This is a genomic window from Pseudomonas sp. F(2018) (assembly GCF_005508865.1).
GTDB lineage: Bacteria > Pseudomonadota > Gammaproteobacteria > Pseudomonadales > Pseudomonadaceae > Aquipseudomonas.
Window position 1 is genome coordinate 1 of sequence record NZ_SCOM01000003.1, and the last position, 57,671, is coordinate 57,671.

Consider the following 57,671-nt stretch of genomic DNA (forward strand, 5'->3'; position numbering starts at 1 on the left):
CGTCGAGGCGGGCAACGAGATCCACCTCTCCAGCGGTCTCAAGGTCATCCTCGAAGCCGGCGCCGAACTGACCTTCAAGGCCGCCGGCAGCTGGCTCAAACTGGACGCCAGCGGCGTCACCCTGGTCGGCCCGCAGATCAAGATCAACTCGGGCGGCGGGCCGGGCAACGGCACCGGCGCGGCACCCATCCTGCCGGGCAAGGTGGCAGCTGCCGACAGTGATAAAGCAGGAGAACTATTAATCCAGGCTCAGCGCCAGGCGCTGATGCAGAAGAAACCGCTATGCGCCATCTGCGAAGCGGCCAAGCGGGAGGCAGCGGATGCGGAACAATGATCGCCCGCATTTCGAGCTGCCGGCCGGACTGCCATGGGATTCCCAGGCGAGCCTGCTGCTCGATGGCATTAGTGTGGAAGAACTACCGCGCCGACTCTATGAGTGGAGCCCCGAGCCTGACTTCGAACCGCTGTATGCAGGTACCCGCTGGTCCGACCTGAGCGATGTATCTCCGTGCCTGGTTCGCCTGAACGGCCCTGGTGATCCGACTCTCGCTCAGCATCTGCGGCATGCGGATGAGGAATGGGGCTATCTGCTGTTCAGCAAGGCCGACCGGGAAGATCAGCTGATGCACTTGCGCTGGCTGAGCTGCATCAGACATCCACTGGGCGAAGAAATGCTCCTTCGCCTGGCAGACCCGGCGGTAGCCGGAGCATTGCTCGAACATGCCATGCAGATCGGCGACGCCACTCTGTTCGGACCATTCGAGCAAATTGCCCTGATCGACCGCACGAAACATGCCTGGTGCCAGTATTCCCGCCCAGCCACCGCCACCAGAATCTCGCGGGAGAAACCCTATCAACTCTCCGAGGATCAGCTTGAACTGCTGGGAGAGGTCAGCCTGCGCAGCTGCGTTATCCAGCTAGATGCCCATATGCAGGAGTTTTTCCCCAACTACCAGCCCCAGCTGCAGGGCCCGGAGCGCTGGCAACATTTACACGGGCTTGCCTCGAATGCCTATGCGCGCGGTTTCAACAGCGAGCGAGCCATCACCCTATACGCCAACATTTTTGGCTTTCTCGGCGAGCATGCCCTGGAGCGGCACGCTGACATAGCTGCCTTGCTGAATACGCCCTCCGCAGCATCGCCCGAACAGCGTATCGAGCAAGCTGCCGAGCTAGCCAGGGAGCGCGCCGAGTCCATGGAAAGGAATCCCATATGACTGCCCAGCAACCACCACGCAGCAGCAGCAAGAATCCCAACTTGGCGCCCAAGAGCAGCAGCGACGCCAAGGCCACAAGCGGCGCCTGCCCGCTGATGAAGAACAAGGTGCAACTGTTGCCACTGCGCTATGGACTGGTAGAGCGTCTGGATCCGTCGGCAGAAATAACCGTGCCTTATCGGCTGAAGTCTCGCCCACTGGGCATGCGTCTAATGCGTGACGGATGGCTATACGTTATCGATAACAGTACCGGCTATCTGCATGAGTATCGTGTCGAAAAGGGACAGGTCACGAAGTTTCTCTGGAAAGGCAAGGAAGCAGCTCAGGACAAGCGCCAGGGCAATGCTGCCGAACCTCGCCTGGTCTTTCCGCGCGGAACCACCCTGCATGTCAGCTATTCCGAGGTGCAGTGGACCGCTTTCAAATGCTCGCAGATGCTGAGAAGCCGCGAGGAGCGTGACTGCTTCATGCAGATCGTTGATCTCGCCAAAGCCGACTGCGAGAAAGGTGGTACGCACCTGCTGACGGCCAAGCAAGCGGAAAAGTGGCTTGTCGAAGTTTCGGAAAAACCTGCCAGCTCCGCTCCCCTGCCCGGCGCCGCAGCGGAAGAAGGCAAAGATTACAGCTGGGAACATCAGCCGCTGTTCCATAAGACCCAGATGGGGGAAGTGAAGAAGACACTTATCGGCGACTACGAACACAACCACCTGTATCTGGTCCTGAAGGACAGCATCGGGGTGATGCGCGATCTCGCCGAGGAACAGGACCAAGTGGTTGGCTGGATCGATAAGTGGGCGACAGAACAGCGCAAGGAACTGAAATACGTCATAGGGAGCTACATCGAAACCCTGATGGTGGTGAACGACAGCAGCGGGCGCCAGGCGGGCGCCGACAAGCTGTACGAAAAAACCACGCCAGCGCAGCGCGAAAAGATCTACGAATACATCAATGCGCGGAATAAGTGGCTGTGGGAGCGGCGCAGGCCCCCCGTAGCGCAGAAGGTTAACGGCTACTATACGCGCGCCGTAGGGCCTGATCCCCGCACGCTGGCCGCCAGACAGGCCATGGATGCCAAGAAGAAAGCCATGGTCGAAGCGCTTGGCGAGGATCTGTACGACGAACTCGAAGACGACATCGAGAAACTGGAGGATCAGAGCAGCGCCTCACTAGAGGGCAAGGGACTAGGAGCCCGAGGCATCCATGATCTTGTACGCCATGAGGAAATGGGCAAGTACCTGGAGAGCGAGCGCATTCAGCTGAAGCGCTGGGTCGATCGTCTGAATCGCATCACCGACGACCGTGTAAGCATCTTCACCAAAGGGGAGTTTCACCGCAGCGCGTGGTACTTCGACGCGCAACAGCCTGACCAGCTGATGGCCGCCCTGGTGACAGAGCAGAACTGCGTGCGTGACCTCTGCCGCACTGAAGAGAGCCTCAAATCGGTCAGTGAATACTTCCATAAGTATCCGTACTACGTAATGCCTGCATTCGCGAGCCGCCTGGACCAGGCGTTCTTGATGAAGAAGTCGGGTGACTTGACCAAGTGGCTCGACGATCTGCGCAACCTGAAAGGGGGGCTAGAGGATGCCAAGAGCCGCCTGAGCGAGGTAGAGGGGCTCCTGGGGAGGTATTGGGCCAATGGCCTGAATATGAGCCCAGCCGCCACAAACGCCAGCCATGCCGTCAATGCAGCCTACTCACCGGCCATCGCCTTACGCCTGGAAAAGTGGCTGGCAGACCTGCAGCAGCAGCTCGAAGGTCCGGCAATCCGTCAGCACTTGGACAAACTGGCAAGCCAGACCAATCGCGCACAGCGCTTAGGCAGCCTGATGGCTCTGCAGCAAGAGGGTGCCACGCTGGCAGTGGCGACCGAGCAGGACGTTCAGCAATTTCGCAGCAACATCGCCAGGTTCACAGACTTTATTCAGAACGAGGATCGCCTGGTCAAGGAGCGGGACAAGGCTAAATCGCAAAGTAAGCGACGCAGCTTGAGCGAGCCCCAACGACAGGCAGCAAAGGCCCTGAAGCAACAGCTCAATCAACAGCTGTCGACCCTGCGCAAACAGCGCGCGCTGCTCGGCAACCAGCTCCAGGAAAGCCTCACGCCTACCAGCACACTACCCGCGGGGTTCATCGGAGCACGCCTGAAGCTCGACGCCGCACAGCAAGGCATGCTGGAGGAGGAAATTCGCAAGCTACGCTCCGGCGTGCTCGGCGGCTACGGCACCGCCGGTTCCCGCCCCGCCGCCTTCAAGAGCAGCCTGCTTCCGCTATTGGCTGTTTACTTGCAGGCACGAAACCTGGGTGAGGCGCTGGAAAACTGGCGCAATATCTCCGGATCACCCTCCATCAAAGAGCAGATTATTTTCTACGGTGCATTTGCCGCGGTCAGCTCTGCAGCACTGTCGGTCTATCAAGCTGCGCATATAGCGCTAATCGACAAGGCGCTGATGGCCACAGTCGCCAGTACCAGCGGCAAAGGTGGCATGCTCTTCGCAGCCAAGTTGGGCAAGCTGGGTCTGGGGCTAGGCGTACTGATCTCACCAGCGGCACTGCTGGGCGCAGTCGGTACGACCCTCGACAACTGGGGCAAGTGGACCGACGCTTTCCGAGTAGGCACCGCAGGTGAGAAGGCCGGTGCATTGCTGGCCATTACCGGTGATATCGGCAGCACCACAGCAAACGCCGCAATCACCGCCAAAGCCTACAAGGAGCTTTGGGGAGTGTTCATGGACATGTCCAGAGCCGCTCCAGGCCAGAGGACCGTTGCCCTTAGCGCAGGCTGGGCCACCCGTGGTGCACGCTTCCTGAGCTTCTCCGCTCGACTCAACCCTTGGGCTCTGGCCTTCACCGCCTTGCAGCTCGGTGGCGAGGCGCTTTACAACTATTTCAACCTTGATGATCAGCAACGCTGGATGCTCGGCTGCTGCTGGGGCCGAGAAGACAAAGGTTGGGACTGGCCGACCCATGCCCAACAACTAGCCGAAGCGAACCTGAAGCCAGTCATTGCGGACAAAGGGATCGCACAGCGCGAGAAGGACGGCGAACATACGAGGACTCTCTTGCTGAGCCTCCCGGGCATCAGCCCGGACAGCCTGAACAGACAGCCGCTACGCATGACTGCAGAATGGCATGCGCAGATATCCCGCCCGCCAGAGGATGTTGGCCAGGTACTGCGTGACAATATTCAGATCGCCAGTAGCAATCCTCTAACGCTGCAACTGGAGATACCAGCCGACTGGTGCGGCTCGCAATCCTTGCTCATGTTGCGACTGGCCGTTCAACCGGAGTTGGCCACGCAGCCACTCAAGGCCAGCGACGGCTATCTGTATTATCGAGTCCCGCTGGAAGTCGTTGCTATGAACAAGCCCATCGAAGGCGCCTCTGCAATAAAACCCACACGCACGCCTTTGAGCTGGGTCGAAATAAAAACGGAGCATATGCATGCCTGACAACAAGTACGAACGCCTTCCTCAAGCCGGAGATTTCGAGCAGGAAGCCGGTACTGAGGTGTTCTATTTGTCGCCCAAACCGATACCCACGGGGATGCCGGCGATCAGTGCACAGCACTTGCACCGCGAAGCCAGTGAAGTCTTCTTGGACTTCGCCGCCGGCAAGGCAACAATCGAGTTCGGCACCAGAGCCTCGATCGGCTCGGTGGTGGCGATGACCATCTTCCTGCTGTGTGTATCTGGCTTTGGCGCATGGTTGCGCCGGCACCAGGAGCCCTTCCTGCCAAGTTGGCTGGACGGATTCACAAACCCGTTCATGTGGGGCTTCATCGGTTTGCTGGTGGTGGTGGCTGGTTACCACATGGTGCGGGCGATACATCAGGTCAGCGCACGCCCTCCAGTGCGTTTCAATCGCCAGCGCCGCGAAGTGGCATTCGTGCCGCGCAAAGGCGAGGCTCCCCGCTATGTGCCATGGGAAGAAGTAATCGCCTGCGTAACCGCAGGCCAGACCATCACCCAGTATGCCGTCACCCCCAGCTTCGCCTTGCTGATAGGGCTGCGTGACAGCGGCACAGGAGACGTATTCTGGGTCACCATTCCCAGCGCCAGCCTCGGCCTTGCCATCAGTGAGTGGGAGGCAATTCGCACCTACATGGAAGAAGGACCTTCGACCTTGCCTGCCCAGCCTGAAGAATATGAGGAAGGCACTGTCGCTTACTTTCATCTGTGCCGGCAGGTGTATCGCGATGAGCACTCCTTTATTCGCTACCTCTTTGGCTTTTTAGGCATTCAGTTCTTCAGCGGCTGGACGTTGCCCTGCCATCTGTCGACCTGGGTCAACCGCCGCCCCAAAGCCATGCTTCCCAAAGAAGTCCTAGACTGGTCGCAAAACTTGCCTACTGAACAGCACGCGCGCCCAAGCGATGCACTGCAGCAGCAAAGTGCCGAGGTGCGTAAAGCTCTGGCAAAAGGGCAAAGCTTGCAGGACTACTTCAAGGCCAAGTTGAAGGAACAACTCCCTCTTGAGGCTTAGCTGCTCGGAAAAAATGCCGGCCTCAGGCAAGTAAGCCCGGCAAAACCATAGTGCCCATATCTCGGTGTCTTATCAGACTTGAGCGACCTTCAAGCCTGCCCTGCGCTAGCAGCTTGTTGCGGCCCCGCGCCATGCCGAGAAAAGAACCAAGGCAGCAGCAGCAACACGAGCGTACCTAAAGCTGCAGCCATGATGAACAGCACCTGATATCCCAGCCATTTAGCCAGCACCCCACTGCACGCTCCTATCACCCCTGCAAGCAGCACCTGCGCGCTGGCCTGCAGCGTGAAGTCGGCGCCTTCGTGCTCGGGGCGGCACATGCGCATCATCACGGCGAACAGGGCGACGGTGGACATGCCGTCGGCGGCCTGTTCGAACAGCGACACCGCATAGACCAGTACGGCGTCACCGCCCCGGCCGACCAGCAGAGCCATGCCGGCGATGCCGAGCGCCTGCAGGGCGCCGAAGGTCAGCAGCGAGCGCAGGGCGCCGAGGCGGGCGTAGAGCAGGCCGCCTAGCAACGCGCCGCCGATGCCGGCCAGGCTGCTGATCAGGGTCAGTTGGCCCAGGTCGGTGGTGTCCCAGCCCTGATCCACCAGCATCGGCTTGATCATCGGCGAGCCAAGGGCGTCGCCGAGTTTGAAGGTCAGCACCACCGCCAGCCAGGCGAGCATGCCCGGCTGGGCCAGCAGCCCCTTGTAATGGCGCCAGAGCAGGCCGGGGCCGGCAGGCTCGGCCTGCTCGCTGTGTTGCGGCAGCAGGCGACGCTCGGGGAACAGCCAGATCGGCAGGGTCAGCAGCAGCAAGGCACCCGCCAGGAGGCCGATGGAGAGATTCCAGCCCAGCGGGTCGATCAACAGCAACAAACCGCTGCCGCTGGCCAACATGCCGACCTTGTAGCCGCCCACCTGCAGGCTGTTGCCCAGCCCGCGCCAGCGCTCCGGCAACAGGCGCACGGCCAGGCCGTCGGTGGCCACGTCTTGGGTGGCGGCGCTCAGGTTGATGATCAGCAGCAGGCCCAGCAGCAGCCAGAACGCGCTACCGAACAGCGCCTGCGGAGCGATCAGCGCGAGCCCCGCCAGACAGAGGATTACCGTGCCCTGCAGCGGCAGGATCCAGCCACGGTGATGACCGAGGCGGCGCGAGCCGATGCGGTCGATCCACGGCGCCCACAGCACCTTGAGCAGCCAGGGCAGCGCCAGCAGCTTGAGCAGGCCGATCAGCCCCAGGTCGACACCGTGCTGGCGCAGCAGCACCGGCAGCGAATGAGCCACCAGCCCGGACGGCAGGCCCTGGGCGCAATAGAGGGAAGCCAGTAGCACCAGGGTGGTATTGTCGGGGCGTTCGCTGGAGGTCGTCATGCAGCATCCCTGCGAGAAAGGTGGCCAAGCCTAGGCCAGGCCGTGGCGCCTGGGCAACAGCGCGGCTTCGGCAGAAACACAAAACAAAAAAGAATATAAACCTACAGAAACATTCTTAGACTCTCTAAGCAAAGCCCATTATCTTCGCGGCCTGCTTATTCCAGCCTGTTCTACCACCCACTGTCAGGCAGTCGTTGCAATGAAAATCCGCGATCTCGACCTCAGCCAGAGCCCGCTCAATGCCGAGCATGAAGCGCTCGGCCTGCCGCCCGTAGAAGATTACGTCGCCCACCCGGACAACCATCCGGTGCTGCGTGCCGCCATGTGGGCGGCGGTGCTGATCCTGGCGAGCCTGCTGCTCTTCCTGGCCTGGCGCCTGTTCTTCGGCGACAACGGCGGCCACAGCGGCCTGGAGATCATCGAAAACGCCCTGAGCAGCCCGACCTTCTGGAGTGCTGTCGCCGTCGGCTTCCTCGCCCAGGTGGTGGATGGGGCACTGGGCATGGCCTACGGCATCACCGCCACCACCTTCCTGCTCAGCGCCGGCGCCTCGCCGGCCGCAGCCAGCGCCAGCGTGCACATCGCCGAGGTGTTCACCACCGGCCTGTCGGGCATCTCCCATGTGAAGCTGGGCAACGTCAACAAGTCGCTGTTCCTGCGCCTGCTGCTGCCGGGCATCATCGGCGCGGTGCTCGGCGCGGTACTGATCACCCAGTTCGACGGCGCCGTGATGAAGCCCTTCATCTCCGCCTACCTGCTGCTGATGGGCCTATACATCCTGTACAAGGCCTACCGCCACGTGGCCCAGCGCAAGGCGCCCAAGCATGTGGCCAAGCTGGCCCTGTTCGGCGGCTTCGTCGACGCCGCCGGTGGTGGCGGCTGGGGCCCGGTGGTCACCAGCAGCCTGATCGGCTCGGGCAGCGACCCGCGCACCACCATCGGCTCGGTGAACTTCGCCGAGTTCTTCCTGACCCTGTCCAGCGCCGCCTCCTTTATCCTCCTGGCCGGCGAGCTGGATACCTGGCTGATGGTCGCCGGCCTGGTGTTCGGCGGCCTGTTCGCCGCGCCATTCGCCGCCTTCCTGTGCAAGAAGATTCCGGCGCGCACGCTGATGACCATCGTCGGCTGCCTGATCACCCTGATCAGTGCCTTCAACATCTACAAGTCGCTGGTGTAATCGCGATCTAAGCATCGATCAAAACGTTCTAGCCACGAGGCCCGGATCATTGACCTAGCGCATTGACCGGGCCTCGGCGTTTTCCCCATGCTGCGGGCCTTCCAAACAGCCGAAGGAACGCACTGCATGAAACTGGAAACCCTGGCCATCCACGCCGGCTACAGCCCCGATCCGACCACCAAGGCGGTGGCGGTGCCGATCTACCAGACCAGCTCCTACGCCTTCGACGACACCCAGCACGGCGCCGACCTGTTCGACCTGAAGGTCCCCGGCAACATCTACACGCGCATCATGAACCCGACCAACGCCGTGCTCGAAGAGCGCGTGGCAGCCCTGGAAGGCGGCGTCGGCGCGCTGGCCGTGGCCTCGGGCATGGCCGCCATCACCTACGCGATCCAGACCGTGGCCGAGGCCGGCGACAACATCGTCTCGGTGGCCAAGCTGTACGGCGGCACCTACAACCTGCTGGCCCATACCCTGCCACGCTTCGGCATCCAGACCCGCTTCGCCGCCCACGACGACATCGCCGCCCTGGAGGCGCTGATCGACGAAAGGACCAAGGCGGTGTTCTGCGAATCCATCGGCAACCCGGCCGGCAACATCGTCGACCTGCAGGCCCTGGCCGACGCCGCGCACCGTCACGGCGTGCCGCTGATCGTCGACAACACGGTGGCCACGCCAATCCTCTGCCGCCCGTTCGAGCATGGCGCCGACATCGTCGTGCACTCGCTGACCAAGTACATCGGGGGCCACGGCACCAGCATCGGCGGCATCGTGGTCGACTCGGGCAAGTTCCCCTGGGCGGACCACAAGGCGCGCTTCCCGCTGCTCAACACCCCGGACCCGTCCTACCACGGCGTGACCTACACCGAAGCCTTCGGCCCCGCCGCCTTTATCGGCCGCTGCCGTGTGGTGCCGCTGCGCAACACCGGTGCGGCGCTGTCGCCGTTCAATGCCTTCCTCATCCTGCAAGGCCTGGAGACCCTGGCCCTGCGCATGGAGCGCCACTGCGAGAATGCGCTGAAGGTCGCCCACTACCTGCAGAACCACCCGCAGGTGGCCTGGGTGAAATACGCCGGCCTGGCCGACCATCCCGAGCACGAGCTGGCCGTGCGCTACACCGGCGGCAAGCCGGCGGCGATCCTCTCGTTCGGCATCCAGGGTGGCCAGGCGGCCGGCGCGCGCTTTATCGACGCACTCAAGCTGGTGGTGCGCCTGGTCAATATCGGCGATGCCAAGTCGCTGGCCTGCCACCCGGCCTCCACCACCCACCGCCAGCTCAACGACGAGGAGCTGGAGAGGGCCGGCGTGCCACGCGACATGGTGCGCCTGTCGATCGGCATCGAGCACTTCGACGATATCCGCGCCGATCTGGCCCAGGCGCTGGATGCCGCCGCGCAGTAAAGCCCGCCCTTGTTTTACCGCCTGTATGCCACCACCTTGGTGGCATACAGGAGCCCCGCCATGACCCAACCCCTGCTGATCCCCTGCCCCAACTGCAACGGCCTTAACCGCATCCCCGGCGAACGCCTGGGCGATGCGCCGATCTGCGGGCGCTGCAAGAGTGCCGTGCTGCCGGACAAACCCTTCGAACTGAACCAGGCCAGCTTCGCCGCTCAGCTCAAGGGCGACCTGCCGCTGCTGGTGGATGTCTGGGCCGACTGGTGCGGGCCGTGCAAGGCCTTCGCGCCGACCTTCCAGCAGGCCGCCGCGCAGCTGCACGGGCGCTGCCGCCTGGGCAAGCTGGACAGCGAGGCCAATCAGCAACTGGCCGGCAAGCTCGGCATCCGCTCCATCCCCAGCCTGATCCTGTTCCGCGGCGGCGTCGAAGTCGCGCGCCAGGCCGGCGCCCTGCCGCTGCCACAGCTGCTCGGCTGGCTGCGCAGCCAGGGCATCGCCTGAGCGGATCGGTCAGCCGCGGCGAGCGCCGCGGTCATTGCCTGGCAGGCGCCAGCGGCTAGTCTCGGGGCTTCACTGCAAGGAGCCCGACATGCCGCTACCCGCCGAGATGGCCCGCGTGTTCACCGAAGAGAAGATCGATTTCGTCAAACGCAGCGACCTCAAGGCCGAGGAGCTGCTTCCCTGCTACGTGCGCCTGCGCATGCCGCTGGCCGGCAACCAGAACCATATCGGCACGCTCTACGCCGGCGCCCTGTTCACCCTGGCCGAGATCCCCGGCGGCGCCCTGTTCCTCACCAGCTTCGACGTGCAGCGTTTCTACCCGCTGATCAAGGAGATGAACCTGCGCTTCCGCCGCCCGGCGACCAGCGATATCTCGGTGGAGGCGCGCCTGGACGCCGAGGAGATCGAGCGCATCCAGAACGAGGCCGAGCGCGAGGGCAAGGCCGAGTACCGTCTGGCGCTGCAACTCAAGGATGCTGATGGCCAAGTGGTGGCCGAAACGAGCGCTCTGTATCAATTGCGCAAACACTGACGTGCGGGACTTGTCCCCGAGCCAAAGCAGGTCTATTTAGAAAGCTGATTCTAAGAACCCGCAGAGGTTTTCACCGACGCCACGCATGGACGGGGCGTCCAAGGGGAACGAGATGACAGGACACGTCCTTATCGCGCACGACCTGCGCAGCACCGCCGATCTCGCGCTGAGGCGCGCCGCCCAGTTGGCCCGCCAACACAACGCCAAGCTCACCCTGCTGCACGTGTTCGACCCCAAGCTCAGCCAGACAGAGCGCGAACGCATCGAGCAGAGCCTCGACCGCAGCCTTACCGAATTCGCCCCGCCCGGCAGCCAGTTGCGCCTAAGCCAGGGCAAGCCCGCCGAGGGCGTGCTGGAGCAGGTGCAACAGACGGGCGCCGACCTGCTGGTGCTCGGCGCCCACCATCAGCGCCACGAGTTCTTCTCCGGCACCACCCTGGACCGCATCGCCCGCCGCTGCCCGGTGCCGCTGCTGCTCGCCGCCCGCGACGAGGACACGCCCTACCGCAGCGCAGTGGCCGCCATCGACTTCTCCCTGTGCGCCTGCACCGCACTGCACCAGGCCTGCCTGCTGCTGCCGAGCGAGGCCAGCATCCACGCCCTGCACGTGTTCGAGGGCCAGAAGAACAACGCCCACGCCGACGCCCAGCTGCTCACCCAGCGCGCCCTGGTCGATCAGCTGATCCAGGACGAGTCGCTGCGCCTGCCGGAACAGGCGCCCACCCTCAGTCACGAGGTGCAACCCGGCACCCTGCCGCGCACCCTGCAGGAATCCCTGAACGCCCGTCAGCCGCAGCTGCTGGTGCTCGGCAGCCATGGCCGCAGCGCGCTGTCCCAGGCCCTGCTCGGCAGCCTGGCCCAGCATTACCTGCACAAGGCACCCTGCGACGTCTTTGTGGTCCGCTAGCGCTACGACGAACACGAAAAAGGCGCCCGAGGGCGCCTTTTTCATTACCGCTGAGTAATCAGCTTTCCAGCAGGCTATGCAGCTCGACGAACTGCTGGGTCAGCTTGTGGCCGCGATCCAGGTGGATCAGCGGGGTGCAGACCTGGTGCGACTCGCGCATCTTCACCGAACTCATCAGGTTCACCGGCAGCACCGGCAGCCCTTCCGCGACCAGCTCGTCGAGCAGCTGCTGCGGCAGGGTCGCACGCGGCTGGAACTGGTTGACCACGATGCCCTCGACTTCCAGGTCCTCGTTGTGGTCTTCCTTAAGTTCCTCGATCTCCTGCAGCAGGCCATACAGGGCATTACGCGAGAAACTGTCGCAATCGAAGGGGATCAGCACGCGATCGGCGGCGATCAGTGCGGAAACGGTGTAGAAGTTTAGCGCCGGCGGGGTATCCAGGTAGATACGGTCGTAGTCCTCGGCCAGGTCTTCCAGCAGTTTGCGCAGCTTGTTGATCTTGTGTTTCTGCTCCAGCTTGGGCTGCAGCTCGGCCAGTTCGGCGGTGGCGGTGACCACGTGGAGGTTATCGAAAGGTGTCTCGTAGATATCGACCTTGCCCTTCTTGAAGGAAGTGGCCGAGAGGGTCTGCTTGAAGAACTCGGCGATGCCCATGGGGATGTCATCGCCGGTCAGGCCGGTGAGGTAATGGGTCGAGTTGGCCTGGGCATCCAGGTCGATGAGCAGCGTGCGGTAGCCTTCGGCCGCACTCACTGCCGCCAGGTTGCAGGCAATGCTGGACTTGCCCACTCCGCCCTTCTGATTGAACACCACGCGCCGCATGTGACACCTCCCTGATCGCAGATGGTTGGGGATTCTATGCAAACCCCGTGGCCAGGGCGAGGAGTAAGCGCGGCAGCGCCTGACCTCTGGTCTGGCCGAACGTTCCAAAATTTGCGCAGGCCGCGCACCGTCTGGATAATGCAAGCACCTCGCCATATTCCCGGCCACCCTTCCCGCGGGCGGGATCGCAGTAGACAAGGACGCCCTCGGAAGGGGCCGAGAAGAGCTCTCAGCGTGACAAACTTCAGGATCGAACATTGGCGTGCCTGGGCTCCTGGCCTGGACAGCGCAGCCGACTGGCACGCCTGGCACCAGGCCCCCTTCGCCCCGCAGGACGGCGGCGAACAGCCCGATGTCGGCTTTCTCCCGGCCCTGCAGCGCCGGCGCCTGAGTCGTCTGGCCCGCATGGCCTTCCACGTCGCCTGGCCGCTGGCCGAAGCGCACGGCCCCATGCCCCTGGTTTTCGTCTCGCGCCACGGCGAAACCCCGCGCACCCTGGCCATTCTCAGCGACCTGGCCCACGACGAGCCGCTCTCGCCCACCCAGTTCAGCCTCTCGGTGCACAACGCGATCATCGGCCTGTGGTCGATCCAGCGTGGCGACACCAGCGAGATGACCGCCCTGGCCGCCGAAGGCGACGGCCTGGAGCAGGCAATGCTGGAGGCCGCCACCCTGCTCGGCGAAGGCGCACCCGGGGTGCTGCTGATCGTCGCCGAGGAGACCCCGCCCGAGCTGTACCGCCCCTATATCGACGACGTGCCCTTCCCCTACGCCGTGGCCCTGCTGCTGCGCCCGGGCACGGAGTGGCAGCTGCAGCTCGCCGAGGGCTCCGGCCCGCGCGCCGCCTGGCCGCACGCCCTGGAACTGGTCCGCGCCCTCTCGGGCGATGCGGATTCCCTGCAACATCACTGGAAGCGCCGGCAATGGAACTGGTCTCGCAGCAGGGCCTGAGCCTCTACTCCGCGCCCTACTGGTGGCGCCTGATCGCCACCGCGCTGAGCTTTTCGCTGTTCGGCATCGGCGGCGTGCTGCTGCGCATCGTCGTGTTCCCGCTTCTCGCCCTGCTGCCGGGCGACGCCCTGGCCCGCCGCACCCGTGCCCGCGCCGTGGTCAGCCGCACCTTCTACTGGTTCGTCCAGTTCATGTTCCGCACCGGCGTGCTGACCTACGAAGTGGAAGGCGCCGAGCGCCTGGGCCGCCCGGGGCAGATGGTGATCGCCAACCACCCCTCGCTGATCGACGTGGTGGTGCTGATCGCCTTCATCCGCGACGCCAACTGCGTGGTCAAGCAGAGCCTGTGGGACAACCCCTGCATGCGCGGGCCGATCCGCGCCGCCGGCTTCATCAGCAACAGCGGCAGCATGGACATGCTCGACGAGGCCGCCGGCGCCCTGCAGGAAGGCCAGACCCTGATCGTATTCCCCGAAGGCACCCGCACCACGCCGGGGCAGGTACCGGAATTCCACCGTGGCGCGGCCGCCATCGCGGTGCGCGGCGCCCGCATCGTCACCCCGGTGGTGATCAGCGTGACGCCCACCACCCTGACCAAGGCCGAGCCCTGGTACAGCATTCCGTCGCGCCGTTTCCATTTCCGCTTGCGGGTCGGGGAGGATATCGACCCGCGGCAATTCACCGAGCAGGCGCCACTGCCGATTGCCTCGCGCAAGCTCAACGACCATCTGCATCAACACTTCATGAAGGAGCTCGCAACAGATGAGCGATCTGCAAACCGAGATTAAGCACCTGATCATCGAGGCCCTGGGCCTGGAAGACATGGCCGCCGAAGACATCGCCGCCGACCTGACCCTGTTCGGCGAAGGCCTGGGCCTGGATTCGGTGGACGCCCTGGAGCTGGGCCTGGCCATCCAGAAGCGTTTCGGCATCAAGATCGACGCCGAAGCCAAGGACACCCGCCAGCACTTCGCCAACGTGGCCAGCCTGGCGGCTTTCGTCGCCGCGAAACAGGCCGCCTGAGGACGTTAGCGATGCAAAGCCGTGATGAAATTTTCGCCACCCTGCAGGCCGCGCTGGTCGAGCTGTTCGAGCTGGACGCCGAGCGTGTCACCCTCGAGGCCAACCTGTACCAGGACCTGGAGATCGACAGCATCGATGCCGTCGACCTGATCGACCACATCAAGCGCCAGACCGGCAAGAAGATCGCCGCCGAGGAATTCAAGGCCGTGCGCACCGTCGGCGACGTGGTCGAGGCCGTGTACCAGGTGGTCAACGCCGAAGCGGCCGCCGGCTAATCCATGGCGCGTCTGTTCGGCCTGCTGCTGGTGGTGGCCGGCCTGCTCTACCCGTTCGCCGTGTATTACGGCATGGAGCACCTGTCGCCACGCCTGTTCGCCGCCCTGCTCGGCGGCCTGTGGCTGGCGCGCGCCCTGACCCAGCGCAACAAGCCCGGCGGCCGCTGGATGGCCGGCGCCGCCCTGGCCTTCTGCGCCCTGCTCGGCCTGGCCGGCGAGCCGGCGCTGCTGCGCTGGTACCCGGTGCTGCTGAACCTGATGCTGCTGGTGCTGTTCGGCCTGTCGCTGAAGTTCGGTCCGCCCGTGGTGGAGCGCCTGGCGCGCCTGCGCGAGCCGGAACTGCCGGAACACGCAGTGCGCTACACGCGCAAGGTCACGCTGGTCTGGGCCGGCTTCTTCCTGGCCAACGCCCTGCTGATCAGCGCCCTGACCCTGTGGGCGCCGCTGAGCTGGTGGATGCTGTACACCGGGCTGATCGCCTATGCCCTGATGGGCCTGCTGTTTGCCGCTGAGTGGTTGATCCGCCAGCGGGTAAGGAGAGATGGATGAGCTGGCTGGGACTCGCCGAGCAGCTGCTGCAACCCCTGGCCGGCCGCACCGTGGCGCTGGAGCCGGCACTCGACCACGCCCAGCTGCAGGTCCGAGCCCTGCGCCTGGCCGGCGCCCTGCAGGCGCGCGGCGTGCAGCGCGTGGCTCTGTACCTGGAAGATGCCGGCGACCTGGCCATTGCCCTGCTCGGCGCCTGGCGCGCCGGCGTTGCCGTGCTGCTGCCGGCCGATGCCCAGGCGCAGAGCCGCCAGCGCCTCGCCGAGCAAACCGATCTGTGGCTGGACAATCTCGATGGCCTGGATGGCGAAGCCCTGTCCGCCGCCGCCCTCGATCTCGACGCCTGCCGCCTGACCCTGTGCACCTCCGGCTCCAGCGGCGAGCCCAAGCTGATCGACAAGTCCCTGCGCCAACTGGCCAACGAAGTCGATGCCCTGGAACAGCTGTGGGGCAAGGACCTGGCCGGCGCGACCATCCTCGGCAGCGTCACCGCCCAGCATATCTATGGCCTGCTGTTCCGCGTGCTCTGGCCGCTGTGCGCCGGCCGCCCGTTCTGGCGCCGCGCCCTGCCCTTCCCCGAAGACCTGCAGCGCGAGAGCCTGGGCCAACCGGCCTTCGCCTGGGTGGCCAGCCCGGCGCTGCTCAAACGCATGGGCGGCAACCTCGACTGGAATGCCCTGGGCGCGGTGCGCCGGGTGTTCTCCTCCGGCGGCGCGCTGCCGGCGGACGTCTCCGTCGAGCTGGGCGCCCAGCTCGGCCAACAGCCCACCGAAATCTATGGCAGCTCCGAGACCGGCGGCATTGCCTGGCGCCAGGGCGGCGAGCTGTGGCAGCCGTTCCCCGGCGTCGAACTGGCCCTGAACGACGAGGGCGCCCTGCGCATCGCCTCGCCCTACCTGCCGGCCGGGCACGTCGAACAAAGCGCGGATGCCGCCGAGCTGCAGGCCGATGGCCGCTTCGCCCTGCGCGGGCGCCTGGACCGCATCGTCAAGCTGGAAGAAAAACGTATCTCCCTGCCCATGCTGGAGCAGGCCCTGAGCCAGCACGAATGGGTCGCCGACGCCCGCCTCGGCGTGATCCAGGAAGGCCGCGCCTTCCTCGGCGCCCTGCTGGCGCTGAGCCCGGCGGGCCTGCACTCCCTGCGCAACCAGGGCCGCAAGACCGTTACCGAAACCCTGCGCAAGCACCTGGCCGGCCACTGTGAGGCCATCGCCCTGCCGCGGCGCTGGCGCCTGCTGCTGGAGCTGCCCTACAGCAGCCAGGGCAAGCTGGCCCAGGCAACTGTCGACGAGTTGGTCGCCGCACCACGGCCGACCCGCGTCGAGCCGCGCAAGGCCGAGCTGGTCGACGGCGAATGGCAGCTGGAGCTGGACGTACCGCCGGACCTGGCCCATTTCACCGGCCACTTCCCGCAGACCCCGGTACTGCCCGGCGTGGTACAGATCGACTGGGCCCAGCAGCTGGCGCGCGGCCTGATCGAAGAACTGCCGCCGTGCTTCTGCGGCATGGAAGTACTCAAGTTCCAGCAGCTGGTGCGCCCCGGCGACCGCATCCAGCTGACCCTGCGTTTCGACGCCGAACGCGGCAAGCTGTACTTCGCCTACCGCAATGGCGAGGCGCCGTGCTCGTCCGGCCGCATCCTGCTGGGAGCCGCCAGTGCATAAGCCATGTGCGGTGATTCCGGTGTACAACCACGAGCACGCCCTGCCCGTGGTGGTCGCCGCGCTGCACGAGGCCGGCCTGCCCTGTGTGCTGGTCGACGATGCCTCCAGCGCGGCCTGCGCGGCGGTGATGGACGAGCTGGCGAAACAGGACAACACCTACCTGGTGCGTCTGCCCATCAACCAGGGCAAGGGCGGCGCGGTCATGGCCGGCCTGCGCGAGGCGCAGCGCCTGGGCTTCTCCCACGCCCTGCAGGTGGACGCCGATGGCCAGCACGACCTGGCCGATATCGCCACCTTCCTCGGCACCTCCCGCGAGCATCCGCAGGCGCTGGTCTGCGGCTACCCGCAGTACGACGCCAGCGTGCCCAAGGGCCGCCTGTACGCGCGCTACCTGACCCACGTGTGGGTATGGATCAACAGCCTGTCGCTGTCGATCCGCGATGCCATGTGCGGCTTCCGCGTCTACCCGCTGCCGGCCACGGTGGCGCTGCTCGACGCCAGCAACCTGGGCAAGCGTATGGACTTCGACCCGGAAATCCTGGTGCGCCTGGCCTGGCGCAACCAGCCGATGCAGTGGCTGCCGACCAAGGTGCACTACCCGCTCGATGGCCTGTCGCACTTCCGGCTTTTTCACGACAACGCGCTGATCTCGAAGATGCACGCCAAGCTGTTCTTCGGCATGTTGCTGCGCGCGCCGCTCATCCTCTGGCGCAGGTGGCGCGGATGAGCACGCAGAAGGCCGAACACTGGGCCGGCCAGCGCGAGCGCGGCAGTTTCCTGCTGATGAAATTCACTGCCGGCGCCGTGCGCCTGCTTGGCCGCCGCGCGCTGACGCCGCTGCTGTATGCCATCGTCCTGTACTTCTTCGTCTTCGGCCGCCAGGCCCGGCGCAGCATTCGCCAGTACCAGCACAACCTGGCCGCCTGGAGCGGCCGCGCCGAGCTGGCACCGCGCTTCGGCTCGGTGTTCGCCCAGTTCATGGCCTTCGCCGACACCCTGCTGGACAAGCTCGATGTGTGGAACGGTCGCCTCGGCCTGGAGCAGATCACCCTGGTCGACCCCCACGGCCTGCGCGAACAGCTGCACCGCGAGCCGCGCGGACAGATGCTGGTGGGCGCCCACCTGGGCAACCTCGAGGTGTGCCGCGCCCTGGCCGAGCTGGGCGAGAAGGTGCAGATGAACGTGCTGGTGCACACCAAGCACGCCGAGCAGTTCAATCGCCTGCTCGGCGAGGCCGGTGCCAGCCACCTGCGCCTGATCCAGGTCAGCGAACTGGACCCGGCGATCATGCTGCAATTGTCCGAGCGCCTGGAGCGCGGCGAGTGGCTGGCGATTGCTGGCGACCGCGTGCCGCTGCATGGCGGACGCAATGTCACGGTGGACTTCCTCGGCAAACCCGCCGCCTTCCCCCAGGGCCCCTGGCTGCTGGCCGGGCTGCTGGGCTGCCCACTGAATCTGATGAGCTGCCTGAAGATCGACGGCCGCTACCAGGTGATCCTCGAACCCTTCGCCGAGCGTGTGCAATGGACGCGCCGCGAGCGCGACGAGGTGATCCGCGGCTGGGTACAACGCTATGCCGAGCGTCTTGGCGAACGCTGCCTGAACGCTCCGCAGCAATGGTTCAACTTCTACCCGTTCTGGAACGAGCATGACGACCTATCCGCTTGACCACGTGACCTTCGGCGAACAGCAGCTGACCATCGAGCAGGTGGTCGCCCTGTCCCAGCGCGGCGCCCGTGCCCAGTTGCAGAACGATGCCGCCTACCGCGAGAAGATCGCCAAGGGCGCACGCTTCCTCGACACCCTGCTGGACAAGGAAGGGGTGATCTACGGCGTGACCACCGGCTACGGCGACTCCTGCGTGGTGGCCGTGCCGCTGCACCAGGTCGAGGCGCTGCCCAAGCACCTGTTCACCTTCCACGGCTGCGGCCTGGGCAAGCTGCTCGACGAGGCCAGCACCCGCGCCGTGCTGGCCGCGCGCCTGCAGTCACTGTGCCACGGCGTTTCCGGGGTACGCGTTGAGCTGCTGGAGCGCATCCAGGCGTTCCTCGAACACGATGTGCTGCCGCTGATCCCGGAAGAGGGCTCGGTCGGCGCCAGCGGCGACCTGACCCCGCTGTCCTATGTGGCCGCCACCCTCAGCGGTGAGCGCGAGGTGATGTACAAGGGCGAGCGCCGCAGCGCTGCCGAAGTGCACAAGGAACTCGGCTGGACACCGCTGACCCTGCGTCCGAAAGAAGCGCTGGCGCTGATGAACGGCACGGCGGTGATGACCGCCCTGGCCTGCCTGGCCTATTCGCGCGCCGACTACCTGCTGCAACTGGCCACGCGCATCACCGCGCTCAACGTGGTGGCGCTGGAAGGCAACCCGGAACACTTCGACGAGCGCCTGTTCGCCGCCAAGCCGCACCCGGGCCAGACCCAGGTCGCCGCCTGGCTGCGCCAGGATCTGGCCGTGGCCGAGCCGCTGCCGCCGCTGCACCGCCTGCAGGACCGCTACTCGCTGCGCTGCGCGCCGCACGTGCTCGGTGTACTGGCCGACAGCCTGGGCCTGCTGCGCCAGTTCATCGAGATCGAACTGAACAGCGCCAACGACAACCCGCTGTTCGATGCCGAGACCGAGCGCACCCTGCACGGCGGCCACTTCTACGGCGGGCACATCGCCTTCGCCATGGACAGCCTGAAGAACCTGGTCGGCAACGTCGCCGACCTGCTCGACCGCCAGCTCGCCCTGCTGGTCGACACCCGCTACAACCACGGCCTGCCGAGTAACTTGTCCGGCGCCCCGGCCGAGACGGCGATGATCAACCACGGCTTCAAGGCCGTGCAGATCGGCACCAGCGCCTGGACCGCCGAGGCGCTGAAAAACACCATGCCGGCCAGCGTGTTCTCGCGCTCCACCGAATGCCACAACCAGGACAAGGTGAGCATGGGCACCATCGCCGCGCGCGACGCCCTGCGCAGCCTGGAGCTGACCGAACAGGTCGCCGCCGCCACCCTGCTGGCCGCCAACCAGGGCGTGTGGCTGCGCGAACGCGCCGGCAAGACCGACATCCCCGCGCCGCTGGCCTCCATGCGCGAGCAGCTGGCCACGGACTTCCCGCCAGTGATCGAGGATCGCGCCCTGGAAGGCGAACTGCGCCTGTGCCTGGCACGCATCCGCAGCCGCCACTGGGGGCTGTATGCGTAAGCCGGTCCTGATGGACGCCGTGCGTCCTGTCGACCAAGGAGCCGCCAATGCGTAAGGAAGGCGTGCTGCAGGCGGATATCGAACTGAACGTTCCGTTCTTCGATGTCGACATGATGGAAGTGGTCTGGCACGGCCACTACGTGAAGTACTTCGAGGAGGCGCGCTGCGCCCTGCTCGACAAGCTGGGGCACAACTACCGGCAGATGCGTGATGCGGGCTATGCCTGGCCGATCATCGACCTGCAGGTGCGTTATATCCGCGGCGCCCAGTTCGGCCAACGCATCCGCGTGCGCGCCGATCTGGTGGAGTGGGAGAACCGGCTGAAGATCAACTACCTGATCACCGACGTGGCGACGGGTGAGCGCATGACGCGTGGCAGCAGTGTGCAGGTGGCAGTGGAGATCGCTACCCGCGAGATGCTGTTGGCATCGCCGAAGGTGTTTGTGGAAGCCGTGGAGAGGGCTATTGCGTGAATGCTTTGTGCCCGGCTGGTTTCCTACGCCTGTTGAAGGCTCTGTTTCGCCCCGCCGGGCGAGTCACTTTCTCTTTGCGCGCGCAAAGAGAAAGTAACCAAAGAGAAAGCGCGCCCCACATCCGGGTCTCGCTGCGCTCGACTTCCCTCCTTCCATCCCTGCTCCAGGGGCACGCCGCGAAGGGCCATCCATGGCCCATCGCGCCTCTCGCGGCATCCATGCCGCTCAACCCCTTACGCAGGGATTCCACTCGGCCTGCTGAGGGGACCCCGTATCCTGGCCCAACCTTTCTCACGCAACCGGTAATTACTCGGGGGCATCCAAGCTCGCATGACCAGCCCCCTCTCCCTCTGGGAGAGGGTTGGGGTGAGGGAGCCGTCTTGTGCGCGCCCTTTCGCGAGCAGAGCTCGCTCCCACAGACAACCCGCGGGTTTCACCCGCCCTACGAAGTATCAGGCACGCCGACTCCCCGTCAGGAGGCCGAGCGTAGGCACTGCGTAGGGGGACGCGAGGCAGGACGCCGAGCGAGTCACGATGGGACAGGGATGTCCCTTCGTGACGGCCCCCGGAGCAGTGCCGGAGCGAGGGAAGTCGAGCGCAGCGAGACCCGCATGCCGGGGGGCCCTTCTTCTTTGGTTACTTTCTTCTTGGGCAAGCAAGAAGAAAGTGACTCGCCCGGGGGGGCGAAACCAAAAGCCAAGATCACTTCGGCAATCGGCCAGGGACTCACAGCTCTGTTTTTGCTAGCAGCCCCAGCAGCCCACGCCTTCGACCTGTCCGACCTCAGCGCCCAGCTGGCCAAGCCCACCGTAGTCCGCGGTCCCTTCATCCAGGAAAAGCACCTGCGCGCCCTGCCCACTCCGCTGACCAGCCAGGGCCAGTTCACCCTGTCCCGCGACCACGGCCTGCTCTGGCTCCTACAGAAGCCCCTGAAACAGGACTACCGCATCGCCGACAGCGGCATCGCCCGCCGCACGGCCGAAGGCTGGCAACAACAGCCGGGCCAGGACGTCGCCGCCCAGCAGAGCCGCCTGTTCCTCGCCGTACTCAAAGGCGACCGCAGCGGCCTGGAGCGTGACTTCGACCTGCAGCTGACAGGCGAGCAGAACGCCTGGCAGCTCCAGCTCACCCCGCATTCTCTGCTGCTCAAGCAGATATTCAGCGCCATCCGCATCGACGGCGGCGCGCTGGTCGAGCGCATCGAGCTGATCGAGACCCAGGGCGACCGCACCGTCCTCAAGCTGCCGCAAAGCCAGGCTGGCGATGCCTTGACCGCGCAGGAGCGCGCCGACCTTGTCCCCTAGCCTGCAGAAAACCCTGCCGCGCCTGTTCGGCGCCCTGCTCCTGGCCCTGCTGGCGCTGGCGGCCTGGCAGTGGCGCAACGGTCCGCCGGTGCAGGCCAGCATGCTCGCCTTGCTACCCAAGGGCGCCGGCGACGAGCTCGTACAGCAGGCCGAGCAGCGCATGCAGGAGCCGCTGTCGCGCGAGCTGCTGATCCTGATCGGCCACCCGCAGCGCGAACGCGCCATCGAACTGGTGCGCCAGGCCGGCGAGCAGTGGCAGCAAAGCGGCCGCTTCGACAAGGTGCAGTGGAGCCTGCAGGCCGACCTCGCACCGCTGCGCGAACAACTGAGCGCCAGCCGCCTAGCCCTGCTGGCACCAGCCGACCGCCAGTTGCTGATCGAGCAGCCGGACGCCTTCATCCAGCAGCGCGCCCAGCAGCTGTTCGACACCTTCGCCGGCTTCGGCCTGCTGCCCACCGAGCAGGACTGGCTGGGCCTGGGCCTGCGCGCCCAGCAGACGCTCAACCCCGGCAGCCGCGTCCAGGCCGACCTCGGCAGCGGCGCCCTGCGGCTGCAGGACGACGCCACCACCTGGGCGTTGCTGCGCCTGCGCACTCGTGGCGATGCCTTCGACATGCAGGCGCCGCCGCAGATCGCCGCCGCCGTCGCCGAGCTGCGCCAGCAGGTCAGCGCCGAAGGCGGCCAGCTGCTCGCTGCCGGTGGCGCGCTGCACGCCGCAGCCGGTCAGGCCAAGGCCACCCAGGAGATCGCCCTGATCGGCGGCGGCGCCACCCTCGGCACCCTGCTGCTGCTACTGCTCGCTTTCCGCCGCCCGCGCATCCTGGTCAGCCTGCTGCCGATGGGGGTGGCGCTGCTGGCCGGCTGCACCGCCTGTGTGCTGGTGTTCGGCCAGATCAACGCGCTGACCCTGGTGCTCGGCGCCAGCCTGGTCGGCGTCGCCGCCGACTACCCGCAGCACTACCTGAGCAAGAGCTGGGGCGACGGCCCCTGGTCGAGCTGGGCCGCCCTGCGCCAGACCCTGCCCGGCCTGAGCCTGAGCCTGGGCACTAACCTCGCCGGCTACGTGGCGCTGGCCTTCACGCCTTTCCCGGCGCTGACCCAGATCGCCCTGTTCTCCGCCGCCGGCCTGATCGGAGCCTACCTGTGCTCGGTGTGCCTGCTGCCGGCCTGGCTAAACAATCTGCGCTTGCAACCACCTGGTAGCCTGCGCCGCGCCGCCGAAAACCTGGTTGAGCGACGTGCCCGCCTGCTGGCGCGCACCGGCAGCTGGCCGTTGCTGCTCGCGCTGCTGGTTTTCTGCGCCGGCGGCCTGTGGCAGCTGACGCTGCAGAACGACCTGCGCCAGTGGCTGGGCCAGGAGCCGCAGCTGATGGCCGAAGCCAGGCGCATCGCCGAGCTGACCGGCCAGCAGCCCACCAGCCAGTTCTTCCTGGTCCGTGGCGCCGACGAGCAACAGTTGCTGCAGCGCCAGGCCGAACTCAGTGCACGTCTGGATGCCGCCATCGCCGCCGGCCATCTGCGCGGCTATCGCGCCCTCAGCCAGCTGGTCGCCCCCGAAAGCGAACTGGCACCGCTGCGCACTGCGCTGAACAAGCTGCCGCAGCACTGGCAGCCGCTGCTCGACCTCGGCCTGCCGGAGGTCGCGCTGCGCGCCGAGCTGGAGGAGTTGCTGCATGCGCCGCAGCCAAGCCTGGAGCAGGCCCTGGCCGGCCCACTGGGCGAAGCCTGGCGCCCGCTATGGCTGGGCCGCAGTGAGAGTGGAGTAGCCGGTATCGTCAGCCTGCAGGGCCTGAATGACAGCGCCCTGCTGCAGCAAACGGCCGAGGGGCTGCAGGGCGTGCAGCTGATCGATCGCCTGGGCGAGCTGAACCAGCTGTTCGCCGCCACCCAACTTAGCGCCGCCCAACTGAAACTAGTGTCCAGCGCCGCCATCCTCCTGCTGCTGTGCCTGCCCTTCGGCCTCGGCGGCGCGCTGCGGGTGATCTGCCTGCCGCTGCTGTCGGCCCTGGCGGCGCTGGCCTGCCTCGGCTGGCTGGGCCAGCCGCTGACCCTGTTCAGCCTGTTCGGCCTGCTGCTGATCACCGCCATCGGCGTCGACTACGCCATCCTCATGCGCGAGAACATCGGCGGGCCGGCAGTGAGCCTGCTCGGCACCCTGCTCTCGGCGCTCACCGCGTGGATGTCGTTCGGCCTGCTGCTGCTCAGCCAGACCCCGGCCATCGCCAATTTCGGCCTGGCCATCAGCCTCGGCCTGCTGTTCTGTTTCCTGCTCTCGCCCTGGGCCGCCGGGCGGCCGCACAAGGAGGTTGTCGCGTGACCGTGCTCGGATTCTGGCTGCTGGCCCTGGCGATCTACACCCTGGTGACGATCATCGGCGGGCGCCGGCTGATCCCCATCGTCGGCCAGCTACTGGTGGCGGCCATCGCCATTCCCGCCATGCTGCTGTTGTGGGTCGAGCCGCACTGGCAACGGACTGCCCAGGACCTGCTGGCGCCGACCTGGCTGAACCTGGCCTACGGCCTGTGCTTCGCCCTGCTGCTGGGCTACATCCTCAGCGACGTGATCGACCTCGACCTCAGCCCTGCCTGCGTGAAGATCGCCCTGCCCAGCTTCCTGGTGCCGATGCTGGCCGGCCTGGCCTGCTCGCTCTGGCTGCTGCCCGGCGAGCGCAGCTGGCTCAGCTCGGTGGGCATCGGCCTGCTGTTCTCGATCACCGCCATCCCGGTGCTCTACCTGTTCCTGCAGAGCATCGGCTACCCGGCGGCAGACACCAAGCGCCTGCTGCACGCGGCGATCCTGATGGACTTCATGTGCTGGAGCCTGTTCGGCCTGGCCCAGGGCAGCAGCCACCCGGCCGCGCTGCTGTGGCCGTTGCTGGCCGCCGCCCTGCCACTGGCGCTGCGCCTGCTCAAGCTGAGCCATGCTCTGTTCTACAGCCTGCCGTTCTTCGCCCTGATGCTGCTGTTCCAGCAGCTCAAACTCAACGCCCTGGTGTTCGGCATCGCCTACATGCTGTGCCTCGGCTGGATCAAGCAGCCCTTCGTCCTGCCGCTGCCGGAGCGCGCCTGGAAGCTGTTGATGAACGGCCTGGCCGTGCCGCTGATCCTGACGTTCGGCGTGCTGCGCGTGGACTTCCATGGCATAGGTCAAGACTACTCATGGCTGGCCATCGCTATCCTCATCACCCTGCCGGTACTGAGCAAAGTGCTCGGCAGCTGGCTCGGTCTGCACTGGGCCGACCCGAGCGCCGCGGCGCGGGTGAAGTGGCACGAGAGTCTGCTGCTGAACATCCGCGGCCTCACCGAAATCGTCTTCCTCAACCTGCTCCTGCAACTGCAGCTGATCGATTCGCTGATCTACTTCGGTCTGCTGCTGATGAGTCTGTTCTCCACCCTGCTGCCGGCCCTGCTCGGCAAGCATGCCAACAACAATCAAGCGAGAAGCCGTTATGAAGTCTCCTGAAGTCGAACAGCGTCAGATCGTCGTCATCGGCGCCGGCCCGTCGGGCGCCATCGCCGCCGCCATCCTCAAGCGTCACGGCCACGATGTGCTGGTACTGGAGCGTCAGCGTTTCCCGCGCTTCTCCATCGGCGAGAGCCTGCTGTCGCACTGCCTGGACTTCGTCGAGGAGGCCGGCATGCTCGAGGCGGTGCAGGCCGCCGGCTTCCAGACCAAGCACGGTGCGGCCTTCGCCTGGGGCGAGCGCTACACCGAGTTCGACTTCCGCGACAAGTTCACCGAAGGCCAGGGCTCGACCTACCAGGTGATTCGCGCCGACTTCGACAAGCTGCTGGCCGACCAGGCCGAGCTGCAGGGCGTGGAAATCCGCTACGAGGAAGAGATCTTCGCCGCCGACTTCGCGGGCGACTGCCCGCGCCTGTCGGTGCGCCGGCTGGCCGACGGCCACGAGTATGAAGTGGAGTGCGCCTTCGTGCTCGACGGCAGCGGCTACGGCCGCGTGCTGCCGCGTCTGCTCGACCTCGACACGCCGTCGTCCTTCCCGATCCGCCAGGCGGTGTTCACCCATATCGAGGACCGCATCGACCCGGCCTCCGGCTTCGACCGCGAGAAGATCCTGATCACTACCCATCCCAAGCTGCGTGATGTGTGGTTCTGGACCATTCCGTTCAGCAACGGCCGCTGCTCGCTGGGCGTGGTCTCCGCCGCCGAACACTACGAGGGCTACCCCAAGGACCTCGATGCCTGCCTCAAGCAATTCGTCGCGGAAACGCCAAGCCTGGCCAAGGTCCTGGAGAACGCCGTGTGGGACACCCCGGCACGCGCCATCGGCGGCTACTCGGCCAACGTCAAGAGCCTGCATGGCCCAGGCTTCGCCCTGCTGGGCAACGCCGCCGAGTTCCTCGACCCGGTGTTCAGCTCCGGCGTGACCATCGCCATGCGCTCGGCGAGCATGGCCGCCGGCCTGCTGCATCGCCAGCTCAACGGCGAACAGATCGACTGGGAAAACCAGTTCGCCATCCCGCTCAAGCGCGGCGTGGATACGTTCCGCGTGTATGTGCAGGGTTGGTACGATGGCAGCTTCCAGGACGTGATCTTCTACGAGAAGGCCTCACCGGAAATCCGCCGCATGATCTGCTCGATCCTCGCCGGCTACGCCTGGGACGAGAAGAACCCCTATGTCGCCGAGCCCAAGCGCCGCCTGGGTGTGCTCGCCGAACTCTGCGCCATGAACTGAAATGGTCTGCACAGTGCCTGCGCTTGCCGATGCGTCGTTAAAAACGGCTTCGGAATGCTCATTTACAACACGTAAACTGCGCTTCCTCAGCCATTTTTGCCTAGCCTCAGCGGCGCTCGGCGACTGTGCAAACCACTTCCTAAAGGAATAAATGTCGATGGAACGCGCCGCCGCCACCTACGTCGAGGAAACCCGCTTCGGCTTCTGGTTCCTGCAGAGCCACGTTTGGCAGCACCATGTGCTGCGCGTGGCGATCAACGACCTCAAGCGCCTGATCGATGCGCCGCTGCCGCAGGCGCCGGTGCTGCTCGACACCGGCTGCGGCCAGGGCCGCTCGTTCGGCCTGCTGCAGGAGGCCTTCGCTCCGGCGCAGATGATCGGCCTCGATGCCGACCCGTACAGCCTCGACTGCTCGCGCGCCGAGGCCGAGCGCCTGGGCCTCGACGTGCAGCTGATCGCCAGCGACTGTGCGGCCATCGACCTGCCCGACGCTTCCGTCGACATCCTGTTCTGCCACCAGACCTTCCATCACCTGGTCGAGCAGGAGCAGGCCCTGGCCGAGTTCTGGCGAGTGCTGAAACCGGGCGGCCTGCTGCTGTTCGCCGAGTCGACCAAGTTCTACATCGACACCTGGGTGATCCGCTGGCTGTTCCGCCATCCGATGCACGTGCAGAAGAGCGCCGAGGAATACCTGGGCATGCTGCGCCAGCAGGGCTTCCAGTTCGAGGAACGCAACGTCTCCTACCCCTATCTGTGGTGGAGCCGCTCCAAGGACTTCGGCCTGCTGGAACGCTGGGGCATCGTCAAGGCCAAGCCGTTCGGCCAGCGTGACGAGACCCTGGTCAACGCGGTGGCACGCAAGCCGTGATGCCTAGGGTTCTGCTACTCGCCCTCACGTTGCTGCTCGGCGCCTGCGCCGGGCATACGCCCGTGCCGGCGAGCAGCCCCGAGCTGAGCGCCGCACTGCCCATCAGCCTGCAGATCGAACGCACGCAGAGTGCTGAGCAACGCGACTGGCTGCTGGTGATCCAGGCCGAAGGTGAGGCCCTGCGCTGGTCGCTGTTCGACCCGCTCGGCGTGCCCCTGGCGCGCCAACTGCTGGAGCACGGCGAGTGGCGCAACGACGGCCTGCTGCCACCCAACGCCGAAGCGCGCGAGCTGTTCGCCGCCCTGCTGTTCGCCCTCACCACCGATGACGCGCTGACCGCCTACCCCGAGGGCAGCTGGCAGCGCGGCGCCGATGGTCAGCGCCGGCTTAACCCGGACTGGCGAATCCGCTACCGTTCCGCACTGGACTTCACCCTCGCCGCACCGCAGCTCAGCTATCGGGTGCGCGCGCTGAACCAAGAAGAAGGCAACTGATGCCCCGCTCTACAATGCCGAGCTATTTGAATGCCCTCGGCCTGCTGTGCGCCTTGGGCGAAGGCAAGCAGGCGGTGGCCGACGCGCTGCTGGCCGGCGACGCCTCCGGCATGCGCGCCGAGGACGGCTGGGTCAGCGACCGCCGCCTCACCGTCGGCGCCGTACGTGCTCCCCTGCCGGCCATGCCAGAAGGCTTCGAGGCCGCCCATAGCCGCAACAACCAGCTGCTGCTGGCCGCCGCCCAGCAGATCGAACCCGAGCTGCGCGCCGCCATCGCCCGTTACGGCGCCGCCCGCGTCGGCCTGGTACTGGGCACCAGCACCTCGGGCATCCGCGAGGCCAGCGATGGCATCGCCCGCTTCCTCCATGAAGGCGAGCTGCCCGCCGAATACGACTACGCCCAACAAGAGATGGCCGCGCCGGCCACCTTCCTCGCCGACTGGCTGCAACTGGCCGGCCCGGTGTACTGCCAGTCCACCGCCTGCACCTCCAGCGCGCGCGCCCTGCTCAGCGCCCATCGCCTGCTGCAACAAGGCCTGTGCGACGCGGTGATCTGCGGTGGGGTGGACAGCCTGTGCCGCCTGACACTCAATGGTTTCTCGGCCCTCGAAGCGGTGTCCGCCGAGCCGTGCAATCCCTTCTCGGTGAACCGCCACGGCATCAATATCGGCGAGGGCGCCGCGTTGTTCCTGATGACTCGCGAGAGTAGCCCGATCGCCTTCCTCGGCGGCGCCGCCACCTCCGATGCCCACCATATTTCCGCGCCGCACCCCGAGGGTCTCGGCGCCCGTGCGGCGATGCAGCAGGCCCTGGCCAACGCCGGCCTGGCTGCCACGGATATCGACTACCTCAACCTGCACGGCACCGCCACGGCGCACAACGACGCGATGGAGAGCAAGGCCGTGCGCGGCCTGTTCCCCGCTGGCGTGGCCTGCTCGTCGAGCAAGCCGCTGACCGGCCATACCCTTGGCGCCGCCGGTGCACTAGAAGCGGCCTTCTGCTGGCTCGTCTTAAGCGAACACAACCGCGACGGCCTGCTGCCGCCACACCTGTGGGACGGCCAGGCCGACCCGGCGCTGGAGCCCCTGCAACTGGTCGGCGCCGGTGATCAGCTGGCCCGCAGCAGTGGCCGCCGGCTGATGAGCAACTCCTTCGCCTTCGGCGGCAATAACGTGGCGCTGATCCTGGGTGATGCCCCAAAGGGAGACGCACCATGAGCCTGTGGCCGATCGCCGAGCTGGTGCCGCACGCCGGCGATATGATCCTGATCGACGAAGTCGTCAGCTTCGGTGACGAAGACATCGAGACCCGTCTTACCGTGCGTCCCGGCGGCCTGTTCAGCCAGGCCGACGGCAGCCTGCCGGCCTGGGTCGGCGTCGAGCTGATGGCGCAGAGCATCGCCGCCTACGCCGGCTGCCAGGCGCGCCAGGCCGGCCTACCGGTGGAGCTGGGCTTCCTCCTCGGCACACGCAAGTTCGAGTGCAACGTCGAGCGCTTCCCGGCCGGCGCCGAGCTGCGCATCAAGGCCCTGCGCTCGCTGCAGGACGACAACGGCATGGGCGTGTTCGAGTGCCACCTCGACGGCCCGGATATCCACGCCGAGGCACGCCTCAATGTGTTCCGCCCGCCGGAAGTGGCGAGGTATCTACAAGAGCAGCAAGAGCAATCGCAATGACTGAAACCATCCTGGTCACCGGCTCCAGCCGCGGCATCGGCCGGGCCATCGCCCTGCGCCTGGCCCGCTCCGGTTACGACATCGTGCTGCACTGCCGCTCGCGCCGCGACGAGGCCGAGGCCGTGCAGGCGCAGATCGCCGAGCTCGGCCGGCAGGCGCGCATCCTGCAGTTCGACGTGTCCGACCGCGCCGCCTGCCGCGCGGCGCTGGAAGCCGATGTGGAACAGCACGGCGCCTACTACGGCGTGGTGTGCAACGCCGGCCTGACCCGCGACGGTGCCTTCCCGGCGCTGAGCGACGACGACTGGGACCAGGTGCTGCGCACCAACCTGGACGGTTTCTACAACGTGCTGCACCCGCTGACCATGCCGATGATCCGCCGCCGCAAGGCCGGGCGCATCGTCTGCATCACCTCGGTCTCCGGGCTGATCGGCAACCGTGGTCAGGTCAACTACAGCGCCTCCAAGGCCGGCGTGATCGGCGCGGCCAAGGCCCTGGCCATCGAGCTGGGCAAGCGCAAGATCACGGTCAACTGCGTGGCGCCTGGGCTGATCGACACCGAGATCCTCGACGAGCAGGTGCCGGTGGACGAGATCCTCAAGATGATTCCGGCTGCACGCATGGGCACCCCGGAAGAAGTGGCCGGCGCGGTGAATTTCCTGATGTCCGAGGAGGCGGCGTACATTACCCGCCAGGTCCTCGCGGTGAACGGTGGTTTGTGTTGATGAAACGTGTAGTCGTCACCGGCATGGCCGGTATCACCTCGCTGGGCAGCGACTGGCCGACCATCTCGGCCGCCTTCAAGGAAGGCCGCAGCGGCATCCGCCGCATGGACGAGTGGGATCGCTTCACCGAGCTGAACACCCGCCTGGGTGGCCCGGTGGACGACTTCGTCCAGCCCAAGCACTGGTCGCGCAAGCAGACCCGCAGTATGGGCCGGGTGTCCAAGCTGGCGGTGTTCGCCGCCGAGCGCGCCCTGGAGCACGCCGGCCTGCTCGGCGATCCGTGCATCAGCGACGGCCGTATGGGCGTGGCCTGCGGCTCGTCCACCGGCAGCACCGACGAGATCAAGGCGTTCGGCAATATGCTGCTCAATTCCGTAGCAGACGGCCTTAACGCCAACTCCTATATCCGCATGATGCCGCACACCACGGCGGCCAATATCAGCATCTTCTTCGGCCTCAAGGGCCGCCTGATTCCGACGTCCAGCGCCTGCACCAGCGGCAGCCAGGGCATCGGCTACGCCTACGAGGCGATCAAGTTCGGCCGCCTGAAGATGATGCTGGCCGGCGGCGCCGAGGAGCTGTGCCCGACCGAGGCCATGGTGTTCGACGCGCTGTACGCCACCAGCCTGAAGAACGACACCCCGCACCTGTCGCCACGCCCTTACGACGCCGGCCGCGACGGCCTAGTGATCGGCGAAGGCGCCGGCATCCTGGTGCTGGAGGAGCTGGAGCACGCGCTGGCGCGCGGTGCGACCATCCACGCCGAGATCGTCGGCTTCGGCTGCAACTCCGACGGCATCCACGCCACCAAGCCGGAGCAGGCAACCATGCGCGGCGCCATGGAGCTGGCCCTGGAAGATGCCGGCCTTGCGCCCTCCGCCATCGGCTACGTCAACGGCCACGGCACAGCCACCGCCCAGGGCGACGTGGCCGAGAGCCTGGCCACCAGCAGCCTGTTCGGCCCACAGATGCCGATCAGCTCGCAGAAGAGTTTCTTTGGCCACACCCTGGGTGCCTGCGGCGCGCTGGAGTCCTGGTTCAGCATCGAGATGATGAACAGCGACAGCTACGTGCACACACTGAACCTGGACAACGTGGACCCGGAATGCGGCGAGCTGGACTACCTGCGCGGCGAATTCCGCCAGATGAGCCATCAGTACGTGATGAACAACAATTTCGCCTTCGGCGGGGTGAACACCTCGCTGATCTTCAAGCGCTGGAACTGAAAACAGACACAAGGAAGTCTCCCATGCCCGCACTACTGCGCACCCTACTGCTCGGCCTGATCGTCTCCGGCCTGGCCGCCTGCAGCACGCTGCAGCCCGTCGACACGCCAACCATCGAGCTGCCGCCGGGCTCGGCCATCAGCGATCCGCAGATCGAGCAGGCCATTCTCAATGCCCTGAATACCTATCGCTGGCATGTCGGCCAGGTCCAGCCGGGGCGCGTGCAAGCCGATATCCTGGTGCGCGAACGCCACCAGGCGGCCATCACCATCGACTACAACCCGCGCGATATCTTCATTCGCTATCGCAGCAGCCAGGGTCTGGAGTACAAGAACGGCAAGATCCATCGCACCTACAATCGCTGGGTGAAGTACCTCAAGCTAGAGATCGAACACCAGCTCAACCTTTCCCCCACCCCGTGACCTTTCGTCAAGGAGACGACCATGCAACTGAAAAACTGGACCCTGGCCGCCCTGCTCTTCGCTGTTATCCCGGGCATCAGCCAAGCGCGTGACACCACCCACTTCCTGCCGTTCGAGCAGGCCGTGCAGGAGGCCCTGAACGCCGGGCGCCTGGATGGCAGCGTGAAGTTCTACCTGGCCGGCAACCCGGTCAAGGCCAGCGTGGTCAAGTCCGGCGTGACCACCAGCCAGAAGACCAACGCCTTCAACAAGAGCGACGAAGGCGCCTGCTCCTGGGCCATGCAGTCCGCGCTGATCCGCATGCAGAACGCCGCCAAGCAGGCCGGCGCCAATGCCGTGGTCAACATCGTCAGCAACTACAAGAACGTGGTCTATTCCGACGCGCAGAAGTACGAGTGCCACGCCGGCGCCATCATGGCCGGTGTCGCCCTGAAGGCCGACCTGGCCAACGTCAAATAAGACGCTTGTCCGCCATAAAAAAGGGCCGCATCAGCGGCCCTTTTTTTATGCGCCTGAATCAGGCGTGGTACTGCGCCGACAGCTCGTGCACCGCCTCGAAGAAGGCCTTGGCATGCTGCGGATCGACTTCCGGGGTGATGCCGTGGCCGAGGTTGAAGACCTGGCCGCTGCCCTGGCCGAAGCTGGCCAGGATGCGCGCCACCTCGGCGCGAATGGCCTCGGGTTTCGCGTAGAGCACCGCGGGGTCCATATTGCCCTGCAGGGCGACTTTGCTGCCGACACGGGCGCGGGCGCTGCCGATATCGCAGGTCCAGTCCAGGCCCAGGGCCTCGGCGCCGGTCTCGGCCATGGACTCCAGCCACAGGCCGCCGCCCTTGGTGAACAGGATCACCGGTACGCGGCGACCGTCGTGTTCGCGGATCAGGCCGTCGACGATCTGCTTCATGTAGCGCAGGGAGAATTCCTGGTAGGCCGCGGCCGACAGCGCGCCGCCCCAGGAATCGAAGATCTGCACGGCCTGGGCGCCGGCGCGGATCTGCCCGTTGAGGTAGGCGATGATCGACTGCGCCAGCTTGTCGAGCAGCGCGTGCATGGCTTGCGGGTTGTCGTAGAGCATCGCCTTGGACTTGCGGAAGTCGCGGCTGGAACCGCCCTCGACCATGTAGGTGGCCAGGGTCCAGGGGCTGCCGGAAAAGCCGATCAGCGGCACACGGCCGTTCAGCTCGCGGCGGATGTTGCGCACGGCGTCCATCACGTAGCCCAGGTCCTGCTCCGGATCGGGAATCGGCAGGGCCTCGATATCGGCCAGTGAACCGATCACTTTCTTGAAGCGCGGACCCTCGCCGGTCTCGAAGTACAGGCCCTGGCCCATGGCGTCGGGGATGGTGAGGATGTCGGAGAACAGGATCGCTGCGTCCAGCTGCGGGTAGCGGTCCAGCGGCTGGATGGTGACCTCGCAGGCCAGCTCGGGATTCTTCATCAGGCTGACGAAGTCGCCAGCCTTGGCGCGGGTGGCGCGGTACTCTGGCAGGTAACGGCCGGCCTGACGCATCATCCACACGGGAGTGACGTCGACGGGTTGCTTGAGCAGGGCGCGCAGGAAACGGTCGTTCTTCAGGGCGGAGGACATCGGCAGGGTTCCTGGAAATACGGCAGGGAAACTTAACGGCGGAGAATTGTGCGGGAGTCGGCCAGTGGCGTCCCCCTCCTCCGGGCGGGCCCTGGATCTCAGGTGCGCCGCGCACCGTGGCGCAGAAAAAGTGCGGGCATTTTCGCAGACCCAAAAACAAAAGGCACGGCGAGCGCCGTGCCTTTTGTCTATCGCGACCTTATGCCGCGCGTCGTCACCAGGCCTTGTAAGGCAGAAACTTGCCGTTGAGCACGATCTGTACGCGGTCGCCCTTGGGGTCGGCGACCCGCGAGATATCCATGCTGAAGTCGATGGCGCTCATGATGCCGTCGCCGAACTCCTCCTGGATCAGCTCCTTGATGGTGTCGCCGTAGACATTGATCATCTCGTAGAAGCGGTACACCAGCGGGTCGGTCGGCACCGTCTTGTCCCAGTGCTTGTGCGGGAAGGCCTGCAGGGCCAGGGCCACCTCGCCGGGCAGCTCCAGCGTGCGGCACAGGGCTTCGGCCTTGTCGGCGGGCATGCTGTTCATGCCGAGGCAGGCCGAGGTGGTCCACACCGGTGACATCTCGATGGCGCGGGCCAGTTCGGCCCAGCTGATACCGAGACGCTGGCGGGCCTGGATGATGGCCGTGCTCATCTGTTGCTTGTCCATGGAAAGTCCTCACGCGGGTCATGGGCCTCGCCAGATGGCGAGCCGGATAGGGTGCGTCAGGAAGCGAAGCAGGAGTCGTACCAGGCGCACGACGGCCATGTGCCGCGCGTGCAGGCAGTGCACCGGGTACGAGCGGCGCGGCCTTGGAGATACTTGGGTGAAGCGGGGATTGATCCGCGCGGCTAGCGGACTAGCCGCGCAGACGCCCCAGGATGGGGCGCCGAGGATCAGACGCCGAGGTAGTCGAGGATGCCTTCGGCGGCGTTGCGGCCTTCGAAGATCGCCGTCACCACCAGGTCGGAACCACGCACCATGTCGCCACCGGCGAAGATCTTCGGGTTGCTGGTCTGGTGCTTGAACTGGTTCTGCTCCGGCGCCACCACACGGCCCTGGCTGTCGGTGTCGATCTTGAAGTCGCTGAACCAGGCGGCCGGGCTCGGACGGAAACCGAAGGCGATCAGCACGGCTTCCGCCGGGATGATTTCCTCGGAGCCCGGGATCGGCTCGGGGCTGCGGCGGCCACGGGCGTCCGGCTCGCCGAGACGGGTCTCGACCACCTTGACGCCTTCCACCTTGTCCTCGCCGACGATGGCGATGGGCTGGCGGTTGAAGAGGAACTTCACGCCCTCTTCCTTGGCGTTCTTCACTTCCTTGCGCGAACCCGGCATGTTCTCTTCGTCACGACGGTAGGCACAGGTCACGGCCTTGGCGCCCTGGCGGATGGAGGTGCGGTTGCAGTCCATCGCGGTGTCGCCACCGCCGAGCACGACCACGCGCTTGCCCTTCATGTCGATGAAGTCCTCGGGGGACTTCTCGAAGCCGAGGTTGCGGTTGACGTTGGCGATCAGGAAGTCCAGCGCGTCGGTCACGCCCGGCAGGTCTTCGCCCGGGAAGCCGCCCTTCATGTAGGTGTAGGTACCCATGCCCATGAACACGGCGTCGTAGTCATCCAGCAGCTGCTGCATGGTCACGTCCTTGCCAATCTCGGTGTTCAGGCGGAACTCGATGCCCATGCCGGTGAAGACTTCTCGACGACGGCTCATCACGGTCTTTTCCAGCTTGAACTCGGGGATGCCGAAGGTCAGCAGGCCGCCGATTTCCGGGTTCTTGTCGAACACCACCGGGGTCACGCCGTTGCGCACCAGCACGTCGGCGCAGCCCAGGCCGGCCGGGCCGGCACCGATCACGGCGACACGCTTGCCGGTCGGCTTGACCTTGGACATGTCCGGACGCCAGCCCATGGCGAAGGCGGTGTCGGTGATGTACTTCTCCACCGAACCGATGGTCACCGCGCCGAAGCCGTCGTTGAGGGTGCAGGCACCCTCGCACAGACGGTCCTGCGGGCACACGCGGCCGCAGACTTCCGGCAGGGTGTTGGTCTGGTGGCTCAGCTCGGCGGCGGCCAGGATGTTGCCTTCGGAAACCAGCTTCAACCAGTTCGGAATGAAGTTGTGCACCGGGCACTTCCACTCGCAGTACGGGTTGCCGCAGCCCAGGCAGCGGTGTGCCTGATCGGCGGCCTGGGCCGGTTTGAAGGGTTCGTAGATTTCCACGAACTCCTTCTTGCGCTGGCGCAGGAGCTTCTTCTTCGGATCCTTGCGCCCGACCTCGATGAACTGGAAGTCGTTGTTCAGACGTTCAGTCATTTCAAAACCTCATCAAACCACTTCAGGCGCGTTATTGCGGATTGGCACGGGTGCTGGAGAGCAGAGAACCGAGGCTCGCGGCCTTCGGCTTGACCAGCCAGAATTTGCGCAGGTAATCCTCCAGGTTCTCGAGCAGGTGAGTGCCCCAGGGACTGGAAGTTTCCGCCACGTATTCGCTCAGCACGCCGCGCAGGTGGCTACGGTAAGCCTCCATGGCCTCGTTGCTGATGCGCTGGATTTCCACCAGCTCGTGGTTGACGCGGTCGACGAAGCCGTTGTCCAGGTCGAGCACATAGGCGAAGCCGCCGGTCATGCCCGAACCGAAGTTGACGCCGGTCTTGCCCAGTACGCAGACGAAACCGCCGGTCATGTACTCGCAGCAGTGGTCGCCAGTGCCTTCCACCACGGCGTGGGCGCCGGAGTTGCGCACGGCGAAACGCTCACCGGCGGTGCCGGCGGCGAACAGCTTGCCGCCGGTGGCGCCGTACAGGCAGGTGTTGCCGACGATGGCCGACTCCTGGGTCTTGAACGGGCTGCCGGCCGGCGGGGTGATCACCAGCTTGCCGCCGGTCATGCCCTTGCCGACGTAGTCGTTGGCATCGCCTTCCAGGCGCAGGTGCAGGCCGCCGGCGTTCCACACGCCGAAGCTCTGGCCCGCGGTGCCCTTGAACTTGAAGGTGATCGGCGCGTCCTTCATGCCCTGGTTGCCATGCTGCTTGGCGATCTCGCCCGACACCCGCGCACCGATGGAGCGGTCGCAGTTGCAGATGTCCAGCTCAAACTCACCGCCGGTCTTGCCGGCGATGGCGGCCTTGGCCAGCTCGACCATTTTCTCGGCCAGCAGGCCCTGGTCGAACGGCGGGTTCTTCTCGACTTCGCAGAACTGCGGCTTGTCAGCCGGGATATGGTCGCTGCCGAGCAGCGGGCTCAGATCCAGGTTGCCCTGCTTGTCGGTCTCGCCCGGCAGCACGTCGAGCAGATCGGTACGCCCGATCAGCTCGCCGAGGCTGCGCACGCCCAGCTTGGCCAGCCACTGGCGGGTATCTTCGGCGACGTAGGTGAAGTAGTTCATCACCATTTCCACGGTGCCGATGAAGTGGTCCTTGCGCAGCTTGTCGTTCTGGGTGGCCACGCCGGTGGCGCAGTTGTTCAGGTGGCAGATGCGCAGGTACTTGCAGCCCAGGGCGACCATCGGGCCGGTGCCGAAGCCGAAGCTCTCGGCGCCGAGGATGGCGGCCTTGATCACGTCGAGGCCTGTCTTCAGGCCGCCGTCGGTCTGCACCCGGACCTTGCCGCGCAGGTCGTTGCCGCGCAGGGTCTGGTGGGTTTCGGCCAGGCCGAGTTCCCACGGCGAGCCGGCGTACTTGATCGAGGTCAGCGGCGAAGCGCCGGTCCCGCCGTCGTAGCCGGAGATGGTGATCAGGTCGGCATAGGCCTTGGCCACGCCGGCGGCGATGGTGCCGACACCGGCTTCCGCCACCAGCTTGACCGAGACTAGCGCCTGCGGGTTGACCTGCTTGAGGTCAAAGATCAGCTGCGACAGGTCCTCGATCGAGTAGATGTCGTGGTGCGGCGGCGGCGAGATCAGGGTCACGCCGGGCACGGCATAACGCAGGCGCGCGATCAGGCCGTTGACCTTGCCACCGGGCAGCTGGCCACCCTCACCGGGCTTGGCGCCCTGGGCCACCTTGATCTGCAGCACTTCGGCGTTGACCAGGTATTCCGGGGTCACACCGAAGCGGCCGGTGGCCACCTGCTTGATCTTCGAGCTGCGCACGGTGCCGTAGCGGGCCGGGTCTTCGCCGCCCTCACCGGAGTTGGAGCGCGCGCCCAAGCGGTTCATCGCCTCGGCGATGGCCTCGTGGGCTTCCGGCGACAGGGCGCCGAGGGAGATACCGGCGGAGTCGAAACGCTTGAGCACGTCGCTCAGCGACTCGACCTGGTCCAGCGGCAGCGGCTGATCGGCCAGCTTGAGCTGCAGCAGGTCGCGGATCATCGACACAGGGCGGTTGTCCACCAGCGCGGCGTACTCCTGGTACTTCTCGTAGCTGCCCTGCTGCACGGCGGCCTGCAGGGTGTTGACCACGTCAGGGTTGTAGGCGTGGTACTCGCCACCGTAGACGAACTTGAGCAGACCGCCCTGCTGGATGGCCTTGCGGTTGTTCCAGGCCTCGTTGGCCAGCAGCTTCTGCTCGGCCTCGATGTCGATGAAGCGCGCACCCTGGATGCGGCTGGCGACACCACGGAAGCACAGCTCGGTGACTTCGTCGGACAGGCCGACGGCCTCGAACAGCTGGGCGCCACGGTAGGAAGCGACGGTGGAGATACCCATCTTCGACAGGATCTTCAGCAGGCCCTTGGAGATGCCCTTGCGGTAGTACTTAAACACCTCGTAGAGATCGCCCAGCACTTCACCGGTGCGGATCAGGTCGGCCAGCACTTCGTACGCCAGGAACGGGTACACGGCGGAGGCGCCGAAGCCCACCAGCACGGCGAAGTGGTGCGGGTCACGGGCGGTGGCGGTCTCGACCAGGATGTTGCAGTCGCAACGCAGGCCCTTCTCGGTCAGGCGATGGTGCACGGCGCCGGTGGCCAGCGCGGCATGCGCCGGCAGTTTGCCCGGGGCGATGTGGCGGTCGGTGAGGACCAGCAGCACCTTGCCAGCACGCACGGCTTCCTCGGCCTGGTCGGCGATGTTGCGCACCGCGGCTTCCAGGCCGATGGCCGGGTCGTAGTTGAGGTCGATGACGTGACGCTCGAAGCCCGGGGTGGTCAGGCTCATCAGCGCGCGCCACTTGGCCGGGGAGATCACCGGGCTGCTCAGCATGACGCGGCTGGCGTGGGCCGGGGATTCCTCGAAGATGTTGCGTTCGGCGCCCAGGCAGATTTCCAGGGACATGACGATCGACTCGCGCAGCGGGTCGATCGGCGGGTTGGTCACCTGGGCGAACTGCTGGCGGAAGTAGTCGTAGGGCGAGCGGATGCGCTGCGACAGCACGGCCATCGGCGTGTCGTCGCCCATCGAGCCCACGGCTTCCTGGCCCTGCTCGCCGAGCGGACGCAGCACCTGGTCACGCTCCTCGAAGGTGACCTGGAACATCTTCATGTACTGCTTGAGCTGGTCGGCGTCGTAGCTGGCCACGCCATGGTCGTCGTCGAGCTTGGCCTGGATACGCACGGCGTTCTGACGCAGCCACTGCTTGTAGGGGTGGCGCGACTTCAGACGGTTGTCGATGGCATCGGTGTCCAGCACCTGGCCGGTCTCGGTGTCCACCGCGAGGATCTGGCCCGGGCCGACACGGCCCTTGGCGATCACGTCTTCCGGCTTGTAGTCCCACACGCCGATTTCCGACGCCAGGGTGATGTAGCCGTTCTTGGTGGTGACCCAGCGCGCCGGACGCAGGCCGTTGCGGTCGAGCAGGCAGACGGCGTGACGACCGTCGGTCATCACCACGCCCGCGGGGCCGTCCCACGGCTCCATGTGCATGGAATTGTACTCGTAGAACGCGCGCAGGTCGGCGTCCATGGTCTCCATGTTCTGCCAGGCCGGCGGGATGATCATGCGCACGCCGCGGAACAGGTCGATACCGCCGGTGACCATCAGCTCGAGCATGTTGTCCATGCTCGAGGAGTCGGAGCCGACACGGTTGACCAGCGGGCCCAGCTCTTCCAGGTCCGGAATAAGCTCGTTGGCGAACTTCAGGCGACGGGCCACGGCCCAGTTGCGGTTGCCGGTGATGGTGTTGATCTCGCCGTTGTGGGCGAGGAAGCGGAACGGCTGCGCCAGCGGCCATTTCGGCAGGGTGTTGGTGGAGAAGCGCTGGTGGAATACGCAGATGGCGGTCTGCAGGCGCTCGTCACCGAGGTCCGGATAGAACTGCTGCAGGTCCGCCGGCATCATCAGGCCCTTATAGATGATGGTCTTCGACGAGAAGCTGCAGATGTAGTGGTCGGTGTCGGCGGCGTTGGCCACCGAGGAGCGACGACGGGCGCTGAACAGCTTGATGGCGAACTGCTGGTCATCCAGGCCGGCGCCACCGATGAACACCTGCTCGATCTGCGGCAGACGCTCCAGAGCCAGGCGGCCGAGCACGCTGGTATCCACCGGCACCTTGCGCCAGCCTATCAGCTGCAGGCCGGCGGCCTCGATCTCGCGGTTCATGTTGGCGCGGGCGGCCTCGGCCTTGGCCAGGCTCTGATTGAAGAACACCATGCCCACGGCGTACTGCTGCGGCAGTTCGCTGCCGAACTGTTCCTTGGCGATGGCGCGCAGGAACAGGTCAGGCTTCTGAATCAACAGACCACAACCGTCACCGGTCTTGCCGTCGGCGTTGATGCCGCCGCGGTGGGTCATGCAGGTCAGGGCTTCAATGGCAGTATTCAGCAAGTGATGGCTCGCCTCGCCCTGCATGTGGGCGATCAAGCCGAAGCCGCAGTTATCCTTGAACTGATCAGGATGGTATAGACCTGCTTTCATAGACACTCTCACCAGGCTGCCTCAAAGGGCAAATTGCTTTCTAATTCATCGACCTAGCTGCCTTCCGCGCAGGGCTGTGCCCCAGCTTGGCGCAGGCAAAGGGGGGTCATTTTACATAGCGACCCCGGCCCTCACAAATTTTTGTGACGGCCAAATGAAAACTTCTGTCGCCTGGAAGAAAGGCGGCGACCAGAGGCCCGTGCTAGGACCAGCCGGTCACCAAATGAGAGGCAATCCACGGGCCACTAGCGGGCCCGCACCGCCTCTTGCTGGATGCTGGCGAAGCTGCGCGGCCAGGGCTTGCCCGCCTGCACCGCCGCCGGCAGCGACTTGACCGCCGCCTGGGCGGCAGCGCGACTGGAGAACTGCCCATAGGTAACCACGTAGAGTGCCTGCCCCTGGTGCAGTTTCTTGAAGTAGCGATATTCGCCGCCGTTCTTGCTGACGAACGCCTTGGCGCTGCTCTCGGAGCGGGTACCGAGGATCTGCAGGGCATAATTACCAGACGGACGGCTGGCATACCATTCGCCGCCAGGAGCCGGAGCGGCACTGGCCACCACGGCCGGCTTGGCCGCAGGCGCAGTAGCAGGTTTGGGTTCTGGCGCAGGCTTGCCTGCGGTAGTCGGAGCGGGCGCCGGCTTGATCACCGGAGCCACCACAACAGGAGCCGGCGCGGGCTTGGTGGCAACCGGAGCGGCTGGCGCCACCGCCGGCACGCTCGCCACAGTCGGAACCACCGGCGCAGCCACTACTGGAGCCGGTGTAGCGGCCGGAGTCGGCTGCACCACGGACGGCACCCCCTCCTGACCAGCAGCGGCTCCAGCCTCGTCATCCTCCATGCCGGAGGCCTGGGCCAGCGGCTCACGGATCACCGGCTGCGCCTCGCCCACCAAGGGCAGCGGCAGCGGCTGGCTGGCACCACTGAACTCCACGGCAGCAGGAGCCTGCGCCGGAGCCGCGGGGGCACTCACCGGCTGCTGCGCATCGGCAACCACCGGCGCGGCACTCTGCGGCAGCAATTCGATCGGAGCCTCGGTGACCATCGGCGGCGTGCTTTCCGTCCGCCCCTGCATCAGCCAGGCAGCGCCGAGCGCTACGGCCACCACGGCCAGCGCCAGCAGGTGCTTCTTCGGCAAGCCGACACCGGACGAGCCGGCACTAGCACTACGACTCGCCAGCATGGCCTCAACCAGCACCTCGCGCGCCGCCTGATTGATCGCACCCGGCCAGCCGCCGGAGCTCAGGTGAATATCGCTGACCTGATCGTCGCTCAGCAGGTCGATACCCTGGCCCGCACCATCGAGGCGCTGTGCCAGGTATTCGCGAGTCTCGTCCTCGCTGTACGGCAGCAGCTCGACCGCGTGGAAGCGCTCCTCGCCATCGGCCATCAGCTCGAGTCGCGGCAGGATGTCGCTCTCGGCAAACAGGAAGACATGCGGGCGCCCATCGGCATTGCCCGCCGCCAATGTGAACAAGGCCTCGAGGGCAGCATCGGCCAGCTGCTCGGCGTCATCCACCAGCAGGTAGACCTCTTGCCCGGTCAGCGCCAGCTGCGCCACTTGGGCCAGGATGCTGCGCACATCCGTCTGCTGCATGCCCAGCCCCTGGGCGACCTGGCGCAGCACGCCGGCGACATCCCCGGCGCCGCGCGCGGAGACGACCACCGACTGCACCGCCTGCTTGTTGGTACTGGCGACCAGCGCCTGGCGTAGCAGGGTCTTGCCGCTGCCATGCGGGCCGGTCACCACCAGCAGCAACTGGCTGTAGCGCGCCAGATGGTGCAGCTGACCCAGCACCGGCTTGCGCTGGGCCGGATAGAAACGGAAGCCCGGTACCCGCGCAGCAAAGGGGTCATGACTGAACTGGTAGTGCGCGAGGAGCGCCTCGTCGGCATGCAAACTGGTCATGTAGCTCTCTTATTCTCCAAGCTGAGCCAGCAGCGCGCGGTAGTCTGCGCGCAAGGTGGCATCCAGAACTTCCCGCGGGAAGTCATCGGTAATCACGGCCTCGCCGAGCTGACGCAGCAAGACCAGGCGCAGACGACCATCAAGCACTTTCTTGTCGACCGCCATGTGTTCGAGAAAATCTTCGGGCCCCATCTCGACGGGCGGAACCACCGGCAGACCGGCTCGCAGCAGAAGACGAATGCCCCGATCGCGCTCGGCGGTCGAGATCCAACCCAGGCGAGACGACATCTCCAGCGCCATGACGGTACCGGCAGCCACCGCCTCGCCATGCAGCCATTCGCCATAGCCCATATGCGTCTCGATGGCATGACCGAAGGTATGGCCGAGGTTCAGGATGGCGCGCAGGCCAGACTCGCGCTCATCCACCCCCACCACCCGCGCCTTGGCTGCACAGGAGCGCTCGATGGCTTCGATGAGAGCTTCAGGCTGCAGCGAACGCAATGCATCGATGTTCTCTTCCAGCCAGCCCAGAAACTCCGGATCGCAGATCAGTCCGTACTTGATCACTTCGGCGAGCCCGGCAGACAGCTCGCGCGCAGGCAGGGTGCCAAGGACAGTCGTATCGATGATCACCGCATTGGGCTGATAGAAAGCGCCCACCATGTTCTTGCCCAGCGGGTGGTTGATGCCCGTCTTGCCGCCAACGGAAGAGTCGACCTGCGACAGCAAGGTGGTCGGCACCTGAATGAAGTCGACACCACGCTGATAGCAGGCCGCCGCGAAGCCAGCCATATCGCCAACAACACCGCCACCCAGCGCGATAACCGTAGTCTTGCGATCGTGGCGCGCTTCGAGCAGGCCATCGAAGATCAGCTGCAGGGTTTCCCATGTCTTGAAGCTTTCGCCGTCGGGCAGCACCACGGACGCGATGTCCTGCCCATTAAGGGATTGCTGCAGCGTGTCGAGATAGAGAGGAGCGACGGTTTCATTGGTGACGATCGCCACCTGACGCCCCGCCAAATGAGGCTTGAACAGATCAGAACGAGTGAGCAGCCCTTCCCCGATGTAAATGGGATAGCTGCGCTCACCAAGATCGACAGTAAGAGTCTGCATGAAGCCCCCGAACAGAAAGGGCATAGGATAACGCAGATAGACGCGCTCTTTAACGGGGAGGCAGTGCCTCGAGGCGCTCCATAATTTCCTGCACCACCAGACGCGGTGGCCGCTCGTCCGTCTCGATGATCACATCCGCGATCTCTCGGTAGAGCGGATCACGAATTTCCATCAGGTTGCGCAACACCTTGCCAGGCTCAGCATTGCGCAGCAAAGGCCGATTACGATCCCGAGAAGTGCGCTCCAGTTGCTGCTCGACGGAGGCGTGCAGATATACGACCCGCCCACCTTCGCGCAACGCCAGGCGATTCTCCGGCCGTAAAACGACCCCACCACCCGTGGCAATCACTACACCGCCAAGCTCGCAGAGCTCCGCGATCATCGCTTGCTCACGCTCGCGAAAACCCTGCTCGCCTTCCACATCGAAGATCCAGGGAATATCGGCACCGGTACGCTGCTCGATTTCCTTGTCCGAATCCTTGAAATGCAGCCTTAGCTCTTTCGCCAACAACCGCCCGATGGTGCTCTTACCAGCACCCATCGGGCCAACCAAGATTACGTTCTGCACTATTACTGGCTTACCGCAATGGCATGGTTGTTCATGATGCGGGGGGTCAAGAACACCAAAAGCTCCGCTTTAGAATCTTGAACCACATCGCGACGGAACAAGCGACCAATATATGGGATATCCCCCAAGAGCGGAACCTTATCCACAGCCTTAGATTGTGTATTACTGAAGATACCACCGATAACAATAGTTTCACCGTCACTAACCAGCACTTTGGCATTTACCTCGTTGGTCTGAATGGAGGGCGTGCCATCAACTTGATTAGCGAAGTCGGCCGCATCCTTGTTGACCTTGACTTCCATGATCACTCTATTGTCTGGGGTAATCTGAGGGGTAACCTCAAGAGACAGGTTAGCTTCAGCAAACGCCACAGAAGTCGCACCGCTAGATGAGGCCTCTTGATAGGGTATTTTGGTACCCTTAAGAATCTTCGCGGTTTCTTTATCCGAGGTAACAACTTTAGGCTGCGAAATAATCTCGCCGTTACCGGTTTTTTCCATGGCCGACAACTCAAGATCCAGAAGGGTATTATCGGTAATAAACCCTAGATTAAGACCCGATGTACGCCCAGCGGCCCCCATATCAACGAAGGTTCCGCCCTGAAACTCTAACGGATCGGTATCCTTTTCAATACTATTGGTACCACCCACGACCCAATTGTTGTCACCAAGACCGACGCCGCGCCATTCAACACCCAGCTCTTTATCAAAGTCGACATTTGCTTCGACTATTCGAGCCTCGACCATGACTTGACGCACCGGAATGTCGAGCTGGACGACAATGCGCCTGAGCTCGTCTATGCGAGCCTGCGTTAGATATGCAATGATGCTGTTAGTCCGGTCATCAAAAATGACCTTCCCACGCATATCCTTATCCAAGTCACCTTCACGAGCATCCTCAAATAGCTTGGCGATGTCTGATGCTTTGGCGTAGTTGAGCTGTACCACCTCCCGACGAAGAGGAGCAAGCTCTGCCAATTGTTGCTTAGCTTCAAGCTCCTGCCGCTCTCGGGCAGCTATTTCATCCGCCGGCGCAACCAAGAGCACATTTCCGACCTGCCGCTTATCCAGACCGCGAGTCTTTAGCACCAAGTCCAGAGCTTGATCCCACGGAACATTCTGCAAGCGCAAAGTAATATTACCTTGGACTGTATCGCTGGCAACCAGATTGAGATTGGTGAAGTCCGCAATCAACTGCAGCACCGAGCGCACGTCGATATCCTGAAAATTGAGAGAAAGCTTTTCCCCAGAGTATGCAAACGCTTCAACCTTACGCTTTTCAACATCAACCGGACTTAGCGGCTTAACGCTAATAGTGAGTTTATTATCAGTCTGAAATGCCAGATAATCATAGTCACCGGCCGGCTCTATATTGATACCAACCTTATCACCCTGAACAGATGAGTTAACAAACTGAACCGGAGTTGCGAAATCTTTTACGTCCAATCGCGCCCGCAGGCTTTCAGGCAACTGCGTCTTGGAAAACTCAAGGCGAATCTTCCCCCCCTGATCCTGAATATCAGGGTTTACGCTTGGGTCGGAGAGCTCGATTACTACGTTACCCTCTCCAGCTGTACCTCGCTGAAAATCAATTGAACGAATGGCTCGCCCAGCTTGAGCCATAGCTACCGGCTTAGCCATTGTTGATGGAGTAGCACTTACTTGCGATGACTGCACGCCTGAGGAGTCGCCAACTACAACAATGACGTTATTGCCATCACTGCGCGTGCTATAAGGCACCAGCGTGGACAGGTTAATGATCAAGCGCGTCCGGTTCTGCGCCTCAACAACCGTCAGGCTTCGAGCATTCCCCACACCCAGCTCTCGATTCTTTTCCTCAAGCTTGCTGGACACCCCAGGCAAATCAAGAGCAATGCGAGCAGGCTGTTCGATAGTATATCCACGCGGGGCAGCGACCGGCCCATCAAAACCAAGCTTCAGCTCCATCTTGTCGCCCGGGAGAGTAGCTACATCGATTTTTTGCAAATTAGCCGCCAGCAATGTTGGCGCGAAGCCAACTAATAGCAACGACATATACAAGCGCGAAAATGCCCTATTCATGGAAGACTTCCGTTCAGCAGCACTGTAATTATTTTTCATAACAAACCTCGCATCACGAGCGATTTTTGAGGGAGATGCTGCGAGGACGCTCAAGCCAACCACCCTCTCCATCGGGAACTATCTCAATCACATCTATTTTGGCTTCATCTACAGAAACAATACGCCCGTGATTCCTTCCGAGATAGTCACCCACCTTGATACGATGAACCCCCCCCGCCCCTTGGACAAGGCCAAAAACGCCAGCCTCGTTTTCCAAAGTCCCAACCATCTCGAATACTTCTATGTTAAAGCCTTCAAGGAATTGCTTAACACGCGTCTCATCCGGCTTTATGTTCTTCGAGCCCACCTTGCTACCCGCCAACTCCACTTTGACAGGAGGTTGAAAAGGGCTGCGCAAAGAGGCTGCACTATAAGTGAAGGGCTCATATGGCTGAAACTTTGGCAATGGCTCAATAGAACCTTTAGGCCGTGCACGAACTTCATCCATGTACACTTGCAAGTCGGAAAATCCCTCCCCAGCACCACACCCGGAAAGGAAGCAGCAAGCAGCCGCAATATACAAATAACGTGAGGAGCTCACTTCTTCACCCCCGCATCATTATAACGATATGTTTTCGCAACAACATTTAAACGGAGTTTTGAGGAAGTTTCAGGACCTACAACTTTCATATCAAAGTCGTGCAATGTGACAATCCTAGGGAGACTGGCAACACCGCTCACGAAAGTAGCCAGATCATGATAGCCACCCACCACTGAAATCTGTATTGGGAGCTCTATATAAAACTGCTGGGCAACTTCAGGCTGAAGCTTAATCTCCTCAAACTCCAGCCCACTACCCAATCCCGTACGAGTGATATCCTCAAGCAATCCAGGCACTTCGGTATCACTAGGCAGCTGCCGCAACAGAGCCCCGAAAGACTCCTCCATTTCTTTCATCTGAGCCTTATAGGCGTCCAAATTTGCAGCCTGAAAGGCTTTGCTAGCAAACTGGTCCTTTAATGCCTGCTCTTGAGCCGCGCTTTGATCAAGTGCCGCCTGAAGATCTTTGAGATAAAAGTTATAGCCTAAGAAAAGCGCCAAAACCAAAATCAGAAAACAAGTTATAACCTTGACTATCGGCGGCCACGCCCCCAAATTATTTACATCAAGCTCCGATAAATCAATTTTCTTGAGCGACTCTAAAGACCCAGAAAGACTCATGGCTTATTTCCGCCCTTATTACTATCCACCGCGCCGCCCTCACCAGGCTGAGCCTGCAGCACTGTCAGCTGGAAAGTGTTAGCCTGATCCACCGCGCCTGCTGTTATCGCCTTAACCCCAGTCAAGTTTGGAGACGCAAGCCAATCCGAAGCTTCCAAGTTGCGCATTAGGCTAGAAACCCGATTATTCGATTCAGCTGACCCAGAAATTGAGATACTTTTATCGACTCTTTTTAGCTCAGTAAAATAGACGCCATCTGGCAAAGTACGCACTAGCTGATCAAAAATCCGGCCGATAATTGGGCGATTACCTTGAAGATCCTGAATGATCTTCATGCGTTCCAACAATTGCTGACGACGCTCTCTTAACTCACTGATCTCCTTGATACGCGCATCAAGAACAGCAATTTCTTTCCTCACAAAATCGTTACGAGCATTTTGCTGCTCGATTGCACCGCCCAGATACTGTCCACCTAGAAATACCAGCGCCCCCGCAACAGCTAGCGCGCCGACCATTGCAAGCAAAAACCGCTGCTTACGCTCTTCGCGCAGCTGCTCTCGCCAAGGAAGTAAATTGATACGCGCCATTAATCAAAACTCCTCATCGCCAAACCACAGGCAATCATCAAGGACGGTGCGTCGCTAGCTAGGGCACCGGCATTGACCTTACCCCCCAGAGCCATATCGGCGAATGGGTTGGCTACCAGAGTGGGAGTACCGATCTTCTGCTGAATCAGTCGATCGAGATCAGGAATGGACGCGGTGCCACCAGCCAGCAGGATGTAGTCCACATCATTAAACTGACCTGCAGCAAAGAAGAACTGCAGCGAGCGGGACACCTGCTGCACCACGGCCTCCTTGAAGGGCTGCAGCACTTCACTCTCATAGTCGTCCGGAAGGCCGCCCTGTTTCTTGGCAAGGCCAGCCTCTTCAACGGAAAGGCCGTAGCGGCGCTGAATCTCTTCCGTTAGTTGGCGGCCACCGAACAGCTGTTCACGGGTATAGATGGTGCGACCATTGTGCAGAACGCTGAGCGTGGTCATGGTGGCGCCGATATCGACGACAGCCACGGTCAGCTCATCGGTGCGGCCGCCTAGTTGAGACTCGAGCAGACTGTATGCCCGCTCCAGAGCGTAAGCCTCGACATCGACCACCTTGGCGGTCAGACCGGAAAGCCCCAGTGCCGCCTCGCGGACCTCGACGTTCTCTTTCCGGCAGGCTGCCAGCAGCACCTCAACCCGCTCGGGGTTGCGTGCGGAGACGCCCTGGACTTCGAAGTCGATTGCCACTTCTTCGAGGGGGTAGGGAATGTACTGGTCGGCTTCGATCTTCAGCTGGTTCTCCAGCTCATCGTCGTTGAGCCCAGCTTCCATCTCGATGGTCTTGGTGATCACTGCAGAACCGGCCACCGCGACGGCGACAGTGCGCACGCCGGTCTTGGCCTTGCTGAGCACACGAGAAAGGGCCTGACCGACCCCTTCCAGCTCAGCAATGTTCTTTTCGACCACCGCATTTGGCGGGAGCGGCTCGACTGCGTAGGCCTCTACCTTGTAGCGGCTTCCCGAGCGACTCAATTCAAGGAGCTTGACCGAGGTCGAGCTGATGTCGATCCCCAGAAGCGTATTCGCTTTCTTATTGAAGAGCCCTAGCACGACCGATTTCCTATTGGCATCCGCGACTTACGGACTATTTATGTTTTTCCACATTAAATAACAGTCTTGACAGAAGCGCAAATGGCTCCCCTGTAAAAAAACCGCTTATAATGTGAACAGTTTTCCCCTTTTCGCACCACGCACCGCTTAACCCATTCTTTTAACTGGAATTCCAAGAACCTTGATGCGTTTGCTGAAGTTTTTCTGGTGGTCCTGTGTCGCCGCTTTTTGCGGGTTAGCGCTCAGTTTCAGTGGAGCCTTTCTCTATCTTAGTCCTGGCTTACCCTCCGTCGAGTCGCTACGCAGCATCCAGCTGCAGATACCGCTAAGGGTCTATAGCGCCGACGGTAGGTTGATCGCCGAATTTGGCGAGATGCGCCGCTCGCCGATCCGCTTCGATGACATCCCCCCCGACTTCATCAGCGCCCTGCTGGCCGCCGAAGACGACAATTTCGCGAACCATTATGGCGTCGACTTCACCAGCCTGATGCGCGCTGCTACGCAGTTATTGGCGAGCGGCCACATTCAAACCGGGGGCAGCACCATCACCATGCAGGTGGCGAAGAACTTCTTCCTCACCAACGAAAGAAGCTTCTCGCGCAAGATCAATGAAATCCTCCTCGCGCTGCAGATCGAACGAGAGCTGAGCAAGAACGAGATCCTCGAGCTCTACGTCAACAAGATCTACCTGGGCAACCGTGCCTACGGCATCGAGGCCGCGTCACAGGTTTACTACGGCAAGTCGATTCGTGAGGCGACCCTGGGGCAGATGGCGATGATCGCAGGTCTGCCGAAGGCGCCTTCGCGCTACAACCCCCTGGTCAACCCGCAGCGCAGCAAGGAACGCCGCGACTGGATCCTCGGCCGCATGTACAAGCTCGGCGCCATCAATCAGGCCCGGTACGAGGCCGCGCTGGCCGAGCCGGTCGGCGCTCGGCACCACGTGCAGCCGATCGAGCTCAATGCACCTTATATAGCCGAGATGGCTCGCGCCGAGATGGTCGGCCGCTATGGCAGCGATGCCTATACCGAGGGCTTCCGCGTCACCACCACGGTACCGGCGGCGCTGCAGGAGTCGGCCAACCAGGCGCTGCACGACGGACTGATCTCCTACGATCAGCGCCACGGCTTCCGCGGCCCGGAAACCCGTCTGCCCGGCCTGACCCGCGAAGCCTGGCTACAGGAGCTGGCAAAGTACAAGAGCATTGGCGGCCTGCAGCCGGCGATCGTCACTCAGGTGGAAGCCAGCGGCATCATGGTCCTGCTGCGCAACGGCGAAGAACAGGCGGTCGCCTGGGACAGCATGAAATGGGCCCGCCCCTTCCTTAATACCAACAGCCTCGGCCCCCGCCCGCAGAAGCCGGCGGACGTCGCGCAGATCGGCGACTTGGTGCGCGTCGAGGCAGACGCCGCGAATGGCGCCTTGCTGTTCCGCCAGATCCCCGCCGCGCAGAGCGCACTGGTCTCGCTGGATCCGCAGAACGGCGCGATCCGCGCCTTGGTCGGCGGCTTCTCCTTCGAGCAGAGCAACTACAACCGCGCCGCCCAGGCCAAGCGCCAGCCCGGCTCGAGCTTCAAGCCCTTCGTCTACAGCGCGGCGCTGGATGCCGGCTTCACCGCCTCCAGCCTGGTCAACGATTCGCCGATCGTGTTCCAGGAAGCCGGCATGGAAGAAGCCTGGCGCCCGAAGAACGACAACAACACCTTCCTCGGCCCGATCCGCCTGCGCGAGGCGCTGTACAAGTCGCGCAACCTGGTGTCGATTCGCCTGCTGCAGACCATCGGCATCGACTACACCATCGACTACATCAGCGCCTTCGGCTTCAACCGCCAGGAGCTGCCGCGCAATCTGTCTCTGGCACTCGGCACCGCCGGCCTGACGCCGCTGGAGATCGCCGGCGGCTGGAGCGCCTTTGCCAACGGCGGGCGCAAGATCCAGCCCTACCTGATCGAGCGCATCGACAGCCGCGACGGCAAACCCCTGTTCATCGCCAACCCGCCGCGCACTCCGGAGAGCGCGCAACTGGTCGAAGAACAGAACGCCGCCCTGCTGATCGAGGAGCCCAACGCCGAAGTGCAGCAACCGGTACTCGCCGAGCAGATCATCGACGAGCGCACCGCCTACATCATGACCAGCATGCTGCAGGACGTGATCAAGCGCGGCACCGGCCGCCGCGCCCTGGCCATGGGCCGTGGCGACCTGGCGGGCAAGACCGGCACCACCAACGAGTCCAAGGACAGCTGGTTCTCCGGCTACAACGCCGACTACATGACCACCGTCTGGGTCGGCTTCGACCAGCCGGAGAGCCTGGGTCGCCATGAATACGGCGGCACCGTGGCCCTGCCGATCTGGATGAGCTACATGGGCACCGCGCTCAAGGACAAGCCCGAGCACCTGCCACCGGAGCCGGCTGGACTGCTCAGCCTGCGAGTCGACCCGGTCAGCGGCCGCGCCGCCTCGCCAGGCGCACCCGACGCCTACTTCGAGCTGTTCAAGAGCGAGGACTCGCCGCCGCCGATGAGCGAGCTGGACCCGGCCATGGGCATCCCCGGCAGCCCGCTGCCGGCAGACGAATCGGCGCCGCTCGACCTGTTCTGAGTTTCCGACAGCCAATAAAAAGCCCCGCATCAGCGGGGCTTTTTATTGGGCCGGTGATCAGCCGTTGAACACGTCATTCACCGACTGCAGCGGGTAGTGCTTCGGATACGGCAGGGTCGCCACACCGGTCTCGATCGCGGCCTTGGCCACGGCATCGGCCACCACGGTGATCAGGCGGGCATCCATCGGCTTGGGAATGATGTACTCGCGACCGAAGCTCAGCTCGATGCCGCCGTAGGCCTCGCAAACTTCCTTCGGCACCGGCAGCTTGGCCAGATCGCGCAGGGCGTTGGCCGCGGCGATCTTCATTTCCTCGTTGATGCGGGTGGCGCGTACGTCCAGGGCACCGCGGAAGATGAAGGGGAAGCCGAGCACGTTGTTGACCTGGTTCGGGTAGTCCGAACGACCGGTGGCCATGATCACGTCCGGACGGGCTTCTCGGGCCAGCTCCGGCTTGATCTCCGGGTCCGGGTTGGAGCAGGCGAACACGATCGGGTTCGGCGCCATCAGCTTGAGGTCGTCCTGGCTCAGCAGGTTGGCACCGGACAGACCGACGAACACGTCGGCACCGTCCAGGGCGTCGGACAGGCTGCGCTTGTCGGTGGCGTGGGCGAATACCGCCTTGTACTGATTCAGGTCGTCGCGATCGGCGTGGATCACGCCCTTGCGGTCGAGCATGAAGATGTTCTCGACCTTGGCACCCATGCTCACCAGCAGCTTCATGCAGGAGATGGCGGCGGCACCGGCACCGAGGCAGACGATCTTGGCCTGCTCCAGGGTCTTGCCGGCGATTTCCAGGGCGTTGAGCATGCCGGCCGCGGTGACGATGGCAGTGCCGTGCTGGTCATCGTGGAATACCGGGATATCGCACTGCTCGATCAGCGCGCGCTCGATCTCGAAGCACTCGGGCGCCTTGATGTCTTCCAGGTTGATGCCGCCGAAGGTGATGGAGATGCGCTTGACGGTATCGATGAAGGCCTGCGGGCTCTCGGAGTCGACTTCGATGTCGAACACGTCGATGCCGGCGAAGCGCTTGAACAGCACGCCCTTGCCTTCCATCACTGGCTTGGAGGCCAGCGGGCCGAGGTTGCCCAGGCCGAGGATCGCGGTGCCATCGGAAATCACTGCCACCAGGTTGCCCTTGCCGGTGTAGCGATAGGCCAGTTCGGCATCGCGGGCAATCTCGCGGACCGGCTCGGCAACGCCCGGGCTGTAGGCCAGGGACAGGTCGCGGGCGGTCGCGGTGGGCTTGGTCAGTTCGACGCTCAATTTGCCCGGACGGGGCTGCGCGTGATACTCGAGAGCGGCAGTTTTCAGATCAGACATTTCGGCTATTTCCGCTTTGCAGTGAAGGCAGGCGAGCGAGCATACGCAAGAAGGCCAAGGCCCACAAGATCGGGCCTCTGAGCGGGTCAGCGAACTACCTTGAGCCAATCGCCGGGAAGTGGCTGACCGGTCGGATACAGACCATTCAGCAGACGCAGACGCTTCAGCTTGTCACCCTCGCCACCCATCTCCCGACTCAGCGCTTCCAGGCTCTGGCCGGCCTTGAATTGCACCAGATGCAGACGCCAGGGTTGCCCCTGTTCGCGCTCCTTGGCCTGCAGCGGCCGGAAGCTACGCACCACCTCCATGAACTGGTCATCGGCGCTCTCCAGCGAGGCACGCCCCTTGACCGCGCCGATGAACAGGAAGGCTTCGCTCTGCCGTGCCACCACCGCCACGCGCTTGGCGCCGTCGCCGGTCAGCACGCCAGTGGTCACGTCCAGGCCGCTCTGCTTGAAGCTCTGCTCAGCGGTGAGGCCGCGCCCGCCAGTCTTCTCATGCACGAAGGCGCGCGAGTCGGTGCCCGGCTTCAGCGGCTGCATGCTCATGACCATGAAGGCCTGCTGATCGCCGCTGTGAACGATCACCGCGTCCGGGCGATTGATCAGCTCCCAGCCCTGGGGAATGGCCAGGGTGAAATCCAGGCCAACATGATAGAAGCGCTGGCCCCGACGCACACCGGCCTCGGCCGAGTCGCCGAAGGGCATGCCCTCGATCCGCTTCAGGTAGGTGTCACGCCCCACCTCGCCCTGACTGGTCGCCAGCGGGCTGGCCGAGGCCACTACCTGGCGCAGTCGGGTGTCGTTGTCCGGGTGGGTGTCGAACAGGCCGTGATAGCCGGCCGGCGGCACTTCCTTACCCTTGGCCTGGGCCTCGTCGCGGGCGAAGTCTTCCTGGCTCTTCAGCACCTTGACCACTTCGATCATCGCCTGTGGGTCGTAGCCGCTGCGCGCCAGGTACTGGGCGCCGAAGCCGTCGGCCTCCAGCTCCATGTCGCGACCGTAGCCGCTCACCAGGGCGCCGCCCAGCACATTGGTGATATCGCCGGCGGCGCCAACGCCGGTACCGATCGCCACGGCCTGGCCGAGGATGTTCCAGGCCGTGGACTGGCTCTGCTGACGCACGCTGTGGCGAGCCGTGACGTGCCCGACTTCATGCCCGAGCACGGCCGCCAGCTCCGCCTCGGAGCCGAGGTAAGCCATCAGCCCGCGGTGGATATAGATGTGTCCGCCGGGAATGGCGAAGGCGTTGATGTCCGGCGAGTCAATGACGGTGAAGCTGTAGTCGAGATTGCTGCGATGGCTGTTGCGCGCCACCCGCTCGCCCACCTGCTGCACGTAGGCCTGCAGCTTCTCGTCGGCATAGCGCGGGTATTGCTTGGCGATCTCCTGGGCGTAGTTGCGCCCCAGGTCGATCTCCTGCTGCTCGCTCATCATCACGAAGTCGGTCTTGCCGGTGGCCGGATTGACCGCGCAACCGACGAGCTGGGCAAGCAGGGACAGCAGCAGGAACAGACGCAACTTCATGGCAACACCTCGAGCATGGCAGCATGGGTGAGCGGCAGCATCCAGCGGGCTTGCTCCGGTTGTACGCCGCCGCGCCGGGAACGGTCAATCACCCAGCCGCGCGCCTCGATCCGACCGGCCAGACCCTGCAGCGCCGCCACGTCGAAGTGACGCAGCAGCTTGGGCTCGACGCGCAGCACCAGCGGCCCGTCCATCTCGATCCAAAGGCCGCCGCGGTTGCGCTGTACCCGCGCGACCTCGCCGCGCACCAGGGCGAAGCCACCGCTGCGCAGATCGAAGGGTGTGAAGATCCGCGCCTGTTGCCAGAGACCGACGCGCCGCTCACGCGCCTCATCCTCGGCGCTGCGCTGGCAGTCTTCCAGACCGGTAGCCGGCTCGAATGCCACGCGATAGCCCAGCCCCTCGGCCAGCAGTTGCGCCTCCAGATTGCGCCCATCGGCGTCGTAGGCGTGCGCCAGGGTGCGGCCGTAGTGGTCGCGGGCCTTGCTGCCGACGCGCAGGCCGATGCGCCCGTCATTGGCGGCCACCAGGGCCTGCAGGCGCTTGGTCGCCGCTTCGGCGAAGGGCTCTGCCGGGCGACCGTCACGGGCGCGCTCAGGCGCGTTGATGCCGATCAGCCGCACGCTGCGGCCATCGGCCAGACGCAGGGTATCGCCGTCCACCACCTTGGCCACGCGCAGCGGCGCCAGGTCGTCGACCCGCGGGCAGAAGGCCTGGGCCGGGAGAACCAGGCAGACAGAAACGAAAAAGGCGCCCACCAGGGACGCCTTTTTCAGCAGAGAGGCTTGAGCCACTCTTATTCGGTTTTGGCGCCGAACACACCGAAACGCTGCTTGAAGCGGTCGATACGGCCGCCGGTATCCAGCATCTTCTGCTTGCCGGTGTAGAACGGGTGGCACTCGGAGCACACGTCCAGGCTCATCGGCTTGCACAGGGTGGAACGGGTCTTGATCACGTTGCCACAGCTGCAGGTTGCAACCATTTCTTCGTACTGCGGATGGATATCGGCTTTCATCGTATTTTCCTCGGGTAGGTGTGCCGCCACTCAGCTCGCTGCCGAGTACCGCACGGAAATAGGCCGCGCACTATACCAGACGGCCACTGCCAAGCAAGCCGCCGCCCGGACGGGGCGACGTGCGGCCGTGCTAGCATCGCCGCTTCGAATCCGGAGCCCACCGTGCCTGACACCATCCTGCGCCTCGCCCTGCCCTCGCCGCTGCGCCGCCTGTTCGACTATCGCGCGCCCGAAGGCGTGCCCCGTTCGATGCTGCAGCCCGGCGTACGACTGCGCGTGTCGTTCGGCCGGCGCGAGGTGATCGGCGTGCTGGTGGAACTGGCCGGCAGCAGCGACGTGCCGCAGGACAAGCTCAAGCCGGCCCTGCAGCTGCTCGACCGCACCCCGCCCCTGCCGGCACCGCTGTTCAAGCTGTGCCTGTGGACGGCGCAGTACTACCAGCACAGCCTCGGCGACACCCTGAGCTGGGCCCTGCCGGTGCTGCTGCGCCAGGGCGAGCCGGCCGAAGTACGCCAGGAGCGCTACTGGCACGCCACCGAGGGCGCCAGCGCGGACGATCCGCGCCTGGCCCGCGCGCCGCGCCAGCGCGAGGCACTGCGCGCCCTGGCCCAGCATCACCACGGCGTGCCGCATGGCCTGCTGAGCAAGCTGCAGCTGAACAAGGACAGCCTCGACCTGCTGCTGGAAAAGGGCCTGGTGCGCGTCGAGGTGCGCCGCAGCGCGCCGCTGCAGCGCCACGGTGGTTGGCTGGCGCAGCCGGAGCTGCCACTTAACGCCGAACAGCGCGCCGCCTTCAACGCGGTGCAGGCCGGCATGGGCGGCTTCGGTGCTTATTTGCTGTATGGCGTCACCGGCAGCGGCAAGACCGAGGTCTACCTGCAGCTGATCCGCCACTGCCTGGAAGCCGGCAAGCAGGCACTGGTGCTGATCCCCGAGATCAACCTGGGGCCGCAGACCGTCGAGCGCTTCGCTCGCCGTTTCAACGCCCGCATCGCCCTGCTGCACTCCGGGGTCAACGACCGCGAGCGCCTGGACGCCTGGCTGGCCGCCCGCGACGGCGAGGCCGACATCATCATCGGCACCCGCTCGGCGCTGTTCACCCCGATGAAGAACCCGGGGCTGATCATCATCGACGAGGAACACGACGCCTCCTATAAACAGCAGGAAGGCCTGCGCTACCACGCCCGCGACCTGGCCCTGGTGCGCGCGCGCCAGGAGAACCTGCCGATCGTGCTCGGTTCGGCCACGCCGTCACTGGAAAGCCTGCACAACGCTCACGCCGGCCGCTACGCCCTGCTCAAGCTCGGCCAGCGCGCCGGCAATGCCCAGCCGCCACGCTTCCTGCGCCTGGACGTGAAGAGCCTGCCGCTGGATTCCGGCATCTCCGGTCCGCTGCAACTGGCCATCCGCCAGACGCTGGAGGCCGGCCAGCAGGTGCTGGTATTCCTCAACCGCCGCGGCTTCGCGCCTACCCTGCTGTGCCACGACTGCGGCTGGATCAGCCAGTGCCCGCGCTGCGACGCACGCATGACCCTGCACCAGCGCCACAACGAGCTGCGCTGCCACCACTGCGGCCACGTCGAGCGCACGCCGCGCAACTGCCCGGACTGCCAGAAGGTCGACCTGCGTCCGGTGGGTGCGGGCACCGAGCGCGCCGAGGAGCGCCTGGCCATTCTCTTTCCGCAGTTCCCGGTGCTGCGCATCGACCGCGACACCACCTCGCGCAAGGGCGCGATGGACAAGCTGTTCGCCACCATCAACAAGGGCGAGCCGTGCATCCTGGTCGGCACCCAGATGCTCGCCAAGGGCCACCATTTCCCGCGCGTCACCCTGGTGGCCATCCTCGACGCCGACGGCGGCCTGTTCTCCGCCGACTTCCGCGCCAGCGAGCGCATGGCCCAGCTGATCGTCCAGGTGGCCGGGCGTGCCGGGCGCGCCGAAGAGCCGGGCAAGGTGATCATCCAGAGCCATCTGGCTGACCATCCGCTGCTGGTCCAACTCACCGAGCAGGGCTATCCGGCCTTCGCCGAGCAGGCCCTGAGCGAGCGCCGCGGCGCCGGTCTGCCGCCCTTCGCCCACCTCGCCCTGCTGCGTGGCGAGGCGCACAAGCCGGGCCAGGCCGAAGGCTTCCTCGACGAGGCCTGCACTTACGCCGAGCAGCTGCGCGACGAGCTGAAGCTGGCCGGCATTGAGCTGCTCGGCCCGGTGCCGGCGCCGATGGAGCGCCGCGCCGGGCGCTTTCGCGCCCAGTTGCTGCTGATGGCCAGCGCCCGCGTGCCGCTGCACAAGCTGCTGGCCCACTGGCTGCCGATACTGGAGGCGATGCCCAGCGGGCGGGCGGTGCGCTGGTCGCTGGATGTCGATCCCATCGACCTGTTCTGAGGGCCACCCGCGGCCTGCAGCG

The 57,671-nt window shown here is 64.5% G+C and carries 50 protein-coding genes and 1 pseudogene; 33 read left to right on the top strand and 18 right to left on the bottom strand.

Translation table 11 applies throughout. From position 1 onward, the window contains the following. The 4 genes and pseudogenes from FFS62_RS13920 to FFS62_RS23445 all read left to right on the top strand — a co-directional run. Positions 1–334, top strand: a pseudogene (locus FFS62_RS13920) (type VI secretion system tip protein VgrG); the annotation flags it as partial. Next, positions 321–1,217, top strand: coding sequence for a DUF4123 domain-containing protein (locus FFS62_RS13925; protein ID WP_137973438.1), 897 nt, complete (start codon positions 321–323; stop codon positions 1,215–1,217). The pseudogene FFS62_RS13920 and the gene FFS62_RS13925, both read left to right, overlap by 14 nt. Next, positions 1,214–4,669 (top strand): toxin VasX, encoded by a 3,456-nt coding sequence (locus tag FFS62_RS13930; protein ID WP_178084355.1) that lies wholly within the window; start codon positions 1,214–1,216, stop codon positions 4,667–4,669. The genes FFS62_RS13925 and FFS62_RS13930 overlap by 4 nt, the downstream gene beginning before the upstream one ends. Then, the gene (locus tag FFS62_RS23445; protein WP_256662226.1) at positions 4,662–5,702 is read left to right on the top strand and encodes a DUF6708 domain-containing protein; all 1,041 of its coding nucleotides are present in this window, start codon (positions 4,662–4,664) and stop codon (positions 5,700–5,702) included. Before FFS62_RS13930 ends, FFS62_RS23445 begins: the two co-directional genes overlap by 8 nt. 89 nt (positions 5,703–5,791) lie before the next feature. On the opposite strand, the gene FFS62_RS13940 is transcribed toward FFS62_RS23445, so the two are convergent. Then, on the bottom strand, positions 5,792–7,063 hold the full coding sequence (locus FFS62_RS13940) for an MFS transporter (RefSeq protein WP_137973439.1): 1,272 nt from the start codon (positions 7,061–7,063) through the stop codon (positions 5,792–5,794). Positions 7,064–7,262: 199 nt separating this feature from the next. Between FFS62_RS13940 and FFS62_RS13945 the strand changes: the two genes are divergently transcribed. The 5 genes from FFS62_RS13945 to FFS62_RS13965 all read left to right on the top strand — a co-directional run bounded on the left by FFS62_RS13945 (position 7,263) and on the right by FFS62_RS13965 (position 11,581). Beyond that, the gene (locus FFS62_RS13945; RefSeq protein WP_137973440.1) at positions 7,263–8,240 is read left to right on the top strand and encodes a sulfite exporter TauE/SafE family protein; all 978 of its coding nucleotides are present in this window, start codon (positions 7,263–7,265) and stop codon (positions 8,238–8,240) included. Positions 8,241–8,366: 126 nt separating this feature from the next. Beyond that, positions 8,367–9,644, top strand: coding sequence for a bifunctional O-acetylhomoserine aminocarboxypropyltransferase/cysteine synthase (locus FFS62_RS13950; protein WP_137973441.1), 1,278 nt, complete (start codon positions 8,367–8,369; stop codon positions 9,642–9,644). Positions 9,645–9,704: 60 nt separating this feature from the next. Further along, on the top strand, positions 9,705–10,142 hold the full coding sequence (gene trxC / locus FFS62_RS13955) for a thioredoxin TrxC (protein WP_137973442.1): 438 nt from the start codon (positions 9,705–9,707) through the stop codon (positions 10,140–10,142). An 88-nt stretch (positions 10,143–10,230) separates the two neighbouring features. Next, complete coding sequence (locus tag FFS62_RS13960; RefSeq protein WP_137973443.1) at positions 10,231–10,674, top strand: YiiD C-terminal domain-containing protein; 444 nt, start codon at positions 10,231–10,233, stop codon at positions 10,672–10,674. A 112-nt stretch (positions 10,675–10,786) separates the two neighbouring features. Further along, positions 10,787–11,581, top strand: coding sequence for a universal stress protein (locus FFS62_RS13965; protein ID WP_137973444.1), 795 nt, complete (start codon positions 10,787–10,789; stop codon positions 11,579–11,581). A 58-nt stretch (positions 11,582–11,639) separates the two neighbouring features. Here FFS62_RS13965 and FFS62_RS13970 read toward each other — a convergent pair whose 3' ends face one another. Then, positions 11,640–12,404 (bottom strand): ParA family protein, encoded by a 765-nt coding sequence (locus FFS62_RS13970; RefSeq protein WP_137973445.1) that lies wholly within the window; start codon positions 12,402–12,404, stop codon positions 11,640–11,642. 234 nt (positions 12,405–12,638) lie between these two features. Between FFS62_RS13970 and FFS62_RS13975 the strand changes: the two genes are divergently transcribed. From FFS62_RS13975 to FFS62_RS14080, 22 genes are all read left to right on the top strand, one after another. Continuing rightward, positions 12,639–13,355 carry a beta-ketoacyl synthase chain length factor gene (locus FFS62_RS13975; RefSeq protein WP_256662228.1) on the top strand — a complete coding sequence of 239 codons (717 nt, stop codon included), beginning with the start codon at positions 12,639–12,641 and terminating at the stop codon, positions 13,353–13,355. Then, positions 13,328–14,143: a 1-acyl-sn-glycerol-3-phosphate acyltransferase gene (locus FFS62_RS13980; protein ID WP_171016343.1), complete on the top strand. Its 816-nt coding sequence runs from the start codon at positions 13,328–13,330 to the stop codon at positions 14,141–14,143. Before FFS62_RS13975 ends, FFS62_RS13980 begins: the two co-directional genes overlap by 28 nt. Then, positions 14,118–14,378 (top strand): phosphopantetheine-binding protein, encoded by a 261-nt coding sequence (locus FFS62_RS13985; RefSeq protein WP_021698802.1) that lies wholly within the window; start codon positions 14,118–14,120, stop codon positions 14,376–14,378. The genes FFS62_RS13980 and FFS62_RS13985 overlap by 26 nt, the downstream gene beginning before the upstream one ends. A gap of 11 nt (positions 14,379–14,389) precedes the next feature. Further along, positions 14,390–14,653: an acyl carrier protein gene (locus FFS62_RS13990; RefSeq protein WP_137973447.1), complete on the top strand. Its 264-nt coding sequence runs from the start codon at positions 14,390–14,392 to the stop codon at positions 14,651–14,653. A gap of 3 nt (positions 14,654–14,656) precedes the next feature. Beyond that, positions 14,657–15,202: a hypothetical protein gene (locus FFS62_RS13995; protein ID WP_137973448.1), complete on the top strand. Its 546-nt coding sequence runs from the start codon at positions 14,657–14,659 to the stop codon at positions 15,200–15,202. Then, entirely contained in the window at positions 15,199–16,863 is a 1,665-nt protein-coding gene (locus tag FFS62_RS14000) for an AMP-binding protein (RefSeq protein ID WP_137973449.1), read from the top strand. The genes FFS62_RS13995 and FFS62_RS14000 overlap by 4 nt, the downstream gene beginning before the upstream one ends. Continuing rightward, positions 16,856–17,590, top strand: a complete 735-nt coding sequence (locus tag FFS62_RS14005) for a glycosyltransferase family 2 protein (RefSeq protein ID WP_137973450.1) — start codon at positions 16,856–16,858, stop codon at positions 17,588–17,590. The genes FFS62_RS14000 and FFS62_RS14005 overlap by 8 nt, the downstream gene beginning before the upstream one ends. Next, entirely contained in the window at positions 17,587–18,531 is a 945-nt protein-coding gene (locus tag FFS62_RS14010; protein WP_137973451.1) for a glycosyl transferase, read from the top strand. The genes FFS62_RS14005 and FFS62_RS14010 overlap by 4 nt, the downstream gene beginning before the upstream one ends. Continuing rightward, positions 18,512–20,053, top strand: coding sequence for a histidine ammonia-lyase (gene hutH, locus FFS62_RS14015; RefSeq protein ID WP_137973452.1), 1,542 nt, complete (start codon positions 18,512–18,514; stop codon positions 20,051–20,053). Before FFS62_RS14010 ends, hutH begins: the two co-directional genes overlap by 20 nt. 47 nt (positions 20,054–20,100) lie before the next feature. Next, the gene (locus FFS62_RS14020; protein WP_137973453.1) at positions 20,101–20,526 is read left to right on the top strand and encodes a thioesterase family protein; all 426 of its coding nucleotides are present in this window, start codon (positions 20,101–20,103) and stop codon (positions 20,524–20,526) included. Positions 20,527–21,266: 740 nt separating this feature from the next. Continuing rightward, entirely contained in the window at positions 21,267–21,830 is a 564-nt protein-coding gene (locus tag FFS62_RS14025) for an outer membrane lipoprotein carrier protein LolA (RefSeq protein ID WP_371920132.1), read from the top strand. Continuing rightward, complete coding sequence (locus FFS62_RS14030) at positions 21,820–24,147, top strand: MMPL family transporter (protein WP_137973455.1); 2,328 nt, start codon at positions 21,820–21,822, stop codon at positions 24,145–24,147. The genes FFS62_RS14025 and FFS62_RS14030 overlap by 11 nt, the downstream gene beginning before the upstream one ends. Continuing rightward, on the top strand, positions 24,144–25,292 hold the full coding sequence (locus FFS62_RS14035; RefSeq protein ID WP_137973456.1) for a sodium:proton antiporter: 1,149 nt from the start codon (positions 24,144–24,146) through the stop codon (positions 25,290–25,292). The genes FFS62_RS14030 and FFS62_RS14035 overlap by 4 nt, the downstream gene beginning before the upstream one ends. After that, entirely contained in the window at positions 25,279–26,526 is a 1,248-nt protein-coding gene (locus tag FFS62_RS14040; RefSeq protein ID WP_137973457.1) for an NAD(P)/FAD-dependent oxidoreductase, read from the top strand. Before FFS62_RS14035 ends, FFS62_RS14040 begins: the two co-directional genes overlap by 14 nt. Positions 26,527–26,683: 157 nt before the next feature. Further along, positions 26,684–27,394, top strand: a complete 711-nt coding sequence (locus tag FFS62_RS14045; RefSeq protein ID WP_137973458.1) for a class I SAM-dependent methyltransferase — start codon at positions 26,684–26,686, stop codon at positions 27,392–27,394. Further along, a complete protein-coding gene (locus FFS62_RS14050; RefSeq protein ID WP_137973459.1) occupies positions 27,394–27,888 on the top strand; it encodes a hypothetical protein in 495 nt (164 codons plus the stop codon). Before FFS62_RS14045 ends, FFS62_RS14050 begins: the two co-directional genes overlap by 1 nt. A gap of 14 nt (positions 27,889–27,902) precedes the next feature. Beyond that, positions 27,903–29,105 carry a beta-ketoacyl-[acyl-carrier-protein] synthase family protein gene (locus FFS62_RS14055; protein WP_137974005.1) on the top strand — a complete coding sequence of 401 codons (1,203 nt, stop codon included), beginning with the start codon at positions 27,903–27,905 and terminating at the stop codon, positions 29,103–29,105. Next, positions 29,102–29,563: a hotdog family protein gene (locus FFS62_RS14060; protein WP_137973460.1), complete on the top strand. Its 462-nt coding sequence runs from the start codon at positions 29,102–29,104 to the stop codon at positions 29,561–29,563. The genes FFS62_RS14055 and FFS62_RS14060 overlap by 4 nt, the downstream gene beginning before the upstream one ends. Beyond that, the gene (fabG, locus tag FFS62_RS14065; protein WP_137973461.1) at positions 29,560–30,288 is read left to right on the top strand and encodes a 3-oxoacyl-ACP reductase FabG; all 729 of its coding nucleotides are present in this window, start codon (positions 29,560–29,562) and stop codon (positions 30,286–30,288) included. Before FFS62_RS14060 ends, fabG begins: the two co-directional genes overlap by 4 nt. After that, a complete protein-coding gene (locus FFS62_RS14070) occupies positions 30,288–31,514 on the top strand; it encodes a beta-ketoacyl-ACP synthase (RefSeq protein WP_137973462.1) in 1,227 nt (408 codons plus the stop codon). Before fabG ends, FFS62_RS14070 begins: the two co-directional genes overlap by 1 nt. 23 nt (positions 31,515–31,537) lie before the next feature. Next, a complete protein-coding gene (locus FFS62_RS14075) occupies positions 31,538–31,936 on the top strand; it encodes a hypothetical protein (protein WP_137973463.1) in 399 nt (132 codons plus the stop codon). Between the two features lie 21 nt (positions 31,937–31,957). Then, positions 31,958–32,395, top strand: a complete 438-nt coding sequence (locus FFS62_RS14080; RefSeq protein ID WP_137973464.1) for an excinuclease — start codon at positions 31,958–31,960, stop codon at positions 32,393–32,395. A gap of 58 nt (positions 32,396–32,453) precedes the next feature. Here FFS62_RS14080 and hemE read toward each other — a convergent pair whose 3' ends face one another. The 12 genes from hemE to FFS62_RS14140 all read right to left on the bottom strand — a co-directional run bounded on the left by hemE (position 32,454) and on the right by FFS62_RS14140 (position 48,801). Then, positions 32,454–33,524, bottom strand: coding sequence for a uroporphyrinogen decarboxylase (gene hemE, locus FFS62_RS14085; RefSeq protein ID WP_137973465.1), 1,071 nt, complete (start codon positions 33,522–33,524; stop codon positions 32,454–32,456). Between the two features lie 214 nt (positions 33,525–33,738). Then, positions 33,739–34,179, bottom strand: a complete 441-nt coding sequence (gene cynS / locus FFS62_RS14090) for a cyanase (protein ID WP_137973466.1) — start codon at positions 34,177–34,179, stop codon at positions 33,739–33,741. Positions 34,180–34,406: 227 nt separating this feature from the next. Next, complete coding sequence (locus FFS62_RS14095) at positions 34,407–35,825, bottom strand: FAD-dependent oxidoreductase (RefSeq protein WP_137973467.1); 1,419 nt, start codon at positions 35,823–35,825, stop codon at positions 34,407–34,409. Positions 35,826–35,856: 31 nt separating this feature from the next. Continuing rightward, complete coding sequence (gltB, locus tag FFS62_RS14100) at positions 35,857–40,302, bottom strand: glutamate synthase large subunit (RefSeq protein ID WP_137973468.1); 4,446 nt, start codon at positions 40,300–40,302, stop codon at positions 35,857–35,859. 245 nt (positions 40,303–40,547) lie between these two features. Beyond that, on the bottom strand, positions 40,548–42,209 hold the full coding sequence (locus FFS62_RS14105) for an AAA family ATPase (protein WP_137973469.1): 1,662 nt from the start codon (positions 42,207–42,209) through the stop codon (positions 40,548–40,550). A 9-nt stretch (positions 42,210–42,218) separates the two neighbouring features. Then, positions 42,219–43,322 (bottom strand): 3-dehydroquinate synthase, encoded by a 1,104-nt coding sequence (gene aroB, locus FFS62_RS14110; protein ID WP_137973470.1) that lies wholly within the window; start codon positions 43,320–43,322, stop codon positions 42,219–42,221. Between the two features lie 49 nt (positions 43,323–43,371). Next, the gene (aroK, locus tag FFS62_RS14115) at positions 43,372–43,890 is read right to left on the bottom strand and encodes a shikimate kinase AroK (RefSeq protein ID WP_137973471.1); all 519 of its coding nucleotides are present in this window, start codon (positions 43,888–43,890) and stop codon (positions 43,372–43,374) included. Positions 43,891–43,892: 2 nt separating this feature from the next. Further along, the gene (gene pilQ, locus FFS62_RS14120; protein WP_137973472.1) at positions 43,893–45,950 is read right to left on the bottom strand and encodes a type IV pilus secretin PilQ; all 2,058 of its coding nucleotides are present in this window, start codon (positions 45,948–45,950) and stop codon (positions 43,893–43,895) included. A gap of 52 nt (positions 45,951–46,002) precedes the next feature. Next, on the bottom strand, positions 46,003–46,512 hold the full coding sequence (pilP, locus tag FFS62_RS14125) for a type 4a pilus biogenesis lipoprotein PilP (RefSeq protein ID WP_256662287.1): 510 nt from the start codon (positions 46,510–46,512) through the stop codon (positions 46,003–46,005). 14 nt (positions 46,513–46,526) lie between these two features. Beyond that, positions 46,527–47,150 (bottom strand): type 4a pilus biogenesis protein PilO, encoded by a 624-nt coding sequence (pilO, locus tag FFS62_RS14130; RefSeq protein ID WP_137973474.1) that lies wholly within the window; start codon positions 47,148–47,150, stop codon positions 46,527–46,529. Further along, complete coding sequence (locus FFS62_RS14135) at positions 47,147–47,737, bottom strand: PilN domain-containing protein (RefSeq protein WP_137973475.1); 591 nt, start codon at positions 47,735–47,737, stop codon at positions 47,147–47,149. Before FFS62_RS14135 ends, pilO begins: the two co-directional genes overlap by 4 nt. Next, a complete protein-coding gene (locus FFS62_RS14140; RefSeq protein WP_137973476.1) occupies positions 47,737–48,801 on the bottom strand; it encodes a pilus assembly protein PilM in 1,065 nt (354 codons plus the stop codon). The genes FFS62_RS14135 and FFS62_RS14140 overlap by 1 nt, the downstream gene beginning before the upstream one ends. A 184-nt stretch (positions 48,802–48,985) precedes the next feature. On the opposite strand from FFS62_RS14140, the gene FFS62_RS14145 reads away from it, so the two are divergent. Beyond that, a complete protein-coding gene (locus FFS62_RS14145) occupies positions 48,986–51,400 on the top strand; it encodes a penicillin-binding protein 1A (protein WP_371920133.1) in 2,415 nt (804 codons plus the stop codon). A 57-nt stretch (positions 51,401–51,457) separates the two neighbouring features. Here FFS62_RS14145 and FFS62_RS14150 read toward each other — a convergent pair whose 3' ends face one another. The 4 genes from FFS62_RS14150 to rpmE form a co-directional block, all read right to left on the bottom strand. After that, positions 51,458–52,726 carry a malic enzyme-like NAD(P)-binding protein gene (locus FFS62_RS14150; RefSeq protein WP_137973478.1) on the bottom strand — a complete coding sequence of 423 codons (1,269 nt, stop codon included), beginning with the start codon at positions 52,724–52,726 and terminating at the stop codon, positions 51,458–51,460. A gap of 86 nt (positions 52,727–52,812) precedes the next feature. Continuing rightward, on the bottom strand, positions 52,813–54,252 hold the full coding sequence (locus FFS62_RS14155; protein ID WP_137973479.1) for a M48 family metalloprotease: 1,440 nt from the start codon (positions 54,250–54,252) through the stop codon (positions 52,813–52,815). Then, entirely contained in the window at positions 54,249–55,046 is a 798-nt protein-coding gene (locus tag FFS62_RS14160) for a thermonuclease family protein (RefSeq protein ID WP_137973480.1), read from the bottom strand. The genes FFS62_RS14155 and FFS62_RS14160 overlap by 4 nt, the downstream gene beginning before the upstream one ends. A 2-nt stretch (positions 55,047–55,048) precedes the next feature. Further along, complete coding sequence (gene rpmE, locus FFS62_RS14165; protein WP_137973481.1) at positions 55,049–55,267, bottom strand: 50S ribosomal protein L31; 219 nt, start codon at positions 55,265–55,267, stop codon at positions 55,049–55,051. Between the two features lie 162 nt (positions 55,268–55,429). Here rpmE and FFS62_RS14170 point away from each other — a divergent pair, with 162 nt between their 5' ends. Next, a complete protein-coding gene (locus tag FFS62_RS14170; RefSeq protein ID WP_137973482.1) occupies positions 55,430–57,649 on the top strand; it encodes a primosomal protein N' in 2,220 nt (739 codons plus the stop codon). Positions 57,650–57,671 lie beyond the last annotated feature (22 nt).

Excerpts from the sequence above, each read along its gene's own strand:
- FFS62_RS14095 (WP_137973467.1), bottom strand. The coding sequence starts at position 35,825 with ATGACTGAACGTCTGAACAACGACTTCCAGTTCATCGAGGTCGGGCGC.
- pilQ (WP_137973472.1), bottom strand. The coding sequence starts at position 45,950 with ATGAATAGGGCATTTTCGCGCTTGTATATGTCGTTGCTATTAGTTGGC.
- FFS62_RS14055 (WP_137974005.1), top strand. The coding sequence starts at position 27,903 with ATGCCGAGCTATTTGAATGCCCTCGGCCTGCTGTGCGCCTTGGGCGAA.
- FFS62_RS14060 (WP_137973460.1), top strand. The coding sequence starts at position 29,102 with ATGAGCCTGTGGCCGATCGCCGAGCTGGTGCCGCACGCCGGCGATATG.
- FFS62_RS23445 (WP_256662226.1), top strand. The coding sequence starts at position 4,662 with ATGCCTGACAACAAGTACGAACGCCTTCCTCAAGCCGGAGATTTCGAG.
- fabG (WP_137973461.1), top strand. The coding sequence starts at position 29,560 with ATGACTGAAACCATCCTGGTCACCGGCTCCAGCCGCGGCATCGGCCGG.
- FFS62_RS13980 (WP_171016343.1), top strand. The coding sequence starts at position 13,328 with ATGGAACTGGTCTCGCAGCAGGGCCTGAGCCTCTACTCCGCGCCCTAC.
- aroB (WP_137973470.1), bottom strand. The coding sequence starts at position 43,322 with ATGCAGACTCTTACTGTCGATCTTGGTGAGCGCAGCTATCCCATTTAC.
- FFS62_RS14075 (WP_137973463.1), top strand. The coding sequence starts at position 31,538 with ATGCCCGCACTACTGCGCACCCTACTGCTCGGCCTGATCGTCTCCGGC.
- FFS62_RS14020 (WP_137973453.1), top strand. The coding sequence starts at position 20,101 with ATGCGTAAGGAAGGCGTGCTGCAGGCGGATATCGAACTGAACGTTCCG.
- FFS62_RS13965 (WP_137973444.1), top strand. The coding sequence starts at position 10,787 with ATGACAGGACACGTCCTTATCGCGCACGACCTGCGCAGCACCGCCGAT.
- FFS62_RS14135 (WP_137973475.1), bottom strand. The coding sequence starts at position 47,737 with ATGGCGCGTATCAATTTACTTCCTTGGCGAGAGCAGCTGCGCGAAGAG.
- FFS62_RS14155 (WP_137973479.1), bottom strand. The coding sequence starts at position 54,252 with ATGAAGTTGCGTCTGTTCCTGCTGCTGTCCCTGCTTGCCCAGCTCGTC.
- FFS62_RS13990 (WP_137973447.1), top strand. The coding sequence starts at position 14,390 with ATGCAAAGCCGTGATGAAATTTTCGCCACCCTGCAGGCCGCGCTGGTC.
- FFS62_RS13940 (WP_137973439.1), bottom strand. The coding sequence starts at position 7,063 with ATGACGACCTCCAGCGAACGCCCCGACAATACCACCCTGGTGCTACTG.
- gltB (WP_137973468.1), bottom strand. The coding sequence starts at position 40,302 with ATGAAAGCAGGTCTATACCATCCTGATCAGTTCAAGGATAACTGCGGC.
- FFS62_RS13925 (WP_137973438.1), top strand. The coding sequence starts at position 321 with ATGCGGAACAATGATCGCCCGCATTTCGAGCTGCCGGCCGGACTGCCA.
- hutH (WP_137973452.1), top strand. The coding sequence starts at position 18,512 with ATGACGACCTATCCGCTTGACCACGTGACCTTCGGCGAACAGCAGCTG.
- FFS62_RS14150 (WP_137973478.1), bottom strand. The coding sequence starts at position 52,726 with ATGTCTGATCTGAAAACTGCCGCTCTCGAGTATCACGCGCAGCCCCGT.
- FFS62_RS13930 (WP_178084355.1), top strand. The coding sequence starts at position 1,214 with ATGACTGCCCAGCAACCACCACGCAGCAGCAGCAAGAATCCCAACTTG.
- pilO (WP_137973474.1), bottom strand. The coding sequence starts at position 47,150 with ATGAGTCTTTCTGGGTCTTTAGAGTCGCTCAAGAAAATTGATTTATCG.
- FFS62_RS14045 (WP_137973458.1), top strand. The coding sequence starts at position 26,684 with ATGGAACGCGCCGCCGCCACCTACGTCGAGGAAACCCGCTTCGGCTTC.
- FFS62_RS14010 (WP_137973451.1), top strand. The coding sequence starts at position 17,587 with ATGAGCACGCAGAAGGCCGAACACTGGGCCGGCCAGCGCGAGCGCGGC.
- FFS62_RS13985 (WP_021698802.1), top strand. The coding sequence starts at position 14,118 with ATGAGCGATCTGCAAACCGAGATTAAGCACCTGATCATCGAGGCCCTG.
- FFS62_RS14050 (WP_137973459.1), top strand. The coding sequence starts at position 27,394 with ATGCCTAGGGTTCTGCTACTCGCCCTCACGTTGCTGCTCGGCGCCTGC.
- trxC (WP_137973442.1), top strand. The coding sequence starts at position 9,705 with ATGACCCAACCCCTGCTGATCCCCTGCCCCAACTGCAACGGCCTTAAC.
- FFS62_RS13945 (WP_137973440.1), top strand. The coding sequence starts at position 7,263 with ATGAAAATCCGCGATCTCGACCTCAGCCAGAGCCCGCTCAATGCCGAG.
- FFS62_RS14105 (WP_137973469.1), bottom strand. The coding sequence starts at position 42,209 with ATGACCAGTTTGCATGCCGACGAGGCGCTCCTCGCGCACTACCAGTTC.
- hemE (WP_137973465.1), bottom strand. The coding sequence starts at position 33,524 with ATGTCCTCCGCCCTGAAGAACGACCGTTTCCTGCGCGCCCTGCTCAAG.
- FFS62_RS14000 (WP_137973449.1), top strand. The coding sequence starts at position 15,199 with ATGAGCTGGCTGGGACTCGCCGAGCAGCTGCTGCAACCCCTGGCCGGC.
- FFS62_RS14070 (WP_137973462.1), top strand. The coding sequence starts at position 30,288 with ATGAAACGTGTAGTCGTCACCGGCATGGCCGGTATCACCTCGCTGGGC.
- FFS62_RS13995 (WP_137973448.1), top strand. The coding sequence starts at position 14,657 with ATGGCGCGTCTGTTCGGCCTGCTGCTGGTGGTGGCCGGCCTGCTCTAC.
- FFS62_RS13950 (WP_137973441.1), top strand. The coding sequence starts at position 8,367 with ATGAAACTGGAAACCCTGGCCATCCACGCCGGCTACAGCCCCGATCCG.
- FFS62_RS13960 (WP_137973443.1), top strand. The coding sequence starts at position 10,231 with ATGCCGCTACCCGCCGAGATGGCCCGCGTGTTCACCGAAGAGAAGATC.
- FFS62_RS14145 (WP_371920133.1), top strand. The coding sequence starts at position 48,986 with ATGCGTTTGCTGAAGTTTTTCTGGTGGTCCTGTGTCGCCGCTTTTTGC.
- FFS62_RS14040 (WP_137973457.1), top strand. The coding sequence starts at position 25,279 with ATGAAGTCTCCTGAAGTCGAACAGCGTCAGATCGTCGTCATCGGCGCC.
- rpmE (WP_137973481.1), bottom strand. The coding sequence starts at position 55,267 with ATGAAAGCCGATATCCATCCGCAGTACGAAGAAATGGTTGCAACCTGC.
- cynS (WP_137973466.1), bottom strand. The coding sequence starts at position 34,179 with ATGGACAAGCAACAGATGAGCACGGCCATCATCCAGGCCCGCCAGCGT.
- FFS62_RS14080 (WP_137973464.1), top strand. The coding sequence starts at position 31,958 with ATGCAACTGAAAAACTGGACCCTGGCCGCCCTGCTCTTCGCTGTTATC.
- FFS62_RS13970 (WP_137973445.1), bottom strand. The coding sequence starts at position 12,404 with ATGCGGCGCGTGGTGTTCAATCAGAAGGGCGGAGTGGGCAAGTCCAGC.